Source organism: Caballeronia sp. INDeC2 (genome assembly GCF_023631325.1).
Lineage (GTDB): Bacteria > Pseudomonadota > Gammaproteobacteria > Burkholderiales > Burkholderiaceae > Caballeronia.
This window is the reverse complement of the sequence record NZ_JALQDG010000042.1, coordinates 114,011-171,242: the sequence shown is the minus strand read 5'-3', so window position 1 is coordinate 171,242 and position 57,232 is coordinate 114,011. Positions and strand designations below refer to the sequence as shown.

Genomic DNA, 57,232 nt, shown 5'->3' with positions numbered 1-57,232 from the left:
GCATGTAGACGATCGACGTGTACAGCGACACCGACGTGCCGCCCTGCGCGCCGAACATCGCAACGAGAATCGCTTTCCAGGAAGTCCTGCTCGATAGCGTCTCCTGCAAAGGCCGCTTCGAGAGCCGGCCCGCGTCGCGCATCTCCGCGAAGACCGGCGTTTCGGTCATGCCGAGCCGTATCCACGTGGCGACAGCGACGATCGGCGCCGAGATGAGAAACGGGACGCGCCATCCCCAGGACAAGAAGCTCGCTGCATCGAGCGAGAGCTTCAGCGCCGACACGACGGCGAGCGCAAGCAGCAAGCCGATGCTCGCCGTGCTTTGCAAGACGCTGGTCGCCATTCCCTTGCGGCCTTCGGGCGCATGTTCCATCACATAGACGACGGCCGAGCCGTATTCGCCGCCGAGCGCGACGCCCTGCACGATGCGCAATGCGAGCAGCGCGACCGGCGCGGCGATGCCCGCGACCGCATAGGTCGGCAAACAACCGATGCCCACGGTCGCGACGCCCATGATCGCAAGCGTGATGACGAAGGTCTTCTTGCGCCCGATGCGGTCGGCCATCGGACTGAAGATCACGGTTCCCAGCGGGCGTGCCACATAGGCGATCCCGAAGGTGGCGACGCCAGCGAGTGCGGCCACGGACTTGTCGGTGGATGGAAGGAACAGATGCGTCAAAGTCGCCGTCAGTGCGACGTAGACGAAGAAGTCGTAATACTCGAGCATCGTTCCGAGACTCGATGTGACGATGATTCGCAACATGCCTGGACGACGATGAACGTTGCGCGCTCCGTTGATCATGTTTGTCTCCTCCGATGAATATGTCAGGCGGTGCCGTACTCGGTCCGCTGCGACTTGCGTCGAGCCTGCTGTTCGATGAACGCGGACACCGCCTGTTTGTGCTCGCTCCCGCAAAGCAGAATGGCCTGCATGTTCGCCGCCATTTCGAGCGCGGCGGACAACGTACAGTGCGACGACTCGCGTACCAGCTTCTTCGCCATACGCAGCGCGAGCGGCGGACTGCTGGCGATGCGCCGCGCGAACGCGAGGGCTTCGCGCTCGAGCGCGTCATCGGGATAAACGCTCGTGACGATCCCGAGCCGCATCGCCGTTTCCGCATCGATGAACTCGCTCGTCAGCGTCAGTTCGAGCGCCTTTGCAGGCCCTACGATGCGCGACAGAAACCACGCGCCACCGATGCCCGATACAAGTCCGAGGCGCAGAAAGCTCTCCGCGAAGACAGCGCGCGTTCCAGCGAGCCGGATATCGCACATCAACGCGAGATCACAGCCCGCGCCGATTGCCGCGCCGTTCACCGCGCAGATCGACGGCACGTCCAGTTCACTCAGCGCGCGCGTGATACGGTGCAGACTCGTAAGAAGGCGTTCACGCACGCGTTCTATGCCGCCGTCCATCAGATCCGTGCCGCTTTGCATGTCCTTCACGTTTCCGCCCGTGCAGAAGTGCTTCGACGACGAACGCAACACGAGACAGTGCACATCGGCCCTGCGCTGGACGCTTTCGAGCACGTCGGATAACGCTTCGGTCATCGCTACCGTGAGCGCGTTGCCATTCGCAGCGGCATCGAGCGTGACGGTCATCACGCCTGCTTCCACCGCGTAGCGCACGAGCGGCGCTTCGTCCAGTTCCATGTTCTTTTCCTCCACGTTTGCTTCCTCCAGGTTGTGACGCTTCTATGCCGTCGCGGCATTAGCCGCGCTTGCGCGTATCACGCCGGCATTCGACAGCGCGGCGACTTCGTCTTCCTCGATGCCGTAGAAGCCGAGCATGTCGAGCGTGTGCTGGCCCGTCAAAGGAGCGGGCGTTTCCTCCGGCGAAGGTGTATCGGAAGGTCCGAGCGCGAAGCCGTGCGTTCTCACCCTGCCCGCCACCGGATGCGCCACCGTACGGGCGATGCCGCTTTCGCGATACTCCGCCGTCTCGACGACCTCGCGATAGCTCGTCACAGGCGCGCAGAGAATGTCTCTCGCCGAGAGCATGTCGGTCCATTCGGCGGTGCTGCGTCGGACGAAATGCGCCTCGAGGATGTCGTGCAGCAGCGCACGGTGATGCACGCGGGCGTCGTTGGTGGCGAAGCGCGGGTCGGTTTCGAGATCGGGCGCATCGAGCAGCTCGCACAGCGCGCTCCATCGGCCTGGATGGTAGGCCACGATCATCATCCATCCGTCGCGTGTACGGAACGCTTCGTTCGGGCATGCATAGGGCGCTGCGCTTCCGGTTTTCTCCGGTTCGGCCCCCGACGCCAAGTACGCTGCGAAACCGATCTGCTGCAGCATCAGCGTCGCGTTGTACAGGCTCACGTCGAGGTGCTGCCCCGTTCCTTGCGTGCGCACGATGTGCAGCGCGCCGAGCACGGCGATCGTGGCGAGGTAGCCGCCCATCATGTCGGCGACGGGCACGGGCACCTTCAACGGGTCGCCATGCGCCGTGCCAAGCGTGCTCATCAGCCCGCTGACGGCCTGTATGACGCCATCGACACCGGGCCGCTTCGTGTTCGCGCCGCGTTGCCCGAATGCCGAGACCGAGCAATAGACGAGCTTCGGATTGACTGCGCGAAGCGTCTCGTAGTCGAGTCCCATCGAGGCCATGACGCCCGGCCGGAAGTTCTCGATGAGCACGTCCGCCTTGCGGGCCATCGTCAGGATGGTGCGCCGTCCGGCATCGGTCTTCAGATCGATGGCGAGACTGTACTTGCCGCGATTGACGCTCATGAATGCCGGGCTCTCGCCATTCAGCCACGGCGGTCCGATATGCCTGCCGATTTCGCCGCCCGGCGGCTCGATCTTGACGACATGAGCGCCGAGATCGGCAAGCGTCATCGAACATACGGGTCCCGCCAGCACGTGCGAGAAGTCGAGCACGCGCACGCCTTTCAAGCTGTCTCGAATCATTTGTCGTGGTCCTGTCTCCGGGTCCGACGTTGCATCGAACCATGGGCGCAGATTAGATTCGCGCTACCGGAGGAACAATCGACTTTTTCGAAAGGAGGTTTTGAGTTTTTGTTAAAGGGTGTCGGCGTTCTGCACGAGCGAGATCAGCCAGTCGCGGAATGTCGTCAATGCCGCCGACGGACGACGCGTGGCGGGCCACGCGAAATAATACGTATGGGCGCCACGGTCGAGCTCGAAGCGAAATGGCGCGACCAGTTGCCCGCTATCGAGTTCGGCCTGCACCAGCGCCTTCTGCGCTATTGCCACGCCATGTCCCTCGATGGCGGCCTGATATGCGAGCAGCGACGTCTCATAGCGCATCTCACGACGACGCCCGTCGAGCGCGAGCCCTGCCGCTTTCAGCCACAACGACCAGTCATCGGCGCGCGCGAGCGAGTGCAAGAGCGTCTCGCCTTGCAGCCTGCTTCGCGCCCGGATCTTGCGTGACGGCGCGGCGACGGGCACGAGTTCGTTCGGGATGAGCCGCTGAGCAAAGAGGCCGGGCCAGTTGCCATCGCCGAGCTGGATACCGCCGTCGATATCCTCGCGCTCGAAATTGAGCGGCGCCGATGAAGTGGTGAGCTGCACATCGACATCCGCGTGCCGCCGATGAAAACCGGCGAGCCGCGGTATGAGCCAGCGTACCGCGAACGTCGCGGGTGAGCGGATCTTGAGCACCTGAGAGCGTCGCCCTGCTGTACGGATGCTATCGGTTGCCTGCCGCAGGCCCGCGAAGAACGGCATCAGTTCGGCGAGATAGTGCGCGCCTGCGGAAGTCAGTTCGAGCCGGCCCTTGACCCGTTCGAACAAATCGACGCCGAGAAAGCTTTCCAGCGTCTTCACCTGGCGGCTCACGGCCGCCGGCGTCACGGCGAGTTCGTTCGCCGCTTTCGACACGCTCAACAGGCGTCCGGTCGCTTCGAAAGCACGGATGGAATTCAGCGAAGGCAGCGGCGCGGGACGGTCCATGAAGCATCGGCCTGGGAGACGGTGTCTGGAATTCTGACGCAGAATGGCGTGCTGTGGAAATGGGCGGTGGCCGTTACGGCATTGGCGGCCGATACCCCGGAATCTGCCGCAACGCCGTATCGCACGCCGCCGAAAGCGAAGCCAACCGCTCGACATTCGCGCGCATATCAACCTGCGTGCGCGCGATGGTCTCGCGAATTTCTTCAAGCCGGGGCATGATGCGCTCCGCGATCACACTGCCCTCATCCTGGTGCTCTAGACACGCTTGGGCATCCTCGCGTGCTTCGTGCAGCTCCATCACCGACACCTTGTTCTGCGCGAGCAGACGCGCATAGGTTTCCGCCAGTTCGCCGAGGCCCATCGATTGCATTCGCGCGACGAAATCCCGTGTCGATCGATAAGCGAGCTCCCCCGCGTCATAGGCCATGAATTGGGCGTCGAGAATGGAAAGCGAGAGGCGCCCTTCGGGTGTTGCGAATTCGATCTTGGTCGGCATGATGCAAGCGGCACGGTTTGAGGTGCCCCAATTCTATAAAGCCGACCTTGATGCGCTTTTCGGAAGACGACGAAAGACACGGCGAATATGTGCAATGCAGCGTTGCGGACCGAGGGGCCCGAGGGGCCCGAGTGGTCAAACCGCCCCCTGCCCAAGCGGCGCGACGATCACGACGCAAAACGCGGAGCACGGGGTCGAATCAATCGCCGCCAGGAAAGAGCCGCCAAACACCAACTTTCCCCCGGCAGCTACAATCCCACGCTAGATACCCGACGACGGAACCATCGTCGCGCGCAGTTTGCGAACCAACATCTAGTGACGAGTGCCATGCGTAACGGAAGCAAGACAAACGACACTGGCGTCGCGCCGAATTGGGCGCACATCTGGGTCGGCTCGACGGCCAGGCTTGCTGCCTTCTGCCTTACGCCAGAAGGGTTCATCAGCACCTGGAACCCCGGCGGAACCGCGATCTACGGATACGAGAGCGACGAAATAATCGGACGCCACTACTCGGTTTTCTTCCCCGACGACGCACGCGAGCGCCAAAAGCTCGAAAACGAACTTTCCGAAGCGCGCGAGAACGGCGGATTCGAAACCGAGGGATGGCGCAAACGCAAGGACGGCTCCGTCTTCTGGGCGAGCGTCCTTACGACCGCCCTCGTCCAGCCCGACGGCGCCCTGTTCGGTTTCGCGAAGATCGTCAGGGACGAAAGCGACAAGCGCAGAGCGCACGATGCCGTCATCGAAAGCGAGCGGCGCTTCAGGCTGCTCGTCGACGGCGTGACCGACTACTCCATTTTCATGCTCTCCCCCGAAGGGCTCGTCACGAACTGGAACAGCGGCGCGCGGCGCATCAAAGGCTATAGCGCCGAACAGATCATCGGTTCCCACTTTTCACGGTTCTATACGCCCGAGGATGCCGCCGCCGGGCTGCCGCAGCGCGCATTGGAGACAGCGGCGCGCGTCGGCAGGTTCGAGTCGGAGGGCTGGCGCTTGCGCCGCGACGGAACGAAGTTCTCGGCGCATGTCATCGTCGACGCGGTACGGGACGAAACCGGCAAACTGATCGGGTTCGCAAAAATCACGCGGGACGTGACCGAAAAGCGGGAAGCCGACCAGCTTCTCGAAGAAACCCGCTCGGCGTTGTTCCAGGCGCAAAAGATGGAAGCCATCGGAAAGCTCACGGGCGGCGTGGCGCACGATTTCAACAACGTTCTGCAGGTATTGCGCGGCAATCTCGAACTGCTGCGCAGCCGCTTTCTGAGCGATAAATGGAGTCTGGATCGCCTGGCTAACGCAATCGATGCAGTCGAACGCGGAGCCAAACTCGCCGCCCAGCTCCTCGCGTTCGGACGGCGACAGGCGCTTCGACCGGTTTCCGTCAATCTCGCGGCCATGGTTCGCGGCATGGACGATCTCTTGCGGCGCGCGCTCGGCGAGACGATCGAGGTGGAGACCGTCGTATCGGGTGGCCTGTGGAACGCCTTCGTGGACTTGCACCAGCTCGAGAACGTCATCCTCAACCTGGCGATCAATGCGCGAGACGCCATGCCCGATGGAGGAAAACTCACGCTGGAACTGGCCAACGCGATGCTGGACGATCGTTACGTGCGATCGTTGTCCGACGTCCCGGCCGGACAATACGTGATGCTAGGCGTGACCGACACGGGCGCCGGCATGCCGCCCGAAGTGCTCGAACGCGCCTTCGACCCGTTCTTCACGACCAAGCCCGAAGGCGAAGGAACCGGCCTCGGACTCAGCATGGCCTACGGCTTCGTCAAGCAAAGCGGCGGACACATCCGGATTTACAGCGAAGTCGGGCATGGCACGACGATTCGCGTCTACCTTCCCAGGTCGTCGATGGGGGCGATCGATCCCGTCGTCTGGCGCAATGCACCCATATCGGGGGGAACGGAAACCATTCTCGTCGTCGAGGACGATCAGAAAGTGCAGGCTACGGTCATCGAAACGCTGAAGGACCTCGGCTATACCGTGCTCAAGGCCAACAACGCGGACCAGGCGCTAGTGGTGCTGAGCAGCGGGATTCATGTCGATCTCGTCTTCACCGACGTGGTGATGCCCGGTTCCCTGAAAAGCCCGGAGATGGCTCGGCGCGCTGTGGAATCGCAGCCGCATTTGAAGGTGCTGTTCACGTCCGGTTACACGCAGAACGCGATCGTCCACGGCGGCCGGCTCGACTCCGGCGTGGAACTGCTGAGCAAGCCCTATAGCCGCGAAGACCTGGCCTTCAAGATACGCCAGATGCTCGGCTCTCCCGGAACCGCGATTCCCGAGCCGAAGGAAGCCGACAAATCCACGTCCGCCCTGCGAATACTCGTGGTCGAAGACGACGCTCCCACGCGCGAAGCCGTCGGCGAACTGCTGTCCATGCTCGGTCACTATCCGACCGGAGCCGCCAACGCGGACGAAGCACTCGAGGCCTTGCCACTCGGCCCCTTCGACGTGCTTCTGACCGACGTCAACCTGCCTGGCATGACCGGCACGGCGTTGGCTCGCCTCGCGCTGGAGCGTGATCCGGCGATCCGGATCGTATTCGCGTCGGGCGATACGGTCTTGCCCGAAGAGGTCGGCGACTTCCCGTGGCAGGCGCTGCGCAAACCCTATACGCTCGATGAGCTCGACCAGGCGCTGCGCAAACCGGATAGCAAGCGACGCTGACGCACGTCATGCGATAAAAGCGAGCGCGTTACCGCCGCGCCAGTCCTCGCGCACCGCATCCGGCATGTCGAGCGCATCGAATTCTTCGAGCGCCTTGTCGACGGGCATCATCGGAAATGCGGAGCCGAAGATCATGCGCTTCTTGAGCACCGTGCGGCCGTATTGCAGCAACGGCTCATAGCCGGAATGCGCGGTCGCGAGCAGCTTCGGCCGCACGGCGAGCGTGCCGATCCACACGTTCGGATGCCGCCACGCCACCGCGAGCAACTCCTGCACCCACGGCCAGCCCGGCGGCGATGCGCACACGCGCAAATCGGGCAGCGCCATCATCACGCGGTCGAGCGCGGCGGGATGGCCGTACATCATCGAGGTATGCGTCGAGAAGTTCGTTCCGCAATGGATGTTCACGGGCACATCCAACTCGACGCACTTCTGATACAACGGAAACAGCAAGGGATCGTCTATGCACAGCCTGTGCTCGAAGCCCTGCACGTTCAAGCCGCGCAGACCCAGTTCGCGCACGGCGGCTTCGAACTCGGCGACGGCGGCATCGCCCTTGTGCGGATCGACACCCGCGAAGCCGATATAACGCTCGCCGTGCGCGCGGCAGAACGCGGCGACATCCTCGTTGGCGATCTTCACGCCGAAGGTGCTCGTCAGATCGCGCGCCTTGATCACGACATGGCGGGCGTTCAGCCGCTCGTACGTCGCAAGATAGTCGGCGAGCGGGTCGACGCCGCCCGGCACGGCGGTCTGACGCTCGGTGCCTTCATACACCCGTCGATAATTCGCCAGATGACTCACGGGGCCATCGAACTGAAGCGAAGGCGGACGGCTCGAAAAATCCACGAACATGAGTGACTCCAGAGCGCTTCAGCGCCAGCGCGATTCCTGACGGTCGTAGGTATGCGCGAACGGATCGGCGGTCTCGGCGATCAAGCGCTTCTTCGCGATCTTGCGCGACGGCGTGCGCGGAAAGTCGCCATCGACGTATTGCAGGAAGCGCGGCACCTTGAACGCCGCGAGATGCTTCGCGCAATGCTCGAACACGGCAGCGGGCGGCACATCGGCGTGAGAGAGGCCATCGCGCAACTTCAGATACGCCTTGACCTCTTCCCGCCGCAACGGGTCCGGCACGGGCACGACGGCGGCTTCGTCGATCGCGTCCATGCTGCGCAGCACGGTCTCCACTTCCGTCGCCGAGACGTTCTCGCCCGAGCGCTTGATCATCTCCTTGATGCGGCCGACGATCGAATAGAAGCCCTCTACATCGCGCCGGAACAGGTCGCCCGTGCGGAACCATTCGCCGTCGAAACTTTCGGCGTTCGCCTCGGGCCGCTTGTAATAGCCCCACAGAATGCCGCGTCCGCGTATCCACAACTCGCCGGTTTCATCGGCATCGGCGATGCTGCCGTCCTCGCGCCGGATCTGCAGTTCGCGAAACGGCGCGGGCAGGCCGCAGGTGCGTTCGAGCGCCTTGTCGTGCGCCCACGCGGGCACGAGCGCGCCGGTGCCGACTTCGGTCATGCCGAAGCCTTCCCGCGCGATCACGTTGAAGCGCGCCTGCACCTCCTCGCGCGCGGGCCTCGTCCAGCCGTAGATGCTGATGTATTTGAGGCAGATGTCCGCATCGCGTGCGCTCGGCGGATGCTGGCTCAGCGCGGGCTCGGGAAAGATGCAGTAGTGAATGCGAAAGTCGATGAGCCAGGACATGAAGCGCGTAAGGCTCATGCGTTCCGCGATAAACGCGGTGCCGCCGAGTTTGAGCGTCATGAGAAATTGCCACATCGGGTCCATGTAGAAAAATGGCGCCCAGATCAGCACGTTTTCGATGCCCGCGTCCGGCCCGCGCCGATGCCGCGCCGCGCCGTGGCAATGGATCATCCAGTAATCGTGGCTCAGCATGCAGCCTTTCGGAAAGCCCGTCGTGCCCGAGGTGTATTGCAGATTCAGCAGATCGTTGCGCGAGACCGCGGCGGGCGGGGTGAACGCTTCGTCGCCCGCATCGACGAGCGCCTGCCAATGCAGCGGATGATCGCCGCCGCCCGCGACGATCACGCGCTCCCACGCCAGCAGCCCCGGCAACGCCGACGCATCCGCGAGGCGCGGCAGGAATTCGGCGTCGATCACGAGATATTGCGCATCGGCGTCGGTGAGCACGAAGTTCATTTCGTCGTGCGTGTAGGCCGTGTTGACCGGCACCATCACCGCGCCGATACGTCCGAGCGCGATCCACGTCAGCGGAAACTCGGGCGTGTTCTTGAGCATCAGCGCAACGTGGCAACCCTTGCGGATGCCGCGCCGCACGAGCGAATCCGCGAGCTTCGACGCCATGCGGTCCAACTGCGCATACGTCATTTCGATGCCGCGTTCGAACCATACGGCGGCAGTCTTGTCGCCGTGCAGCGCGGCCTGCTCGCGCACGAACTCGCCGAGCGACTCGGGCAGCGCGAGCTGCTCCTGACGCTTTCGGCGGACGAGTTCCTCCTCCACGGTCGGCGACTGTGTCTTCATGCTGTTCTCCGGAAAACGTGTCTGGCGTTCAGTCCTGCAGGATCATCTGGCAATCCTCCGGCGCCCAGTCGATCACGACCGCGGCGCCGCGCGCGTGGGTCGCGGGGCGTCGGCTGCTCTGCTGCTGCACGACGATCTGCATGTTGCCGGGCAGGCGCACGTGATGACGCACGACGCTGCCGAGCGTGATGGAATCTTCGAGCGTGCCCGCGTGACGCCGGCCGTCGGCGATGGCGTTGTCGAGCGAAAGATCCGGCTGCGCGGGCGTGGGCATCATGCGCACGCTTTCGGGCCGCACGAGCAGCTTGACCGCCGCGCCGCGCGCGACCGTCGAGCGCATCGCGGCGCGCAGCATGCCGAGCGGCGTCGAGACGATCGCGTGCTCGCCCGTGTTGTCGTGCACCGTCCCGGCGATCAGATTGGCCGTGCCGATGAAGCTCGCCGCGAACGCCGTGCGCGGCGCGCGATACAGCTCGTCGGGCGTCGCGATCTGCTCGACGCGGCCCTGGTTCATCAGCACGATGCGATCGGACATCGAGAGCGCCTCGTCCTGATCGTGCGTGACGTTGAGCATCGTGATGCCGAGTTCCGCGTGCAGGCGGCGAATCTCGAACTGCATCTGTTCGCGCAGCTTCTTGTCGAGCGCGCCGAGCGGTTCGTCGAGGAGAATCAGCGCCGGGTTATAGACGATGCAGCGCGCGAGCGACACGCGCTGCTGCTGTCCGCCCGACAATTCCTTCGGCTTGCGTTGCGCGATATCCGGCAGGCGCACGAGATCGAGCACGTCCTTCACCTTGCGGCGAATCTCGTCCTTCGGCAGCTTGCGCACGCGCAGCGGAAACGCGATGTTGTCGAACACGCTCATGTGAGGCATCAGCGCATAGTTCTGGAACACCATGCCGAGGCCGCGGGAACTCGGCGGCGCATCGGTGATATCGGCGCCGCGCACGAAGATCCGTCCCGACGACGGCCGCACCATGCCCGCGATCAGATTGAGCAGCGTCGTCTTGCCCGAGCCGCTCGGGCCCAGCAGCGTGACGAATTCGCCCTGTTTCACGCTGAAATCGAGCGGCGCGAGCGCTTCCACCGCGCCGTAACGCCGCGAGACCTGTTTCAGTTCGATCATGTTCATCGTCGGACTCCGCTCATCTTCGCGCTCAATGTTTTTCCGCGCGCAATACGACCTGCGCCGCGTTGTGTCCCGGCACGCCCGTCACGCCGCCGCCCGGATGCACCGATGCTCCGCACTGGTACAAGCCCTTGACCGGCGTGCGATAGTCCGCCGCGCCCTGCACCGGACGCCGGAAGAAAATCTGGTCCGCGCTCAGTTCGCCGTGATGCACGTGCCCGCCCGGCAGCGCGAAGATGCGCTCAAGATCGAGCGGCGAAAGCACCTGCGCCGCATCGATACACTCGCGGATATCCGGCGCATACTCGGCGAGCGTGTCGATCACGACGTCGTAGAGATGCGCCCGCTGCATGTCCCACGAGCCTTCGCGCAACGCATACGGCGCATGCTGGCCGAAGATGCTGATGAGATGCTTGCCCGCGGGCGCGACGCTCGGATCGACCGCGCTCGGCGTCATCACGACGAGCGCCGGATGCGGCGAGATCGCACCGTATTTCGCGGCGTCCCATGCGCGTTCGAGATACTCGACCGACGGCCCGATTCGCACTTGCGCCGGATACGCGAAACCGGCCGCGGCCGCGTCGAAGTCGGTGAACGTCGGCAGACGGTTGAGCGCGAGGTGCACCTTGAACGCGGTCGAGCGGTCGCGGATTTGCGCCACGCGCGACAGGAAGGGCGGCGCGACATGCCGCGCATCGACGAGTTGCTGGAACAACACCTTCGTCGCGACGTTCGAGATCACGCAGCCCGCTTCGATGTGCTCGCCCGACGCGAGCCGCACGCCCACCGCGCGCCCGCCTTCGATCAGCACTTCGGACACGGGCGCATCGCAGCGCACCTGCATGCCGTGCGCCTTGCCCGACGCCGCGATCGCATCGGAAATCGCGCCCATGCCGCCGCGCACGAATCCCGCCGGTCCCGCGCTCGTCGTATGGTCGCGGATGAAGCCCCGCAGCAGCACGTAGGCCGATCCCGGCGAGCAGATGCTCGTCGCCGCGCCGCCGCACGATGCGTAGAAGCCCAGCGCGGCGATCATCTCGTCGGAGCGGAACCAGCGCGCCAGAAAATCGCGCGCGGACAGCGTGAGCACGTCGTACAGCTCGTAGAATTGCTCGCCCATGTCGCGGAAGCGCCACGCGAAGCCGAGCAGCTTGCTGCGCGCCGACAACGCGGAGTCGGCGGGATCGGGCGGAATCTCCCACAGCATCTCGGAGACCACCTTGCCGAGCTTCGTCATGTGCGCGCGATACGGGCCGTAGGCGCCGGCGTCCTCGCGGCTGAAGCGCGCGATATCGGCATGCAGGCGCTCGCCCTCGGCGCGGAACACGAGACTGCGTCCGTTGCCGTAGAGATGCACCATCGGCGGCGGCGCGACGATCTCGTAGCCGTACTTCGCAAGCTCCAGTTCCTCGATGATGCGCGGCTGCAGCAGCGCCATCGTGTAAGACGCCGTCGACACGCGATAACCCGGCCACACGGCTTCGCTCACGGCCGCGCCGCCCGCCATCTCGCGCCGCTCGAACAGACACACCTTGAGCCCCTTGCGCGCGAGATACGCGCCGCACACGAGGCCGTTGTGTCCCGCACCGATGATCACCGCGTCATACCTGTTCGCCATCTTCGTATCGTCTCGTACTAGTGTTCGGCGGATGCGTCGCGCCGCTGCAAGGCCATGATGCCGAGGCACACGACAAGCGAGATCAGCGTGAGCAACGTCGACACGGCGGCCAGCACCGGCGACACTTCCCAGCGGATCGCGCTGTACATTTTGACGGGCAGCGTCGTCGTCTGCGGGCCGGAGATGAAGTACGCGACCACGACTTCATCGAACGACAACAGAAACGCGAACAGCATGCTCACGGCAACCGAAGCGCGAATCTGCGGCAGCACGACCTGAAAGAAGATCCGCACGCGGCTCGCGCCCATCACGAGCGCGACGGCTTCGAGCGAGGCATCCGCGTGACGCAGACCCGATCCCACCGCGATCACGACGAACGGCACGACGAGCACCGCGTGCGCGAGCGCGAGACCCCACACGGTATTGACGAGCGCGAGCATCGAAAACTGCTTGTATATGCCGAGGCCGAGCACGACGACGGGCACGAGCATCGGCGTGATGGCGACGGTTTCGAGCACGCGCTTGCCCGGAAAGCGGCCGCGCGCGAGCGCATAGGCGCCGGGCACGCCGACACAGATCGAGATCGCCGAGGCGAGCAGCGCGACCATCACGCTCGTCACGCACGCGCCCCACCACGCGGGATCGGCGAGAAACTGCCGGAACAGCGCGAGCGAAAACGTCCTCGGCGGGAACGCGAGTTCGGTGCCGCCGCCGAACGAGATCGGCACGATCACGAGGCTCGGGAGCAGCAAGAAGAGATAGCCGCACCAGCCGCCGATCGCGCCGAGCACGCGCATCGTCGCGCGCCAGTCGCGGTGGCTGGTTTCGGGCCTGGCGTAACCGTCGGTCACGCGGGTGGCGGTATCGATCATGCGAGCGCCTCCCTGCCTCGCTGCACGCGGCCGAGCATGCCGATCAGCACGCCGGAAAGCACGAGCAGCATCATCGCGATGGAAGCGGCGAGCGTCCAGTCGAGCGTCGTGCGCGTATAGAAGTCGATGAGATTCGCGAGCATCATGTCGCGCGGGCCGCCCAGCAGCGCCGGCGTGATGTACATGCCCATCGAGAGCGTGAGGCACATCAGCACGCCCGCGATCACGCCGGGCATCGACAACGGCAGCGTGATGCGCGCGAAGATCATCCACGGTCCCGCGCCCATCATCTCGGCGGCGAACTTGAGATTGCGGTTCTGCGTGGTGAGGCTCGTAAGAATCGGCAGCACCATGAACGGCAGAAGGTAATTGGTCATGCCGATCACCACGCCCGAACGGTTGAACATCAGTTCCGGATGCCACGCGTCGCCCGACAGCCAGCCCGCCAGTTTCGCGACGATGCCCGCGCTGCCGAGCACCACCGTGAACGCGTAGCTCTTGACGAGAATGCTGGTCCAGAACGGCAGCATCACCATGACGAGATAGGGCGCGCGCTTCGATGCCGGCAGGCGCGCGAGATGCAGCGCGACGATATAGCCGAGCACGAGGCTCGTGAGCGTCGCGAGCGCGCTGATGGCGAGCGTGTTGCCGAGCACGCGATGAATCAGCGGGTTGCTCAGTACCTGCTCATAACCGCGCAGCGTGAAGCGATGCTCCCAGATGCTCGACCATCCGACCACGCCGAGCGGCCATAGAAAGAAGACCGCGAGCAGACCGTACAGCGGCAGCAACATCACGACGACGGTCTTCACGTTCAGCGTGTAGTTCATCGCGCGTCTCTATCGGATTACGTGAGCATCCACGTCGTGAAGCGGTTTTGCAGCGCGTCGTAGTGATCGCCCCACCATGCATCGTCGACGATGACGCTGTTCTTGTCGTGCATGTCCGGCATGCGCGCCTTCGCGGCGGCGGACATGAGCGGCATCGCGGCAGCGACGTTGGGCGCGAACTCGACCATCTCGCAGAACGCGGCCTGACGGTCCGGGCGCAGACAGAACGCCACGTACTGCATGGCGGCCTGGGTGTTCTTGCCGTACTTCGGCACCGCGAGATATTCGAGGCTATTGAGCGTCTGTTTCATCGACATCTGAATGGACGTGCCCGCGCGCTGCGCCGGCAACACGCGGCTCAGATACGTGTACGTGAAATCCAGCTCGTTGCTCGCGATGAGCGTGACCGTTTCCGGCGTCGTTTCGATCCACTTGCGCACCGAGGGCTTGATGCGATCCATCGCCTTGAACGCGCGTTCGACATCGAGCGGATAGAGCTTGTCGGGCGCGACGCCGTCCGCGAGCAAGGCCATCTCCAGATTCTCGCTGACGCGCGGACGCAAGCCGCGCCGCCCCGGAAACGCCTTCGCGTCCCAGAACTCGGCGTAGGTCGTGGGCGGCTTCGCGGTGCGCTTAGGATCGAAGCCGATGCCGCCCGCGAACGAATAGGTGCCGACGAAATCCGGCGCGGTCTTCGTGATGAGACCATCCGTCTTGACGATGGCCGGATCGAGCTTCGTCCACATGCCCGCCCGCGAACCGGCGACGATCTGCGGCCCGATGCTGTCGAACACATCCCACGATACGTTCTTCGACTCGACCTGCACTTTCATGCGGGCGAGATCCGCGCTGTTGACGAGCGTCACCGCGATGCCCGTCTCCTTCGTGAACGGCTCGGCGAATGCGCCGCGGATCGCCGTTTCGTACGCGCCGCCCCAGCACGTCACGCTGATGCTTTTCGACTGCGCGCGTACGATCGCGGGCGCACCGAGCAGCGCCGCGCCGGCGAGCGCGCCTGCCTGCGCAAGGAACACGCGCCGCGAGCGCGAAGCGTGCAATGAGGCATCGGGCATCGTTCCGGTCTTGACGTCAGGCGTTTTCATGATGGTCTCCATGCTTCGCGCGAATGGTGAGGGACAGCGTGCCGGGGCATGCTTACCCGGCGATCCAGATTGCTTTCCAGTCCATGTATTTGTCGAAGGCGTGCATCGACTTGTCGCGGCCGAAGCCGGATTGCTTGAAGCCGCCGAACGGCGACGACATCGTGCCGCGATCGAAACAGTTGACCCACACGACACCCGCCCTGAGTTGCCGCGACACCTGCTGCGCGCGCGCGACGTTCGAGGTCCACACGGCGGCGGCGAGGCCGTAGATCGTATCGTTGGCGATACGCACCGCTTCTTCCGGCGATTCCACCGTGATTGCCGACAGCACCGGCCCGAAGATCTCTTCGCGCGCGATGCGCATGTCGTTGCTCACGCGATCGAACACGGTCGGCTCGATGAAGTAACCGCCCGAATCCGGTCGCGCCGCACGCCCGCCCGCGATGATGCGCGCACCGTCCGCGCGTCCCGCGTCGATGTAGGACATCACGGATTCGTGCTGCGCCTGGCTCACGATCGCGCCCATCTTCGTGGCCGGATCGAGCGGATCGCCGGGCACGAGCTCACGCGCGATGGCCGCGACTTTGTCGAGCAGCTCGTCGCGCACGGCGGCCTGCACGATGAGCCGCGATCCCGCGTTGCACACCTGCCCGCTGTTGGCGAAGATGCCGGCCGCGACGGCGCGCGCGGCGGCGGCGAGATCGGGACAGTCGTCGAGCACGATGTGCGGGCTCTTGCCGCCGCATTCGAGTCCCACGCGCTTGATGTTCGATTGGCCCGAGTACTGCATGAAGAGCTTGCCGACGGCCGTGGAACCGGTGAAGCCGACCGCGTCGACATCCATGTGCAGGCCGAGCGCGCGGCCGGCCGTTTCGCCGTAGCCGGGCAGCACGTTGAGCACGCCGGGAGGCAGGCCCGCCTCCGTCGCCAGCGCTGCGATGCGGATCGCCGTGAGCGGCGATTGCTCGGCGGGCTTGAGCACGACGGAATTGCCCGCCGCGAGCGCGGGGCCGAGTTTCCAGCTCGCCATCGACAGCGGATAGTTCCACGGCACGACCGCCGCGACCACGCCGAGCGGCTCGCGGATGATCATCGTCGTCATGTCGGGGGCGGCAGGCGCGGTTTCGCCGTAGAGCTTGTCGACGGCCTCGCCGTACCATTGAATGCAGCTCGCCGAACTGACGATGTCGCCGTTGTACGCATTGGCGACCGGCTTGCCGACATCGAGCGATTCGAGCAGCGCCAGTTCCTCGCGACGCTCCATCATGAGCTGCGCGAACTTCAGCATGACCGCCTTGCGCTCGGCGGGCGCGCGGCGCGACCACACGCCGGATTCGAATGCGCGGCGCGCGCTCGCCACCGCGACATCGACATCTTCCGCGCCACATTCCGCGACCTCGGCGATCACGCGTCCCGTTGCGGGATTCACCGTCGCGAAGGTCTTGCCCGAGAGCGCGGCAACATACTGTCCGTCGATGAACGCGCGGCCTTCGGGCCGGACTTCCTGGGCGCGTGCGCGCCACACCGATGCTTCGGGAATGCTCACAGCAAAGCTCCTTGTCTGATGGGCCGGATTGCGCGTGCTTTCTGATGCGGTGTAATTCAGTGTACGGTTTCAAAACCATGAAAACCAATACATTCTGATAAGCTTGTTCCTGCCAGAAAGTTATGGCTTCGAACAGGTCCGATCATGCTCAAAGTGCGTCATCTGGAGTTCTTCCGCGCGGTCGTCAAAGCGGGCAGCGTGTCGGCGGCCGCGCGTCTGCTATATGTGTCGCAGCCCGCCGTCACCAAGACGCTGCGCATGCTGGAAGAGGAAATCGGCCTGACGCTCTTTCTGCGCGTGAAGGGGCGGCTCGTCTGCACGCCTGAAGCCGAGGCCATCTTGCCGGACATCGAACGCCTGTTCGGCAGCGTGCAGTCGATCGCGGAAACGGCGCGCGAAATCCAGCAAGGACAACGCGGCTCGATCCGCGTATCGACCGTGTCGATGCTCGCGACCACCATCGTCGCGCGCGCGGTCGGCGAGTTTCGCAAGACGCATCCGTATGTCGAATTCGATATTCGCGCGCTGCCCACGCGCCATGTCGTGGAATACGTGAATAACAATCAGGCGGACTTCGGCATTCTCGATGTCGCTGCGCCTTCGGGCACGCTGGAAGTCGAGGAATTCTGCAGCGCGGAGTTGCACTGCGTGATGCGCGCCGAACATCCGCTCGCCGCGCGCAAGAGCGTCACGCCGAAGATGCTCGACAAGGAAACGATCGCCACTTTCGGCGAAGACACGCTGACCGGCTGGCGTCTGCGAGAAGCGTTTCGCGCGCAAGGCAGGATGTTCACGAGCGCGTTCGTGTCGAACAGCACGCCTGTGCTGTGCGCGCTGGTGCGCGAGGCGAATGCGGTGGCGCTCGTCGATCCGTTCGCGCTGATGGGCCGCTCGTTTCCGGACCTGGCCGCGCGGCGCTTTTCGCCCGCCGTGCCGATGGAGCCGCGCTTTCTGTTCGCGCCGGGCCGGCCGCGCTCGGTGATCGTGAATCAGTTCGTCGCGCAACTAAAGACGACGGCGCATCAACTGGCGGTTTGACGGATCGTCCCGACGACGGTCTCGCGCAAGGTCGAACGGGACCGAGCGTTGCTGCTCTCGTTCTGCACGGGAGACCGATCATGTTCAGACTTCTTAGTTTCATCGCGTTGGCGGGTGTAGTCTCGGGATGCGTTTCCGCACCGCCGTATGGATACGGCGATCCGGCTTATGGGCCCGGTTATTACGCGCCGGGACCGAGCATCGGTGTGGGTGTGGGAGGCGGGAGCTTCGGTGGTGGCGTCGGAGGTGGAGTCGGCGTGGGGCTCGGCGTCGGATTTTGACGCTTACGGCACCGCGTTTGCTGGCATCGTGCATCGCCGCTTCGGAGCCGATCATGAGACCGCTCGTTCGCACCATCCTCGCCGTGAGCCTCGCCGCCTTGACGCACTCGGGCATCGCACAGGAAAGCGCCAGCCGGACCGAGAGACACGGCGACGGTGCCAGGCTCCAGCTCATCGCGACGTTCGAGCATCAAGTCACGGGCGTCACCGTGACGCCGGACGGCCGCACGTTCGTCAACTTTCCCCGCTGGACGGAAGATGCGCCCGTATCGGTCGCCGAACTCGGCAGCGCGGGCGATGTGCGGCCTTATCCCGATGTCGAGTGGAATAGCTGGCGCAATGCCCGTCGTGATGAAGTTTCGCCGCAGGATCATTGGGTCTGTGTGCAATCGGTCGTCGCGGACAAGCGCGGCAATCTCTGGGTGATCGATCCGGGTGCGCCGGCGCAATCGCTCGTCGTGCCGGGCGCGCCGAAGCTCGTGCAGATCGATCTGGCGTCGAACCGCGTCGCACACGTCTATTCGTTCGATGAAACCATCGCGCCGCAAGGCAGCTATCTCAATGATGTCCGCATCAGCCCGGACGGCCGGTTCGTCTACATAACCGACTCCGGTGTGCGCGGCGCGATCGTCGTGTTCGATACGACATCCGGCGCGGCGCGTCGCGTGCTCGACGGCGATCCGAGCACGCAGGCCGACAAGAGCGTGACAGTGAAGGTCGACGGCAAGCCGCTGCAGCAGACCGACGGCCGACGCGTGAGCTTCTCGGCGGACGGCATCGCGCTGACGCCAGATGGGCGCTATCTGTACTGGCAGGCGGTGAAGGGCAAGACGCTCTATCGCATCTCGGCCGACGCGCTGCAGAACACGCAACTCAGCGCGCAGCAGGTGTCGGCGCGTGTGGAAGCGGTCGGTATCGACGGTCCCGCGGACGGCCTCTGGTTCGACGAGCGCGGGCGGCTTTACGTGTCGTCGGTGGAGCATCACGCGATCCGCGTGCGCGATGGCGATCGCTTTTACACGCTCCTGCGCGATAAGCAACTCGTGTGGCCCGACACGTTCTCGCAAGGCGCGGACGGCACGCTATACGTCACCGATTCGCGGATCCCCGATATGAGCTGGTTCGATCCGCAAAGCCCGATTGCGCTGCCGACACGACTTTATGCGATCAGGGGGCGTTAGCAGAACGTCGGCGGCACGCCGATTGCGTTACTGAACATGTCTCTCTTTTAGCGATTTGCACCACACCGCAATTCACAATGCCCAATGGAGGCAAACATGGCTGACAACGATAACGCCCTGCAACCCGTCGACGCGCTCAAGACCGAAAAAGCCGGCAATGCCTACGAATTTCCGACGAGCGAAAGCGTCGCTGCATCGAACGGAGATAGTGATTCAGCCGCGAACGGCGGTGGTCACACTTTCCGTGACTCGTCGCGCTCGTGGGACGCGAGCAGCAATGCTTCGTCATCGGCGGATCTGCGTTCGATCGCCAGGAACAAGTTCTCCGACGTGCAGGATGCCATGACCCGGAAGTACAGAGTCGCCGCCGACACGACCGACGATTTCGTGCACGAGAATCCGTGGAAGGCCATCACGATGGCGGCGCTGGCCGGGTTGGTCGTCGGGATGCTTGCCTCGCGTTAGTACAACCGACTCGCTTCCTTGCCGAAGAAAAAATGACGAACATCGCAGGTATGAAAGAACACATTCGAGTGCTTGCTTATCGGCTTTGGAAAGAAGCGGGCAGCCCTGAAAACCGCTCGGGCGAATTCTGGGTCATGGCGCAGAAGCAGCTGGCAGGTGAAGCGGGCACGGGAAGCAACGTGGTGCCGCCCGGCGGGCAGGATTTGATTTAAAGTCCGGCACGCCCTTCGCCTAGCTGACGAACACAATGTCGTGAGCAATCGGGCTTCTGCAAGTGAAATACGCGATGCGCCCCATCCGCAATTGCAGCAGCACTTGCTCCAGCCCGTGGACTTCCCCGCCCTCTTTCCGCATGCCGACGACCGTCGCTCGGCATGCCTCGACCACATCGCGCTTGATGGCGACGACGCGCCGGATGGCACCTTGCCTGTCAGTGAAGTATCGATTCATTGGGCACACTCGCTTTATCCGGTCTCATCCTATCGCGGCGTACCTTAAGTGAATGTTATGAAGGATACGTTTAACGCGTGATGCTGCACAGTCCGCTTCGCTTGACCTTTTCTGAAAGGCGCGTCGGAACCGATCAGGTGCGCTTCCACACCATCAGTGGCGACATGCATTTCATCAAGACCGACCGAAGAAGAGTCCCGTGGACGGACGCGAGGGCGTAGGTATCTCGACGTTCGAGCGGGCGAAGGCTACCCGGTCTTGACAGGACCGTTATGCCTCTGCACGCAAGACTTCATGCGCCGCGCGAACGACCGCATCGGCGGTGATATCGAATTTGGCGTAGACGTCGTCGATCTTGCCGGACTCACCGAAGTCGTGCATCCCGACGAACTTGCCGTTGACACCGAGATATCGTTCCCATCCGAGCTCGACCGCAGCTTCCACCGCGACACGCGCCGGCGGACCCAGCACCGCATTCTTGTACGCTGCGTCCTGCTCTTCGAATAGCAACCGACAGGGCATCGACACGACCGCAGTCGGCACGCCAGCCTGTTGGAGCGCGTCGCGTGCCTCGACTGCCAGATGCAATTCGGAGCCCGTCGCCAGCAAGGTCATCTGACGAGGCCCGTTTTCCGCTTCGAGAAGCACATAAGCACCGCGTGCGGATTTATTCTCGGTGTCCGCTTCCCGACGCAGCAAAGGAACAGGCTGACGTGACAACGCGATCAGAGCGGCACGGCGTGGTTGTTCGAGAATCAACTCCCAACACTCGGCGGTTTCGACTGCATCCCCAGGCCGATACACCGCCAAATGAGGAATGGCCCTTAGCGCTGCGAGGTGCTCGACGGGCTGGTGCGTCGGCCCGTCTTCGCCAAGCCCGATGGAATCGTGCGTCATGACGAAGATCGTGCGAATCCGCATCATCGATGCGAGCCGGATCGCGGGCCGACAGTAATCTGAGAAACACAGGAACGTGCCGCCATAAGGAATGAGGCCGCCGTGAAGCGCAATGCCGTTCATCGCGGCTGCCATGCCGTGTTCGCGCACGCCGTAATGCACATATGACCCCGCGAAGCGGCCGGGCTCTATTGCAACCTGATTGGTCGCTTTCGTATTGTTGGACGGCGTGAGATCGGCGGACCCGCCGAGCATTTCCGGAATCGCATCGAACAAGTGATTCAGCACCGCGCCGCTGGCCTGACGCGTAGCCTGAGGTTTCGCGCCGTCGAGAAACTCCTGGCGGGCCGATGCGATGGCGCTCTTCCAATCCGCAGGCAGTTGACCATCGTTACGACGTTCGAATTCGAGACGCGATTCATCCGGCGCGCTCGCGACCCTTTGTTTCCACGCTTCGCGCGATTGCGCGCCCTTCGCTCCGATTTCACGCCACTCGTTCAGCAGCGGCTCCGGGATCACGAACGGCGGCGCGCTCCATCCGAGGATCTCTCGCGCACCGGCAATCTCCGCTTCGCCCGGCGCGTCGCTATGGGCCTTCTGCGTTCCCGCCTTGGTCGGAAAACCGAATCCGATGATCGTCTTGCACGCGATCATCGAGGGCTGGTCGGTCACGGAGCGTGCTGTGGTGATGGCTTCGCGAATCGCGTCGGTGTCGTGTCCATCGATTTCGAGCACATGCCAACCCGACGCGCGAAAGCGCTCGACTTCGTTATCCGACACTGAAAGACTGGTCGCGCCGTCGATGGAGATCGAATTGTTATCCCAGAAGGCAATCAGGCGGCCAAGCTTCAAGTGACCCGCGAGAGAAATCGCTTCCTGGCTGATGCCCTCCATGAGACAGCCATCACCCATGAAGACATACGTGAAGTGATCGATCAACTCATCGCCGAAAGTCGCGTTCATGATGCGCTCGCCGAGCGCCATGCCGACCGATTCCGCGATCCCCTGCCCCAACGGGCCGGTCGTCAGTTCGATGCCGTCGGCATGCCGATATTCCGGGTGACCCGGCGTCTTGCTCCCCACTTGCCGAAAGCGCTTCAGCTCGTCGACCGGCATGTCTTGATAGCCCGTGAGGTATAGCAGGCTATAAAGCAGCATCGAGCCATGCCCGTTGGACAGAATGAACCGGTCACGATCGATCCAATGCGGATCGGCCGCGTCGAATCGCAGGAAGTCCTTGAAGAGCACCGTCGCGATGTCGGCCATGCCCATCGGCGCGCCGGGATGGCCGCTCTTTGCTTGCTGAACCGCGTCCATAGAGAGGAAGCGGATGCAGTTGGCCAACTCGCGCAGATGCGGATCGCGCGGATCGGGAACACCTTTGCGGGCAACGTTAGGGGCGGCGGCGTCGGTCATTTCGCAATTCCTCGAGTTGTCATTCGACTGTATGTATCGAACTAATCGCTTTCCTCGTCCAGATTTTTGCTCGATGAGTTCGAGCCTTCGGTATCCGGCTTTTCGGATGTGTCTTTCCCGTCATTCGTCTTCGTCACGCCGAGATCTTCCAACGTTTCGTCGATCTTGTCACTGTCGCCGTTATCGAGGTTTTCGTGAACTTCGTCGTCGGTGATCGATGTCTTGCTGGCGTTCATATGTCCTCCATTGCGATCAAGGCGAGTATTCGCCTGCACCGATGAATAGCGCAGGGGGTATGCCCGCCGTCCATTTCGTAGCGCGGGATGCGTTGAAAGGCGGCTCTAGCTCGCACTATCGGTGTGCGCAGTGGAATCGTCGGCGAGCGTCGAGAGTCGTTTGCGCCCGTAAGGAGCGTCTGGAAGGTGAATGCTGCCTGTATATCGACACATGTGCTGGCGTTGTTGTTTTCAGCGCTAGATGAACGTCTCGGGACTCTACATTGCTTTTTAAATCTCAGCGCACGCTCGACGACTCCGCTTTTATAACGTCGGGCGAATAGACGCGCTTCATCCTTTGGATCCTCCTCCATGAAGCTTCGTGTCGGTTTCCAGTTGACCTATTCCTGCACTCAGGCCACGCCTGCGGTGCTGATGCTCAACACGCATCCATCCATGTCGGACAAGGTCGTCGTCGCCGATCGCATTTCGTTCGACCCGCCAGTGGCCTTCACGCATTACTACGACGGCTTCGGCAATCTGTGCACGCGCATCGTGACGCCTTCCGAAGGCGCTTTGAGGGTCTCCACCGAAGGCGTGCTGGAGGTGCCGGATACGCCGGAAAGTTATCCTGCCGAAGATGGCCGTCTTCCGGTCGAAGAGCTTCCCGACGACTGTCTGCAGTTCTTGCTCGGAAGCCGATACTGCGAAACCGATCTGCTCTCGGACGTTGCATGGCAAATGTTCGGCGGGCTTCCGCAAGGACGTGCGCAAGTGCTCGCCATCTGCGATTACGTGCACGCTCATATCAAGTTCGACTACAAGACCGCACGGTCCACCCGCACGGCCGCCGAAGCGCATGAAGAAGGCATCGGCGTATGCCGCGATTACGCGCAACTGGCGGTCGCGCTGTGCCGTGCCCTGAACATTCCAGCGCGATATTGCACCGGCTATATCAGCGACGTGAATCTTCCTCCGCCCTATGCGGACCAGGACTTCTGCGCGTGGTTCGAAGCCTATCTCGGCGGGACATGGCAGACCTTCGATCCCCGCAACAACGCCCCGCGCACCGGCCGCGTGCTCATGGCCCGCGGCCGCGACGCGACGGACGTGCCTATCAGCATGACGTTCGGAAATGCCGCGCTGGTCGGATTCAAGGTGATTTGCGAGCCATGCGAATGATCCCCGCATCGACTCTCGAAACGCCCAGAATTCGTCGCGTATGAAAGCGTTTCACTGTACCGACTGCGGACATCTCATCTTCTTCGAAAACGTTCAATGCGAACGCTGCGGCTCGATGCTCGGTTTCATTCCGGAAACAGGCGAAATGAGCGCATTCGTGAAGCGGAAGGGCCCCGTGTGGGAGGCAAAGCCCGCGGTCGGGAACGAACGCTACAAGCCCTGTCACAACTATTCGGTCGAGAAGGTCTGCAACTGGATGGTACCGGCCGATTCCCACGATGCCTTTTGCCATTCCTGCCGCCTGACCGCCGTGATTCCGAATCTGAAAGCGCCGCGCAGGCGCTATTACTGGTCGCGGATGGAAGCGGCCAAACGGCGGCTGCTATATACGCTCGCGGTGCTGGGATTGCGCGTCGACACGCGCAAGGAACATCCGGATACGGGCCTCGAATTTGAGTTTCTCGAGAGCAGGCGCGACAAGAAAATCCTGTCCGGCCATCACAGCGGCCTGATAACGATGAATATCGCCGAAGCGGACGATGTACGCCGGGAACGCGTGCGCATCGCGATGCGCGAACCTTATCGGACCTTGCTCGGCCACTTCAGACATGAAATCGGTCATTACTATTTCGACCGTCTTATCGTCGGCGCGCGGCGGACCGGCGCTTTTCGGGCTTTGTTCGGCGATGACCGCGCAAGCTATAGCGAGGCGCTTGCGCGGCATTATCGCAACGGCCCGATAGCCGATTGGGCAACCAATCACGTCAGCGCCTATGCGACGATGCATCCTTGGGAAGACTGGGCCGAGACGTGGGCGCACTATCTTCATATCGTCGATACGACCGGCACCGCGCGCGCGTGCGGCATCAACATCGCGCAAGTGAATCGCAAAGGGCCGACATTCGCCGCGCAAGCGCTGCCTCATTCGCCGAGCTTCGATCTATTGATGAAGCAATGGACGATGCTGACCTATGCAATGAACAGCCTGAACCGAAGCATGGGTATGCCCGATCCGTATCCGTTCACGCTCGCGCCCGGCGCCGTGAAGAAGCTAAGGTTCATCCATCGGCTCATCGAGGCGCAGGGCATCGATCACGAGCATGATCGCATCGAAGCCATATCGCCCTGAGAAAGCACTTTTATGAAGCCGTTTCGACTACCGGCGCCGATCTTTCGGTTGGCCGCGGTGCGTGCTCCGCAACCTGCCCTCGCAGCTTGATGAGCGCCAGCACAGTGTCGATAGTCGGTGTCGGCTGCCCGACGAGACGCCCCATTTCCTGCACCACCGTGAGCAGCGGATCGATCTCCATCGGCCGGTTCGCCTCCAGATCCTGAAGCATCGATGTCTTGTGCGCGCCGACTGCGCCCGCACCGTCGATACGCCTTTCGACATCGACCCGAAAATGCACGCCGAAGCGGTCGGCGATTGCTTTGGCCTCGAGCATCATCGCCTTGGATACGGCCCGCGTGGCCGGGTTGCTCGTGATGACGTCGAGCGTTGCATGAGTCAGTGCGCTGATCGGATTGAAGCAGAGATTGCCCCACAGCTTCAGCCAGATTTCATCGCGGATCTGCTCGCGGATGGGCGCATCCAGCCCCGCCGCGCTCATGAGTTCGTGCAACTTCTGAACGCGATCGCTGCGCTCCCCATTCGGTTCGCCGATGGGGAATTTCTTCCCATACACATGACGGATGACGCCGGGCGCCACGACTTCCGCCGCCGGATACACGACACACCCGATCGCGCGCTCCGGCCCGAGCGCGCTCCATTGCTTGGCACCTGGATCGACGCTATCGAGCGTGGTGCCTTCCAGTTCTCCCCCATGCTTGTAAAAGTACCAATACGGAATCCCGTTGACCGCCGTAACGATCGCCGTGTCCGGCCCGAGCAAAGTTCGAATCTCGTCGACGACACCCGGCACGGAATGCGCCTTTAACGCCACGATCACGTAATCCTGTTGCCCTAGCTCGCGCGGATTCGATGTGCATCGAACCTTGACGACACGTTCCTCGCCGTCGATTTGCAAGCGCACGCCGTGCTCGCGCATCGCGGCGAGATGCGGGCCACGCGCAACGAAGCTCACGTCACCGCCGGCAGACGCTAACTGCGCACCGAGATATGCGCCGATTGCTCCGGCGCCATAGACACAAATCTTCATGGTCACTCCTGTCCCGTTCACGCGCCAAGATGATTGAGCAACGCATCGACACTGCCTTTCGCATCGCCGAACAGCATCCGCGTGTTTTCCTTATAGAAAAGAGGGTTGTCGACACCCGCATAGCCCGCCGCCATGCTCCGTTTGGACACGACCACGGTGCGCGCCTTCCACACTTCGAGCACCGGCATGCCCGCAATCGGACTGCCAGGATCCTCGAGTGCGCCCGGATTCACGATGTCGTTCGCGCCGATCACGAGCACCACATCCGTGTTGGAAAAGTCTTCGTTGATCTCGTCCATTTCGAGCACGATGTCATACGGCACCTTCGCCTCCGCCAACAGGACGTTCATGTGCCCCGGCAAACGGCCCGCCACCGGATGAATGCCGAAGCGCACGTTCACGCCCTTGCTGCGCAGGTTTTTCGTGATCTCGCTGATCGCTGCCTGAGCTTGCGCGACCGCCATGCCGTAGCCCGGCACGATGACGACTTCCGATGCATCGCGCAGCAGCGAGACGACTTCATCCACGGTGACGGGCGCGACTTCACCTTCTATCGCCTGCGCGGCGGTCGACGTCGCCGTACCGAACCCGCCGAGAATCACCGAGAGAAATTTGCGGTTCATCGCGCGGCACATGATGTAGCTCAGAATCGCCCCGCTCGATCCGACCAGCGCGCCGGTCACGATCAACAGATCGTTGCTGAGCATGAACCCGGTCGCGGCGGCCGCCCAGCCCGAATAGCTGTTCAACATCGACACGACCACCGGCATGTCCGCGCCGCCGATCGCCATCACGAGGTGCACGCCGATCAGCGCGGCGATCGCGGTCATCGTGAGCAGCGAGCTGATGCCGACATCCGCATCGGGCGCGGTGACGAACACATAGCCGAGCGCGAGACACGCGAACACGCCGACGAGATTCAGCGTGTGCCGCATCGGCAGCAACAGCGGCTTGCCTCCGACGATGCCCTGCAACTTCAGGAACGCGGCGATGGATCCGGTGAACGTCACCGCGCCGATGAACACGCCGAGATAGATCTCGACATCGTGGACCGATTGCGCCACGCCGCCGGACTCCGCACTAGACCCCGGCGACAGATAGCTCGCAATGGCGACCAGCACCGCCGCGAGACCCACGAAGCTATGCAACGCCGCGACGAGCTGCGGCATCTGTGTCATCTCGACGCGCCGCGCGAGCACCGCGCCGCCCGCGATGCCGACTGCCATCAGCACGGCGACTACCGGCAACGCAGCGCCGCCATTGAGCCACAGCGTCGTCACGATTGCGATGGCCATGCCGGCGACGCCGTAGAGGTTGCCGCGCCGCGCCGTCGATGGATGACTGAGCCCGCGCAGGCTCAAAATAAACAGCACGCTCGCCACCAGATAGGCGATGCTTCCGATTCCGTTTTGCATGTCGATCTCCTTAGCGCTGGAACATGTTCAACATGCGTTGAGTGACCAGAAAGCCACCGGCGATATTGATCGTCGCGATCAGTATCGCGAGGCCCGCGAGTATCGCGACGAGGCTATTCGGCGTGCCGACCTGCAACAGCGCGCCCGTCACGATGATGCCGCTGACCGCATTCGTCACGCTCATCAGCGGCGTGTGCAATGCGGGCGTCACGTTCCACACGACCTGATAGCCGACGAAGATCGCGAGCACGAACACGGTGAAGTGCGCGACGAACGCAGGCGGCGCAACGGCGCCCAGCGCAGCAAGCAACGCAGCGGCAATTACGAGCCCGGCCACGCCGCTCCATCCCGCGCGGCGCTTCTGTTCGACCGTCACGGCAACGGTCGTTGCAGGCTTCGCGGCAGCGGCCGGGGAAACCGCAGGCTGAGGCCGCTTCGGCATCGGCCATCTCACCTGTCCGCGCAGCACCACGGTCACGCCGCCGATTACTTCGTCGTCCGTATCGATGACGATCTCGCCGTTCTTTTGCGGCGTCAGATCGGTCAGAAGATGCCGCAGATTCGTGCCGTACAACTGACTCGATTGCGTCGGCATCCGCGACGGCAGATCCGTATAACCGACGATCGTCACGCCCTCCACGCGCGCCGCCTCGCCCGGCTGCGTCAGTTCGCAGTTGCCGCCCTGCTCCGCGGCCATATCGACGATGACGCTGCCCTGGCGCATGCTGCGCACCATCTCTGCGGTGATCAGTTTGGGCGCGGGCTTGCCCGGAATCAGCGCGGTCGTCACGATGATGTCGACCTCCTTCGCCTGTGCGGCGAACAGCGCCATTTCCGCGGCGATGAATTCCGCGCTCATCTCTTTCGCGTATCCGCCGCTGCCGCTTCCATCTTCCACATAGTCGAGTTCGAGAAACTCCGCGCCCATGCTCTCGACCTGCTGCCGCACTTCGGGACGCGTATCGAAGGCCCGGACGATCGCGCCGAGACTGCGCGCCGCGCCGATGGCCGCCAGTCCCGCCACGCCCGCGCCGATCACCATTACTTTCGCCGGGGCGATCTTGCCTGCCGCGGTGATCTGTCCCATGAAGCCACGGCCAAACTGATGCGCCGCTTCGATGACCGCGCGATAGCCCGCCATGTTGGCCATCGAGCTCAATGCATCGAGCTTTTGCGCGCGCGAGATGCGCGGCACGCAATCCATCGCGAGCACAGTGACGTTGCGTGCGGCGAGGCGCGTCAACAGCGCTTCGTTCTGCGCCGGCCAGATGAAACTGATCAGCGTCGATCCTTCGCGCAACCACACGACTTCATCGGCTGCGGGTTCGATGCAAGGCGCACGCACCTTCACGACGATATCCGCGCCCGCATAGAGCGCCCGTGCATCCTGCGCGAGATGCGCGCCCGCGGCGCGATAGGCATCGTCGGCGAATGCGGCACGCTCTCCCGCGCCCGTCTCGACGGTGACTTCGAAACCGAGCTTCAGCAGATGTCCAACTACCTCCGGCGTCAGCGAGACGCGACGTTCCCCGGGATAGCGCTCCCGTGGCACTGCAATCATCATAGGCATGACTGTATTCCCAATCGACGGTTTGAATTCTTGAGTCAACGCGCTTCGGCCGTCGCGAGCACTTCGGATACGCGGTTCGTCAATGTGCCGATGCCTTCGATCGAGACCTCGACCGTCGCGCCATCGCGCATCGAACCCACGCCCAGCGAAGTGCCGCACGCGATCACGTCGCCTGGCAGCAAGGTCATGTCGCGGGAAATGCGGCTTACCTGTTCGAGCGGTGAGAACGCCATGTCGGCGAGCGGATAGTTTTGCCGTTCGACGCCGTCGAGCGTGGTCACGACATGTGCGCTTTCCCAATCGAACATGGTCGCGATAGCGGGGCCGACGCAGCCGAACGTGTCATAGCCTTTCGCGCGACACCATTGCGGGAAGTTCGCGTCCTCGAACAGCAGATCGGCCGCGGTCACATCGTTCACGCAGGTGTAGCCGAACACGTAGTCGGCGGCCTCTTCTACGCGTACATTGCTGCACCGTTTTCCGATCACGATCCCGAGTTCGCCTTCGTAGACGATCTTGCCGTCGTATCCTTCAGGACGCCGGATCGTATCGCCGGGTCCGGCAAGCGACGTCGAAGGTTTGATCAGAAAGAGCGGATGCTTCGGCAACGGCTTGCCGAGCTTCGCGGAGAGTGCATGAAAGTTATTCCATAACGCGACGATCCGGCCCGGCACGCACGGACTCGTCAGCGTGATGTCTTCGAGGTCGAATGTCCGCCCTGTCCGGTGCGGCGCGGCGAACATGTCGCCTTCGTATTCGACCACGCGCCCGTCGTCGAGCAAGCCGAAAGGAGCGCGGCCATCATCGTCGGCCTTCGCGTGCGTATAGCGGATCCACAAGCTCATAATATTTTTCCCGATGTCGCAAAACCTTTCGCGCTGATGCGTCGATGTCATCTGCACGCACGCAGCCGCCTGCGCCTCGCGCGCGGCGCGAAGCCGGCGCGAGGTCCGAATATGGGTCGATGTCTGGTCGGTCAGCCGCGAATGCGGGCATCGGGGCGGCCGGTGGGATGGGTGGCCGCCGCCTCCTTCGGCTCGCGTCAGCGCGTTTTGGTGCGCGGACGCGAGCTATTGTCTCTTTGGGTACTTTTTGTTCTGTGAATCGATAATCTTCAAACGGAAGCTTGTGCCTCCAGTTCGGCGATGCGCTTGCGCAACGCGCGATCTTCCTGGAACCGCGCCGTTTCATCGCGGATTATCGCGACGATGCCCGTCACTTCGCCTTGCGGCGAGCGCAGCAGCGCGACCGTGAACGCAATCGACATCGCGCGCCCGGCTTTATCGACGGCGGGCACCTTGAGCAGATCGTGCCCGTAACGCGTCTCGCCGGTCGCCATCGTCTTTTGATAACCGTCCCAGTGACGGCCGCGCAGACGTTCCGGAATGATCAAGTCCAACGACTGACCCAGCGCTTCGCTTTGGGTGAAGCCGAACATGTGTTCCGCCGCCGGATTCCATAACGTGATCGCTCCGTTCGCATCCGAAATGATCACGGCATCGCCAATCGCATTGACGAGCTGTTCGTAGTCGATCGTTTGAGTCATCGTGTCATCCGGATCGTGGGGTATTTCTCGAGGGGCGCTGCCGTTCTTCCGCCTTGACTTTTCTCGCACCGACGCCACGAAAAAGAAAGACCGAAGAAGGCAGCGATCACCCTTCAGCTATGAAGACACCGCGTCAAACGGCACGCGCTTCCTGCATGTGCGCGACTTGTTCCTTGCTATAGCCGAGCTCGAGCAGCACTTCTTCGGTGTGCTCGCCCAGAAGCGGCGAGGCCGTGATTTCCGGCTTCAGGTCCGAGAACTTGATCGGGCTGCCGACCGTAAGATACTTGCCGCGCACCTTGTGATCCACTTCGACGATCGAGCCGCTTGCACGCAGCGATTCATCGTTCGCGAGTTCCTTCATCGTCAGCACCGGCGCGCACGGGATATCGAACTTACGCAGGATATCGACGGCTTCGAACTTGGTCTTGTCGGCGAGCCATGCTTCGATCGTATTGAAGATATCGAAGATGTGCGGCTGGCGCGCTTCGGCCGTCATGTAGTGCGGATCTTCGATCCACTCCGGCTTGCCGATCGCGCGGCAGATCGGCGCCCACGCGTGACCCTGAATCGTGAAGTAGATATACGCGTTCGGATCCGTTTCCCAGCCCTTGCACTTGAGCACCCAGCCCGGCTGTCCGCCGCCGCCCGCATTGCCGCCGCGCGGTACGACATCGCTGAACGTGCCGTGCGGATATTGCGGATATTCCTCGAGATAGCCGACGCGATCGAGACGCTGCTGATCGCGCAGCTTCACGCGGCACAGGTTGAGCACGCTGTCCTGCATCGACACCGCGACGCGCTGCCCGCGGCCCGTTTGCTGACGGCCGATGATCGCCGTGAGAATACCGATCGCGAGGTGCATGCCGGTGTTGCTGTCGCCGAGCGCCGCCGCGCTGATGGTCGGCGGGCCGTCCCAGAAGCCCGTCGTCGATGCCGCGCCGCCCGCGCACTGCGCGACGTTTTCGTAGACCTTCAGGTCGTCGTAGTGGTGACCGTCGCTGAAGCCCTTGACGGATGCGACGATCATCTTCGGATTCAGCTCTCTGATGTTCTCCCACGAAAAGCCCATCCGGTCCAGCGCGCCCGGCCCGAAGTTCTCGACCAGCACGTCCGATTCCTTGATCAGCTTGGTCAGCACTTCCTTGCCTTCGGGCTTCTTCGTATCGAGCGTCAGCGATCGCTTGTTGCTGTTGAGCATGGTGAAGTACAGCGCATCGGCATCCGGAATGTCGCGCAACTGATTGCGCGTGACATCGCCCGAACCGGGACGCTCGACCTTGATCACGTCGGCGCCGAACCAGGCCAGCATCTGGGTACATGCGGGACCGGCCTGCACGTGCGTGAAATCGATGATCTTGATGCCTTTCAGTGGTTTGTCGCTCACTTGAATTCTCCTTGTTGGCTAGTCTTGATTACTTTTTCATCGCCGCGCTTTGCGGGTTCAGATTCGTCAGGCGACCGCTTTCCGTGCCGGCCGCTTCGTCGATCACTGCGTTGATCAGCGTCGGCTTGCCGGACTTGATGGCCTCTTCCAGTGCATGCGTGAGTTCTTCGGGCGTCGTCGCGTTGAAGCCGATTCCGCCGAACGCCTCGATCATCTTGTCGTAGCGCGCGTTCTTCACGAACACGGTCGGCGCGACATCCTTGCCGCCGGTCGGATTCACATCGGTGCCGCGATACACGCCGTTGTTGTTGAAGACGATGGTGCACACCGGCAAGTCGTATCGGCAGATGGTTTCGAGTTCCATGCCGCTGAAGCCGAACGCGCTGTCGCCTTCGATCGCGACGACCTGCTTGCCGCTCGTCACCGCCGCGCCGATCGCGAAGCCCATGCCGATGCCCATGATTCCCCACGTACCCGAATCGAAGCGCTTGCGCGGCTCGTACATGTCGATGATGCTGCGCGCATAGTCGAGCGTGTTCGCACCTTCATTCACGACGTTGATATCGGGACGCGTCTTCAACACGTCGCGGATGGCGCGCAACGCGCTATGGAAATTCATCGGCGACGGATTCTTCGCGAGCGTGGCCGCCATCTTCTCGAGATTCTTGTTCTTGCGCTCGTTGATCGCGCCCGTCCATTCGCCCGACGGCTTCGGGAAGTTCGCATCGATGCCCGCGACGAGCGCCGACACGCACGAACCGATATCGCCGATCACCGGCGCCGCGATCGCGACGTTGCTATCGATTTCGGTCGGCGAGATGTCGATCTGCACGAACTGCTTGGGCGCCGCGCCCCAGGTCTTGCCCTTGCCGTGCGCGAGCAGCCAGTTCAGGCGCGCGCCGATCAGCACGACGCAATCCGCCTCTTGCAGCACGAAGGAACGCGCCGCCGACGCCGATTGCGCATGCGTGTCCGGCAACAGGCCCTTCGCCATCGACATCGGCAGATACGGAATGCCGCTCTTCTCGACCAGCTCGCGAATCTGCGCGTCGGCTTGCGCGTAGGCTGCACCCTTGCCCAGCAGGATCAGCGGACGCTTCGCGCTTTTGATCACGTCGAGCGCGCGCTGCACCGAATCCGGCGACGGCAACTGACGCGGCGCGGCATCGACGACCTTCACGAGCGACTGCTGGCCTTTGAGCGCGTCCATCGTCTGGGCGAGCAGCTTGGCAGGCAGGTCGAGATACACGCCGCCCGGACGGCCCGACACGGCCGCGCGGATGGCACGCGCGACACCGATGCCGATGTCCTCCGCGTGCAGCACGCGATACGCAGCCTTCGCATACGGCTTCGCCGCGTTGAGCTGGTCCATCTCTTCGTAGTCGCCCTGCTGCAGATCGACGATCTCGCGCTCGCTCGAACCGCTGATGAGAATCATCGGGAAGCAGTTGGTGGTCGCGTTGGCGAGCGCCGTCAGTCCATTCAGGAAGCCCGGTGCCGACACGGTCAGGCAAATGCCCGGCTTCTGCGTCATGTAGCCTGCGATCGCGGCTGCATTGCCCGCATGCTGCTCATGGCGAAAGCCGATGAAGCGCATGCCTTCCGCCTGCGCGAGCCGCGCGAGGTCGGTGATCGGAATGCCGACGAGACCGAAAATAGTATCGATGTCGTTCAACTTCAGCGCATCGATGACCAGGTGGAAACCGTCCGTCTGCACCGCCTTTTCTTCAGCGGCCACCTGTGTTCTTTCCTCGAGTACGTCTGCCATTGTGTCTCCCCCTGAGGGCGGTTATGTTGGTGATATACTAGATACGAGATATCGTATTTGTCAAAGACTTATTTTCGATTTTTTGCTCAGCGTGGGGGAAGCGCCGTCAGAGGAGCGCGGACCCACGCGAAATGCGACCTTTAACGTCTCGTAGCCGATCAATTTTCAGTCGAGAAAATCGCAATTGGCTTCGACGAACGCAGCAAGATCGAGCGAATGCTGCTTCACGAGGCGCTCGGCCAACTCCGTATCCCGCGCTTCCAGCGCCTCGATGATCCGCATGTGATCGGCGATCGAACGCGCCGCGCGGTCACTTTGCGGAAGCGTCATCTTTCGAATGGCTCGCACGTGCACGAAGATGTTCTTGATCGTGTCGAAGATGACATCCGACTTCGACAGCCGCACGATGGCCGAATGAAATGCGATATTCGCTTCCGAGTATTCGTCGATGTGCTCGGCGGGCATCGATTCGTGGAAGTCGTCGAACATGTGACGAAGCTCGGCGATTTCCTCGTCCGCCGCGCGCTGAATCGCGAGTTGCGCCGCCGCGCTCTCCAGTGCGGCCCACATGTGAATCATCTCGACGATCTCGCGCTTGGACTTGCGCAGGATGTAAATGCCGCGACGCGAACCGGTGCGCAGAAAGCCTTCGAGTTGAAGCAGCGCCATCGCTTCGCGGATCGGCGTTCGAGATACGCCGAGCGCTTCCGTGAGCTCCTTTTCGTCGAGACGAATCTCTTCTCGCGAACCGTAGATATCCGCTTCGGCAATCACTTGCCGCAGTTTCACGTAAGCCTGATCGCGAAGAGAAGCCGCCGCGCTGATCGGTTCGAGCGACAGCGTCGATCCGCCGGCGCGGGTGTCGGCATTCTCCGGGGCTTGGGTTTCAGATGGCATTGATGCGCGCGTGCCGGATGACTTCATCGAGCGGACGATTTGCTCGGCGCGTCCGTCCAGTCGGACTGGAAAGCCACACCGACAGACGAGTGCGACGAAGTCTCCGTGATGGAGTTTTCGATCCAGCGGCGGCGCATCGGCGCAAGCACGAACTTGGCGCAGACGGCCGCCGCGATCGACGTGATCGCGGTAACGATGAACACCGTGTTCCACGAGCCGAGCGACGCCAGCACCGATGCGAGCGGCACCATCATCGACGCCGTGCCCTTGGCCGTGTACAGCGTGCCCGCGTTGGCGGCGGCGTACTTGCTGCCGAAGGTATCGGCGCACGTCGCCGGGAAGATCGAAAAGATCTCGCCCCAGCACAGAAACGTCAGCGCCGCGAACAGCATGAACATGTAAGGGCTCTGCCCGAATTGCATCAGCCCGAGGAGCGCCACGCCTTCGCCCAGAAAGATGATGAACATCGTGTTCTCGCGGCCGATCTTGTCGGAGATGAAACCGCATAGCGGGCGCGTGAAGCCGTTGCACAGGTTATCGATGGACAGCGTCATGGCGAGCAGCGGCAAGGTCGCGCCGAACAGGCTCACCGGCATGCTGGCAAAGCCGTATTCCTTGGCGATCGGCCCGAACTGCGCAGTGGCGATCACGCCGCCCGCCGCCACCGCGACGAACATCGCATAGAGCACCCAGAAGATGGGCGCTCGCACCATCTGTCCGGTCGTGTAGTCGATCTTGGTCGACACGATGCGTTTGGCCGGGACGATGTTCTTCGGCGGATTCGGCCGCACGAGCAACAGCGCGAGCACCAAGATGACCGCGCCTTGCAGGATGCCGAAGAACATGAAGGCGCTTTCGTAGCCGGAGTGCTGGATCATGTTGGAGATCGGGATCACGGTCACGGCCGCGCCCGCGCCGAAGCCCGCCGCCGTCAGACCGGCCGCGAGACCGCGCTTGTCCGGAAACCACTTGAGCGCCGTGCCCACGCACGTGCCGTACACGCAGCCCGCGCCGATGCCCGCGACGACCGCGGCGATATACAAATGCATGAGCGTGGTGGCATGGGCGTCGATGATCCAGCCGATTGCTGCGCAGATCGCCCCGCCCATCACCACCGGACGCGGTCCGAACTTGTCGACGAGCCAGCCTTCCACGGGCACGAGCCACGTCTCGGTGACGATGAAGATCGTGAACGCGGTTTGAATCGCCGCTTGTCCCCAATGGTGCTTCGCGTCCATCGGTATCACGAATAACGTCCACGCGTACTGGAAGTTGGCGACGAGCCCCATGCAGACGATGCCGATCACCAGTTGCATCCATCTGTTCTGACGACGTCCGGGCGGCTGCCCGCTCATAGCCGTATCTGCGCTTGCCATGTCTGTCTCCGATATGTGTCATTGCGCTCGTGCGGCGCTTGATGTGCTGAGAAACCGATGCGTTCGTCGCATACGCGTGCGGAGTCGTGCGACGCGCCGATAAGCGTGCCGTTATTGGGTGCCGCGGAATTCTTCAGGAAAGCACGAAAGCATCGTGCTGGAGAACAACGATAAGGAACAGTTAGAAAAAATTGCGATATCGATTCATTATCGTGAATGGACAACTTCGCTTTGTTACAGCTCTTACCGAGATCCATAGGCGGTGTTACGAAAGCCTTTCGAAGCTGCGGTTATACTCGGCGCCGTCTAAACAAAAGTACGAACAATGTCCAAACGAATCATTCAGCTTATTGCTGTCGCAGCGCTCACGGCTGCGGCCTCGTTGCCGGCCTTCGCTGGCGACATGAACAACGCGCTAGGCGGCGCGCTCGGCGGCGTAGCCGGGGCAGCGTTGGGCAGCGCCGTGGGCGGCAGTACGGGCGCGGTGCTCGGAGGCGCAGTGGGCGGCGGGGCTGGCGGTGCGGTCACGTCGAACCGTCGCGAACGCACGGGCGCGATCGTGGGCGGGGCGCTGGGCGGCGGTGCGGGCACGGCTGCGGGCAATGCGATGGGCGGTCCCGGCGGCGGACTGATCGGCGCGGCGCTCGGCGGCGGTGCTGGTGCGGCGCTGGGCGGGAATGTCTCGCGCTCGAATTCCTATTCGGATGACTATGGCCGCGGGCATCACGGCAAGCATCACAAACGGCATCGTCACGACTGAGCGATGAGTCCAGGCGGCAAGATGCGGGGGCGCTGTTTTTCTAGTCAGGCATTCTCAATGTCCGAAGCGTCCCCTTTGCCATCGATGATGTCTTGGGCCATTTGCGTGAGGCGACCGATAGCTTCCGCTTCGGAGTAGGCGGCGCTTCGCCACACGGGCGTGAATAGTTTGTCGTCGTCGGCGTCACCCACCTCGTGCGTGATAACAAACGAGCCCGTATAAGCGCCGCTAGCATCGGGACCGGTCACGTCGACGCTGATATTGCATTCCTTGTAAGTCGAGTTTTGCACTGTCATTACTCCTCCTTCGTTTCGCTCGACGGCGCTGAGGGCGCGGCAGCAAACTCGTCCGAATCCTCGACGAGATCGGATTGGGTCGCCTTATCCGTCGCCGCGAGTTGCAGTCGTGCCTGCTCCCAGAATTCTTCGGCCCGACCTTCCGGCCGCCCGGCGTCAACCCAAAGTCGATATGCGCATGAGCGGATTTGGTCTTCGGGAATATGAAAGTCCATATCTCTTGCCTCGCTGAAAGTATGTCGCTCGAATCTCGATGAGGCGATTTACCTGAGCGATAAGATTTCAATCAACTCGCGCTGAATTCTTCTCCGTCTGCGCAAGCGCCTTTAGAAACGTCTCCGACCACCATCGGACATCCTGCTTGCGAACCCGGTCCGCGAGCGCCGCATGTCGATTGATGCGTTCATCGAGCGGCATGACCAATGCCCGTTGAATAGCGTCTGCCGTGCCCTGCGCATCGTAGGGATTGACGAGCAGCGCTTCCGTTAGCTGCTCGGCCGCACCGGCGAAACGCGAAAGCACCAGCATGCCCGGGTCGGCCGGATCTTGAGCAGCGATGAACTCCTTCGCCACCAGGTTCATGCCATCGCGCAACGGCGTCACCAGCGCGACACGACTCGCGCGATAAAGTCCCGGCAGACGTTTGCGGGCCACATTGCGATGAATGTATCTGACCGGCATCCAGTCCAGTTCGCCGAAGTCACCGTTGATTGCGCCGCACAGGCTATCCATTTCGCGGCGAAGGTCGTCGTATGCACCGACATCTTCGCGGCTCGGCGATGCGATCTGGATCAGCGTGGCGCTGTCGCGATTCTCCGGATAGCGCTCAAGCAATTGCCGGAACGCGTGAATTCTTTGCGGCAGTCCTTTCGAGTAATCGAGCCGATCGACGCCGAGAAGCAAACGCCGCCGCGAGTATTCGTCACGCATGCGCGCAAACATTTCGCGCCCTTCCTTCGCTCGGGCGAGGCGCGCGAACTCCTCGACATCGATGCCGATCGGATACGCCCCGACCTGCAAGATCCGGTCGAACGCACGCAGACGATTCGGACCCACGCGCACGGCCCGGGCCTCCGATTCGACATAGTGCGTGAAGTGCGTGACATCGGACTGCGCCTGAAAGCCGACGAGATCGTAGGCGAAGAGCGAACGCATCAGCCATTCGTGCTCGGGAATAGCCGCCATGATCAATGGAGGCGGCATTGGAATGTGCAGGAAAAAGCCGATGCGATGATTGCAGCCGGCCGCACGCAATTCCGCGGCCAACGGGATCAGATGATAGTCATGCACCCATAAGATGTCGTCCGGCTTCAACAATGTCAGCAGCTTGCGCGCGAACAACTGATTCACGCGCCGATAACCTTGCGCGAAGCGCGTGTCGAACTTCGCGAGATCCAGACGGTAATGGCACACTGGCCAGAGCACACCGTTGGAGTATCCCAGGTAATAGCTGTCGTGATCCGCGCGGGTCAGATCGAGCGTCGCCAGGGTGACATTGCCGCTCGTGTGAACATCGAGTTCACGCTGGTCGACAGCTTTGCCTTCTATCGAGTCGCTTAGTTTGCCGCTCCAGCCGAACCACAGTCCTCCGGTTTGTTCGAGGCTTTCCCGCAGCGCAACCGCGAGGCCGCCTGCCGCGGCTTTACGAGGATCGGCGGTACGGTTCGATACGACCACCAGACGGCTCATATCAGGCTCGGGTTGGCATTTGAATCTGATCTCGCAGGTAGAACTTTATCGGTCTTGATAGCGGCACCGCTGCCTCTAATGAGACTTCATATCCGGCGCGCCGTTTATCCACGGGCGCAAAGCCTCGGGTGTGCGCATGTCGGCCGGCACTTCGAAGTCGTCGCGCGCCGCTCCGTGCATCTCATCGGTCGACTGCGGAAAGCCGGTGCGCATACTGTATAGCGTGATATAGCGCTCGGTCTCGGCATTTGCGGCTTCAGTTGATTTGTCGGCGGCGAGTGTCACGCCCGTATAGACGTCGAGCGCTGTCACGGCGAGGAGATTCGTGACCGCGCCGATTGCGCGCCCCCGGCCGTTGGACGTAACGTCGCCGGACTGCGAAGCGACGGTGGCGATATCGATAACGTCGCCGCCGACGCGCGCCCACACATACTGCGCAGGATTGCGCGCCATCAAAATGCCGATGCCGCACGCAATCTCGCGCAGGCCATAGAGACGCACGAGCGCGCGGCTACCGTCGATTCCCGCCGCGCGCGCAACCGTCCTCGGCGCAAGCAGTTCGGCGACGCCTAACGCCACGCTGAACCAGCCGAGCCCGCGTGCGAGCTTGCGCGGCTCGACTGCGGAAAGAACGGCACGCTGTGCGGCATCGTTACGAGGGTTCATGTGTTCACCTGACCTTGTTCGTCGACATCGGAAGGAGTTACGGCTTGAGGACGACCTTGATACATCCGTCCTTCTTGTCGCGGAACGTCGTGTACATGTCGGCACCTTCCGAAAGCGGCAACGTATGCGTTATCACGAACGACGGATCGATCTGGCCGTCCTGGATGCGGCGCAGCAGATCGTCGGTCCATCGTTTGACGTGAGTTTGCCCCATGCGCCACGTAAGGCCCTTGTTCATCGACGCACCGAACGGAATCTTGTCGATGAGTCCGCCATACACGCCCGGCACCGACAACGTACCGGCGGGACGACAGACGTAGATCATCTCGCGCAGCACATGCGGGCGGTCCGTTTCGAGCATGACGGCCTGCTTGGCGCGATCGTAGATGGCATCGATTGAACGCGTGGCGTGCGACTCCATGCCGACCGCGTCGATACATTTCTCGGGTCCCTTGCCCTGCGTGAGTTCGCTCAAACGTTCCAGCACGCTTTCGTTATCGAAGTCTATGGCGATGGCCCCGCCTGCACGCGCCATAGCAAGACGCTCGGGCACGCGGTCGATCACGATAACCTGTTTCGCGCCGAGCAGGACGGCGCTGCGAATCGCCATCTGTCCGACAGGCCCCGCGCCCCAGATCGCGACCGTATCGGTAGGCTGGATGTCGCACTGGACCGCCGCCTGCCAGCCGGTCGGAAAAATATCACCGAGAAAGAGCACTTGTTCGTCGGTGAGGCCGTCCGGAATTTTGACGTGTGTCTTGTCGGCGAAAGGCACGCGTACATATTCGGCCTGCCCGCCGGGATAGCCGCCAGTCAGATGTGTATAGCCGAAGAGGCCCGCCGTGGTGTGGCCGAAGAGCTTGTCGGCTACGTCTTTGTTACGGTTGCTTCGCTCGCATACGGAAAAATTGCCGCGTTTGCACTGATCGCATTCGCCGCATGTGATCGTAAAGGGCACGACGATCCGGTCGCCGACTTTAAGCGCGGAGGTTTCCTTGCCGACTTCGACGACTTCGCCCATGAATTCGTGGCCCATCACATCGCCCGATTTCATTCCGGGCATGAAGCCATCGAACAGATGCAGGTCGGAACCGCAGATCGCGCAACTCGACACTTTGATGATCGCGTCGCGCGGATCTTCTATCTGCGGATCGGGAACCGTTTCATAGCGGATGTCTTTTTTGCCTTGCCAGATCAGTGCTTTCACCTTTCTGCTCCCGGTGACGATAGTTAAGCGAGAGGGCCTCCGCCGCGAAGGGCGTCATCAACGGAAGCCCCGAATCAGATCACTTGCCGACTTCCGCCTCTGAAAGCTCCTGCTTTGCGAGCAGCGTGAGCTTTTCATCGGTCGCCTTTTCTTCTTCCAGCGTCTCGAGAAGGAGCTTCATGCCTTCGTCATAACCGAGCTTCTTCGCGAGCGTGGCGAGCGTTCCGTAAGTCGCAATCTCATAGTGCTCGACCTTCTGAGCCGCCGCGATCAGCGCCGCGTCGAGAATGGGCCCCTTTTCGATTTCCTCGATCTGTTCCTGGCCTTCTTCGACCAGGCCTTCCATCGCTACGCACTTGATGCGCTTGAGCTTGAGTTCGGACACTTCGACCACTCGATCGATGCGCTCGACCTGTCCACGCGTTTCTTCCAGATGCGTCGTGAATGCGGCTGCGAGATCGGGACTCGTTGCGGCACGGGCCAGCTTCGGAAGCGCTTTGGTCAGTTGCTTTTCGGCGCTGTAGACGTCCGAGAGGGCGTGGATGAACAAGTCATTTAGGGTCGTGGCGGGCATGGGCTTCTCCTGAGTAGTTGGGAACGCTAAGCGTCCTGTACTGAGGCGCAATCGCTATGCCAGCGGGTGGGCGGAAGACGCGAAGAGCGTCAGGCACTTCATATGCTGAGCCGGTAAAAACCCGGCATCCGACGTCAGACGGCTTAGGCATTAAAGATGAAGATTCTTCCTGCTTCAAACCTGACTGTTCTGCGCCACCTCCTGGTCTTTCTCAGGGAAGCTTTACTGCACCCATGGTCCGCAGGCGCTTTCTTTCCGAGCTCACGGCACCTCGCGGATGCCATGGCGCGGCCGGTGCCGCTTGCGGGTACCGGACCTGTCGTGGAATTAGGGGCGGGCACCGGTGCGGTAACGCAGGCCCTGCTCGATCGCGGCGTGCGGCCGGAACGTCTACTCGTCGTCGAGCGCGCCCCGACGTTAGCAGCCCATTTACGGGCGCGATTCCCGCAGCTTCGAATCATCGAAGGAGATGCACGGAACCTCGGCAGCTTTCTGACGAACCATGATCGGGTCGATGCCGTCGTGTCGAGCGTGCCGTTGCGTTCGTTGCCTTACGCCGAATCGCGCTCGATGGTCGCGCATTGGTGCAGCGTGCTTCCGGCCGGAACGCTGCTGATCCAGTTCACGTATGCACTCTACGGTCCACCAAGACATCTCAGCGATGAGTTCGTCGAGTTGTCGTCCGAGGTCACGTGGCTGAACCTTCCTCCGGCGCGCATTCTCACACTTGCCCTTCGAACGCCTAGGTTGCATCGCCGCCCGTAATTTCCGGCGCGATTGCCGCGTGATTGATGAGCGCAACGAGCGACATGCCCCCGATTACATTTCCGATGAAAGTCGGAACGAGGAACACGAGAAAGTAGTCGCTCAGCCCGACCGTGCCGCCGAAAACCGCATAAAGACCCTCGACCGACCCCGCGATCACATGGGACAGCTTGCAAGCGGCAACGACATAAGTAATCAATAAGACAGTCAGAAGCCGCGCCGAGCGCGCGCTGGGTAATAGCCATACCATAAGCGCGATCAGCCAGCCCGCCAGCACCGCACGCACGACGGTCACGCCGAAGCTGCCGGAAAACGGCGCCTCGGCGATGCGATCGAGCGATTCCTGAACATCCGCGGAGAACACGCCGGGCGTGTGAAGCATCGCCGCGAAGACGGCCGTGCCGATCAGGTTCCACGTCAGTACGATCGCCCATAGGCGAAGCGCCGCCAGAACCGTTTTCGAATCGCGGCGCGTAAGCACTGGAAGGACGACGCTGAGCGTGCTCTCCGTGAACAGCTGTTGCCGACCGAGAATGACGATCACGAAGCCGATCGTATAGCCCAGGCCGGATACGAGCGGCCGCCATGAGGTGTCGGGAAGTTCACCGTCGAGAACCGCCTGCATGAGGAACGAAAAACCCATCGACAATCCCGCCGCGAGCGCCGACCACGTAAGCGCGGAAGTCGTGCGCTCCATGGCCGCCTCGCCCTCTTCCCGCACGATTTCGTGGATGACGAGCGCGGCGGGCGTCGAGTGGTCGGCGGCCTGCTCTTGCTCGCCCTTGTTGAGGTGAGGCGAATTGGAACCAGCTTCGGTGTCGGACATGGGAACTCCAGCTCGAGGCGATCGATTTCAAGGTAGCAAGGTTACTTTTTTGGAAATCCTCAGCCGCCGCATCGACGAAATACGTTGGCCTCACGCGTCGTGCACGGCATCGCGTAGCAAGCCGTACGCGGCGTCATCGGCCGCAACGAGTCTCCTGATTCGCGCGCTGATCTTGTCCTGTTCCGACACATCGTCCACGTCGACGAGTTGCTGCTTTGCCACCGTCAAGCGCTCCTGCAGTGCCCGAACGATGGACCACAGCGCATTCTCGGTCTGTTGCCGCTGTACTTCTTCGAGCGATAGCCCTGAAAACGCATGACCGGTGCGACACCTGTTGCGAAGCGGCGCGTCGACGCTCGAGCTGCCCGTCGACGCAGTTTCAGTCTCGATCGCGGCAATGCGTTGGGTGTTCGACGGCTCGGCCTTCGCTGCGACAGGTTGTTCCAGCAACGTCATCACGAGCGACGAAATCTCCGCGACGGAAGCGACCACATCCGCCTTGACCGCGTGCAATGCGTTTTCAGGCATGCCGGGCGCGACGCACTCTTCCGGATCCTGTACTGCGACGAACCCGCCGCACGCATCGACGGCTTTGAGACCGGCGGCGCCATCGTCCAGATGACCGGTAAGGACGATCCCGATCACGCGCGGTCCATAATTGATCGCCGCCGAGCGAAACAAAGGATCAGCCGATGGACGAGTGAAATTTTCTTTTGGACCCGCGCTCAGAAGCGTTTTGCCGTCGTGAAGAACCAGATGGCGGTCCGGTGGCGCAACATAAACCACGGAAGCGTGAAACGCTACGTCGTTCTCTGCGTGTTGTACGCGCAGAGCACACGATCGTTGGAGTAGCTTCGGAAGGACGCTGGGCTGAACGCCGACGTGCATCACGACGAACACCGATGCGGGAAGATTGGCCGGCCACGCCGACATAAGCGTGCTGAGCGCGGCCAGTCCACCGGTCGAAGTCGCCACGACTATGATGTCACGAGTTTTCACGGGCCCTCCGCCAGTCTTGTCGACACAGCAAAAAGAGCGCCTGAGACCCCCGTCGACGCTACTCGATCGCTTCGATTAGACTAACCTTGCAGATGAGGATATGAGCGCGTAGGGCGGTCCATTTGCCGCTAGCGCTGAACGTCGATCAGCCTCTCGCATCATCCAATGACTCATCAGGACGCCTTCTTGCAGGTGCGATCCGAAAGCCCGCAGTTGCGGCCTCGTGCTGCGTCGAGATGCAGGCAACCGACCCGCGGTTTTTGCCATACTGGAGACGCACGTGACCGATTCCGCAACGATGGCGACCGAGCCGGCGTCGTCCGTCTTTCCAGTAGTCGGAATCGGCGCTTCCGCTGGCGGACTCGAAGCGATTTCCGAGCTGATGTCCGAGATCCCGGCCAGGAGCGGCATGGCGTTTCTCGTCGTGCAACACCTCGATCCTTCGCGCCAAAGCCTGCTTGCGGAGATTCTTGCCAAGCGCATGGCCACGCCGGCCCAGGAGGCCGTCGACGGCATGACGATCGAGGCGGACCATCTGTATACGATCCCGGCGAACAAACGGATGTTCGTGAGCGAGCGCCGCATCCGGCTCGAGCCTCGCAACAACTCGTGCATACCCGCGATGCCGGTGGACGATCTGCTCGAATCGCTTGCCAGGGATCAGGGCGTCAACGGCATCGGCGTGATTCTCTCCGGTAGCGGCTCGGACGGCGCGCTCGGTCTTCAGACGGTGCAAGGTCAGGGCGGCATTACGTTCGCGCAGGATGCGTCGGCGCTTTTCAGCAGCATGCCCCATGCGGCGATCGGACTGGGATGCGTCGATCGGGTGCTCGCGCCGCGTGAAATCGCCAAGGAGATGATGCGCATCGCGCGACACCCTCACCTGAGGTCCGTGGCAGGCGCGAAGAGCGATTCGATCGAACCGGCCGATGCCAGTTTGCGGCCCATCTTCCGCCTGCTTCAGAACGCCTGCAATATCGACTTCACTCGCTATAAACACGGCACGATCCAGCGCAGGCTGTCGCGTCGCATGGCATTGCGCCAACTGACCACGATCGCGCAATACGTTTCGGTGCTCGAGTCGGAGCCTGCCGAAACGCTCGCATTGGGGCGCGATCTGCTGATTCAGGTCACCGAGTTCTTTCGCGATCCAGAAACGTTCGAGGTGTTGACGCAGACCGTTTTTCCCCGTCTCATGAGTGACGAAGCAAGCACCGCGCTGCGGATCTGGGTGCCGGGATGCGCGACCGGCGAGGAAGTGTATTCGATCGCCATTTGTCTGCTCGAATACCTGAGTGATCGTGCTCAGGCGCCATCGGTCCAGTTCTTCGGCACCGACATCAGTCCCGAAGCACTCGACACGGCGCGCACCGGCCGATACATCGAGAACATCGCGCGCAATGTGTCGCCTGAACGACTCAAACGTTTTTTTGTCCGCGATGGCGAGCACTATTGCGTCGACAAAGCCGTGCGGGACTTGTGCACGTTCGCGCGCCACGACGTGATAAGCGACCCGCCCTTCTCGCGGATGAACCTGGTGAGCTGCCGCAACCTGCTCATCTATCTGAGCGCGCCGGCGCAACGCAGCGTGATGCCGCTCTTTCACTACGCGCTGAAACCGGATGGCGTGCTGATGCTCGGCCCTTCCGAAACCGTGGGCGCATTCTCGGAACTCTTCGGCGTCATCGAAAGCAAGCGCAGCAAGCTGTACAGCAAGAAGCCGCGCATGGGTTCGCCCGCCGAGATGCGCCTCGCCCCCACGTTGATTCCGTCCGCTGCGGTCCGTCCCGTGAGCGTGTCGAACGGCCAGCCGGAACCCGACGACGCATCGTTGCTTCGCGCCGAAGTCGATCGCGTGTCGCTTGCCCGTTATGCCCCGCCATCCGTGCTATGCGACGACGAACTGAACGTCATCGAATTTCGGGGAGACACGTCCGCCTATCTGGTCAATCCGAGCGGCCCGCCCAGCACGAATCTTCAGCGACTGGCGAAGCCCGAGATCTTTCCCGCTCTCAACGACGCGATCAGGCAGGCGCGTCAGGAAGGTGTCGTCGTTCGCAAGGCCGACCTGAAGACCGGGAATATCAGCGGCATGATGAGTGCCAGCCTCGAGGTTCATCCGATCCAGACTGCCGGAATGGAAGGCCGCTGGTTCCTGATTTATTTCGAAGGCGGCGTGCAACGCCCGGACGCGCTATCGACGCGAAAGAACGAGACGTTGAAGTCCCTGATGCTGCAGACATTGCGCCAGCGTCTGGGACGCAAGGTCGCGGCACACGGCGCGGACCCGAAAGACGAAGAGATCGCGCGGCTGAGCGCCGAAGTGGGCGCGATGAGAACGCAGCTTCGCGCCATGCTCGAAGAACACGAGAGCGCGCGCGAAGAACTCAAGTCGAGCGAAGAAGAGCTGTTGTCGAGTAACGAAGAGTTCCAGAGCACCAATGAAGAACTCGAGGCCGCGAAAGAAGAGTTGCAGTCGCTGAACGAAGAACTCTCGACCACCAACGACGAACTGCGCTATCGCAATCAGGAACTCAAGACGATTCACGACGAAGTGGTTCGCGCACGCGATTACGCGGACGCGATCATCGAAACGATGTCCGACCCGCTGCTCGTGCTCGAACCCAACCTGCGCGTCACGCGGGCCAATCGTGCGTTCTACGAGACCTTTCAGACGACGTCCGACACCACCTTAGGTTCGATGCTTTTCTCGCTCGGAAACGGGCAGTGGGATATCCCGGACCTGCGCGAATTGCTCGAAACGATACTCCCGCAAGAAGCGATCGTGCGCGACTTCGTCATCACGCATGAATTCGAGCGGATCGGCTCGCGCACGATGCGGCTCAATGCTGCCCGCGTAGCCGGACGGGCGCATGAACTGATCGTGCTCACCATCGAAGACGTCACGCAACATCAGCTATTGGTCGACCGGCTGGAAGCGGCCGATCATCAGAAAGACGAGTTCCTCGCGATGCTCGCGCACGAACTGCGCAACCCGCTTGCGGCGATCAGCAACGGGCTCGCGATATGGGAGCGGAGGAATGTCGATGCCGCCACCGAACAACGCGCGCGCGATTCCGCGAAGCGGCAGTTGAAGCACGAGATCGGTCTCGTCGACGATCTTCTGGACGTGTCGCGCATTACACGCGGCATCATCAAGCTGAAGGTCGAGCCTGTCGATCTGGTGCAGATCGTGCGCCACGGCGTGGCCACCATGCGAACAGATAGCGACGCCCGCCAGCACCACGTGTCGCTTGCTTTGCCGGCCGAGGCGCTGATGGTCGAAGGGGACTCGATGCGCCTTGAACAGATCGTCGTCAACCTGCTCGGCAATGCGATCAAGTACACGTCGCCCCGCGGAGAAATTGCCGTGGCTCTCACGCGCGACGACGATCAGGCCACGCTCACGCTCAAGGACAACGGTATCGGCATGACGGCGGATTTCCTGCCGACGATCTTCACCATCTTCGTCCAGGCGGAACGTTCGCTCGATCGCAAGTCAGCGGGACTGGGTCTCGGCCTTGCACTCGTGCAGCGGCTGGTTCGCCTGCATCACGGAACCGTACGCGCATCGAGCGAGGGGCTCGGACACGGCAGCCTGTTCGTCGTTCGACTTCCGGCGCTTCCCGTTACAGACTCGAAGGACGACCGTCTCCCCGCAGCCGCCGCGCCGGCTTCCGCAACGCGAGTGCCGCCGCGACGGATCCTCATCGTGGATGACAACGCGGATGCGGTCGAAAGCACGGCGATGCTGCTCGGACTCGAAGGACACGAAGTCGAAGTCGCGGGAGACGGTCCTTCCGCCTTGCGATCCGCGATGGCCTTTCGTCCCGATATCGTCCTGCTCGATATCGGGTTGCCGGACATGGACGGTTACGAAGTGGCTCGACGGCTGCGCGCGACGCCCGAGTTTGCGGACACGATTCTGATAGCTCACAGCGGATATGCAGGAGAAGAGCATTTCGAGCGCGCGAGACAGGCGGGCTTCGATCATCATCTGGTCAAGCCTGCCAGCCTCGCTCAGTTGAATGAAATGATGATCGGATCGGGCGATGCGCGAATCCGGTTACATGACGTGTCGTAACGCGCCCTGTCCGCACGTCACTCACGAACGATCTCGCGCGGCGTGACGCCGAGCGTGCGTTTCATCCAGTACGCCATGTGGCTCGCATGCGCGAAGCCGCATTCCAGTGCAATGCGGGTGACAGGCAAACGGCCTTGCAAGAGCAACCGCTTCGCCCGCCCGATGCGCTGCTCCACGACATAGCGATGAACCGGCGCGCCGAACGTGGCACGAAACAGCACCTTGAAATGCGGCACGCTGAATTCGGCGACTTCGGCGAGTTCGGCAAGCGTCAGGCGCGTATCGAGATGTGCGTCGATGTAGTCGGTCACGCGCATCGCGATCCGGCGCGTCAACCTCGGGCTGGATGATTTGGCGTCGAATGCATCGTCGGCATTGGCGAGACGCACGATCATCGCAACGCAGAGACTTTCCGCATAGAGCGGATCGGACACGTGCGCCGCTTCCAGGTCCGCGCGCAACGCCCACGCGAGATGCTGAAAACGCGCATCGCGCCACTGGAAGCGCGGCGTGATTCGCGCGTTCGCGCCACGCCTGCCGAGCTGCGACAGCGTACGCCGCGCGAATTCGTCGGTGAAGCCGATGCGCAGGATGGTGCAATCGGCATCGTCGGCCCATTCTCCGTCGAGGCCTGCCGGTATCACGTCCGCGTCGCCGTGCGTCTGGATGCGCGACATGCGCCGTCCGTCGCATCGGCAATGCGCGGTCACGGGCGTGCCGACATGCACGCCCACGCGATGCTCGGCCATCGCCGGAACGCGATGTGCGCCCGCCGCGATATGAACCAGCTCCGCCCCGAAGCCGGACCAGTTCAAATGTTCGCTCGAACGTAGCCGCGTACGCGCGGCAGCATGGAGACTCATCGCTTTCACGGTTTGCACCTTCACAGAAGGGGTTTTCCGCGCATTATGCATGCGTCTGAATCGCTGCGCTGCGAGCACGCGATCATCCGTTCATGCTGATCCCCATCCATTCATGCGCGACGCCCTTTGCATGTCGCTCTATCTTCGACACATGCGAATCGAACGGGAGTGAAACGATGCATGTTATTTTCGGTGCCGCAGGCAAGGCAGGACACGCGACTGCAATGGCATTGCGGCGCGCGGCGTATCCGGTGCGCGCGGTCGTGCGTCATGCGGCGCAAGGCGATGCGCTCGCGAAGATCGGTTGCGAGATAGCCATCGCCGATCTGCACGACGCCGATGCGCTCAACCGCGCGCTCGACGGCGCGCATGCCGTTCAAGTGCTGATTCCATTGCCGCGAAACGATGCCCGTCCCGCCGACACGATGCGCTCGACCATAGACATCACGGCGCGCGTGCTCGCGTCTCACCGCGACGTGCATGTCGTGGCCCTATCCGATTACGGCGCCGAAGTCGATGCGGGCACGGGCATCACCATGCTGTTTCACCACTTCGAAGCGGCGTTGCGTGATGTGTCGACGAAGCTCACGCTGCTGCGTTCCGCCGAACATATGCAGAACTGGATGCGCGTGTTGCCGGTTGCATTATCGAGCGGCGTGCTGCCGAGCTTTCACGATCCCGTCGACAAGCGCTTTCCGACGATATCGGCGGCGGATGTCGGCATCGTATCGGCGCGGCTTCTCGGCGAAACGCCCCGCGTCGCCGGCACGCGCATCGTGAGCGTCGAAGGCCCGGCGCGCGTGAGTGCGAACGATGTCGCGCAGTCGATCGCGAATGCCAGCGGACGCCGCGTCGAGGCGAGCGCCCTGCCCCGCGATCAATGGGCATCCACGCTCGCGCGCGGCGGCCTGAGCGATCGGCACGCGCAGCTCGTCATCGAACTGTTCGATGCGCACAACGCGGGCCGCATCGACGTCGAGGATGGCGCCGGCGAGCGCGCGTTCGGTACCACGACGCTGAATCGTGCGATCGAAGAGATGGTCGCGTCGATCTAACGCTTTCTCGAACGCCCGCGCTTGCCTTCGAACAAATCGCGCTGTTGCGCCAGGCCTTCCCCCACCACGTCGAAGAACGCGCGCACTCGCGCGGTCTTGCGCAGATCGGCATGCGTGACGATCCACAGTTCGCCTTCCAGTTCCGCGACGGGAGTCGCGACGATGCGCGTCACGCCGCTATCGCCGTCGCCGAGATAGCACGGCAGAAGCGCGAGGCCGACGCCCGCGCGCGCCGCGCTCAGCTGATTCACCAGGCTGTTCGTCCGGTATACGAACGACGACGACGACGCGTTGAGCGCGAGCCATTGCGCCGCGCGAATGCCCGATGCCGCTTCGTCCCAGCCGATCAACGCGTGATCATCGAGCTTCCAGCCTCGACGAAAGCCCCCTGCATCCGCGGCATACGACGGCGCGGCGTACCAGCCCCACGCAACGCCCGCGAGCTTCTTGCCCCATAGCTCGCCCTCTTTCGGCCGAACCGGACGCAATGCGATATCCGCTTCGCGCCGCGACAGACTGAGCACGCGGTTTTCTATCGACAGTTCGACGACGATGCCCGGATGCGCCCGGCGGAATGCAGCAAGCTGCGTGGTGAGCTGGCCATACGCGAGCGTTTCGGACGATGTGACGCGCAAGCGCCCGCTGAGCCGATGATCGCCGCCGACGACATCGCGGCCCAGCGCAAGAAATTCATCTTCCATGCGCTCGGCGCCTGCCGCAATGCGCGCGCCGGCCTCGGTCGGCTCATACACACCGCCCGGCAAGCGCTCGAACAGACGAGCGCCCAGCTGCGTTTCGAGCGCCTTCAGTCGGCGATATGCCGTCGAATGATCGATGCCGAGCGTCTCGGACGCGGCATTGAGACTGCCGCCACGCTGAACGGCGAGCACGAGTCGAAGTTCGTTCCAGTCTTCCATGCGTCGAGGCTAACCGAGTGTTTGCATCGATGCAAGCACGGCTTTCACGGTGACAATAGACTTGCATTGCCGCAACCATTACGCTGACGTCATTCGAAGGTCGCAATGGCGCACGCATGCGTCAGACGCGCTATCAACGGGAGATCCGTCATGAAGCTCGACTACGACACCGGCAGCGGTTCGCGAACCGATGCGCGCCCAAGGCACGAAGACGGCGTCATGACGCCTTCGACCATCGAAGCGCCGACGCTCACGCTCGTCAGTCATCCGCTCTGTCCATACGTGCAGCGCGCGGCGATCGTGCTGGCGGAAAAAGGCGCCGGTTTCGAGAAACGTTATGTCGATCTGGCGAAGCGGCCAAGCTGGTTCGAAGCGCTTTCGCCGCTCGGGAAAGTGCCGTTGCTGATGGTCGCGCGAGACGGTGCCGATGACGCCGTGCTATTCGAAAGCGCCGTCATTTGCGAGTATCTCGACGAAACGCAGCCGGGCCGCACGCTGCTTCCGCGCGATGCGCTCGAACGCGCGCAGCATCGGGGATGGATCGAGTTCGGTTCGTCGATTCTTGCGGAGATATGGAAGCTGGAAATCGCCACCGATGCGCCCGCGTATCACGCCCAACGAAAAACGCTCGCGGAGCGGTTCGCGACGGTCGAGCGTGTGTTGAGCGCCGGACCGTGGTTTGCGGGCCGCGAGTTCGGCATGGTCGATGCCGTGTTCGCACCGGTCTTGCGCTATTTCGATGTATTCGACGAGCTCGCGGATCACCAGGTGTTCGCCGATACGCCCAGAGTCAGCGCATGGCGGCACGCACTCGCGGCACGCCCGAGCGTGATCGGCGCGGTGCCCGCGGACTACGCGCAGCGACTGCGCGCTTTTCTGCACGAGCGCGGCGCGTACTTGCTTCGCGAAGACGCGGGGACACGGACATGAACCAGAGCGTGGCGTGGCTGCTGCTCATCCTGTCAGGATTGCTCGATGTCGCCTGGGCGGTCTCGATGAAGTTGACACAGGGCTACACGCGCCCGGGATGGACGGCGCTGTCGATCGTGCTGCTCGCGGCCTTCGTCTATCTGCTCGGCAAGGTGCTGACCTTGCTGCCCGTGGGCAGCGCGTACGCGGTATGGACCGGCATCGGCGCGCTGGGCACCGTGCTGCTCGGCGTCTTGCTGTTCGGCGAAACGTTGAGCGCGCAACGGGTGGTCGGCGCGGTGCTGGTCATCGCGGGCATTGCGGCGCTGAAGCAGGCGCCGGTCTGACGCAAGCGATCTCCACGGACGACGCTCGACGCCAGAGCTTCTGTCGCGATCAGACCTGAGCTTGTTCCCCGATCGATCGCCTCGCATAACGCGACGCCGGCCGCTCGAGCCCAAGATGCTCACGCAACGTGCGGCCTTCGTATTCACTGCGAAAACGTCCGCGCCGCCGCAACTCCGGCAACACCAGTTCGATGAAATCGTTCAGCGAATCGGGCAGCAGCGCGGGCATCACGTTGAATCCGTCCGCGCCGTAGTTCACGAAGCGCTCTTCCAGCGCATCCGCGATCTGCGCGGGCGTGCCGACCAGTTGCCAGTGTCCGCGCGCACCGGCAATCCGCCGATACAACTCGCGGATCGTGAGATTCTCGCGGCGCGCAAGTTCGATCATCAGCGTCTGGCGGCTTTTGCTTGCGTTGGTCTCGGGCAATTCGGGAATCGGTCCGTCGAGCGGATACGCCGACAGGTCGAAGCCGCCCGTCAGCGTCGATACCATCGCGAGGCCGACGACCGGATCGATGAGCGTCTGCAGTTCGTCGAACTTCGCGCGCGCCTCGGCTTGCGTGCGGCCGACGATCGGCATGACGCCCGGCATGATCTTCAGCGAGTCCGGATGACGGCCGTGACGCGCCATGCGGCCTTTGACGTCGGCGTAGAACGCAACGGCATCGTCCAGCGTCTGTTGCGCCGTGAAGATCACTTCCGCGGTGCGGGCGGCGAGTTCCTTGCCCGCCTCGGACGAGCCCGCCTGCACCGTCACCGGATGTCCCTGCGGCGAACGCGCGACGTTCAACGGTCCGCGCACGTTGAAGAACGTGCCGCGATGATCGAGCGCGTGGCGCTTGTCCGGATCGAAATATCGCCCCGATGCCTTGTCGCGCAGGAACGCGTCTTCGTCGAAGCTATCCCAGAGGCCGGACACGACGTCCGCGAATTCGTCCGCGCGCTCGTAGCGCGTCGCATGCGCGAGATGCTCGTCGAAGCCGAAGTTGCGCGCCTCATGCTCGCTCGACGACGTAACCAGATTCCAGCCCGCGCGCCCGCCGCTGATGTGATCGAGCGACGCGAACTTGCGCGCGATGTGATACGGCTCGTTGAACGAGGTCGATGCCGTGCCGACCAGACCGATGCGCCGCGTGATCGCCGCCAGCGCCGACAGAAGCGTGAGCGGCTCGAACTGCGCAACGTAGCTGTGGGCGGTGCGGCTAAGAAATTGCGCATTGTCGCCGCGCGTGCCGGAGCCGTCGGCGAGAAAGATCAGATCGAACTTCGCCGCTTCCGCCGCCTGCGCGAGTTGAACGTAATGGGCGAAATTGCTGCCCGCATCGGCGCTCGCATGCGGATGCCGCCATGCGGCGATGTGATGGCCCGTGGGATAGAGAAACGCGCCGAGATGCAGATGTCCGTTCCGTTGTGTCATGTCCGATGATTTCTCGTTGTGCGTGCGCAAGCGGGTCATGCCCGCTCAGTGGCAATACAGGTCGTTCTGGGCGTTGAACATGTCGAATGCGAGACGCGTCGCCTGATCTTCGCGCACCGTCGCGAGCCAGCGTTGCCGCCGCCATCCCTCGACGATGCGTTCCGTGAACGCCGTGCTCGCGATATCGCCGATACGCGTCGCGATGAAAGCAGGCGCAGCCGCGAGAGTGCCGGGCAAATTTCGGTAATAAGCCCAGTCCGGCTGCCTGAGCAATTGGCGGATCACATACTCGTCGTCGACGAGCGCGGCGCATTCGCCCGCCTGAAAGGCCAGCAACGCATCGAGCGGACGGTCGAACGCCCGTATGTCCGCATGCGCGCGGCGCGCGGCCTCGTGCGCGAACGGACTGCCGCGCGGTGCGCAGATCAGCCCGCCCGCGAGATCGCGCCAGTCGCGCACCGCGCCGTGCCGAAGCACGAGCGCCATGCCGCGCCCGGACGTATAGGCGCTCGGCGCATAGGCGAGCGACGATTCGGCGCCGAAGGCCAGCCCCGCGACGGCGACATCCGCGCGGCCCGATCGCAGCGCGTCGGCGGCTTCGTGCGGCTCGGCGAGCAGCAGCGTGACGGGCAATCCCGCGCGCCGTCCGATGTCATCGGCGAGCGCGGCCGCAAAGCCGTCCGGTACGCGCGCGAAATGATCGACCCGGCCGACGTTGAGCGTCGGCGCAGGCCGCGACGGCACCGCGACGATCAGCGTTCCGCGTGCGAGTGCGGCCGCGAAAGGACGATCATCGTCCTGACGATTGCGCCATGCATCGCGCAGCGGCAACGACGAGAGCGCCACCATCGCCATGACCGCGAGGGCAAGCCAGCGCAGCCGCCTGCCGTGACCCGGAAGCGCTGCGAGCGCGCTCCTAGCCATTTTGCGCGAGCCCCACGCGCCAGCGCAGCAGACGCCGCTCGAGCAGGGAAAGACTCTTGTTGATCAGCAAACCGAACAGCGCGAGCAGCACAATGCCCGCATACATGTCGGGAATCTGGAACGTCTCCTGCGAATTGAGCGTGTAGAAGCCGAGCCCAGAGCGCGCGCCGATCATCTCCGCCGCGACCAGCGCCGTGATGCTGTACGCGCCCGCGAGCCGGATGCCGGTGAGGATCTCGGGCAACGCGGCGGGCAACACGACTTTCGCAAAGATGAAGCCTTGCGACGCGCCCATGGAGCGCGCGCAATCGATGAACACGCGCTCGACCTGCTTCACGCCCGAGATGGTATTGAGCAGCACCGGCCAGAACGCGGCCCACACGATGATGGCGATCTTCGACGACTCGCCGATGCCGAGAAACAGCATGAACACCGGAAATAGCGCGAACGCGGACACCTGCCGCAGCAGTTGATACAGCGGATCGATGATCCTTTCCGCGCGACGAAACCATCCCAACGCGAAGCCCGACACGACGCCGCCGACGATCGCCAGCAGCAAGCCGCTGATGGAGCGCAGCGCGCTTGCGCCGAGATGCGTCCATACGTCGCCGCTATCGAACAGACGCGTGATCGCAAGCGCCACTTGCGACGGCGGGCTCAGATACGCCGGGCTCACGATGCCCGAGCGCGGCAGCACTTCCCACAGCAGCGCAAAAACGATCAGCGCGATCGAACGCTCGAACGCGTACGAGAGGTTCGCGCCGCGCCCCCGCTTGGCCTTGCGCGCAACGCGACGCTTTGCGCCGATCAGCACCGGCAACTTGTTCAGGCTCTCTTGTTCCGCCACTTCTCACGCCCCCGTCAATGTTTCGGCGACGAGCTCACGCGGCGCGCCTCGTGCGTCGTCGAGTTCGTGACTCAGGCTCGCCCACGCGCGCTGCCGCAGCGCGACGAACGCTGCGCTATGCCGTATCGATGCGGAACGCGGACGCGGCAGATCGACATCGATGATCTCCTTCACGCGCCCCGGCCCGCGCCCGACGATGGCCACGCGATCCGCCAGAAAGATCGCTTCGTCGATGCTGTGCGTGACGAACACGACCGTCTTCGCGCTCTGCTCCCAGATGCCGAGCAACTCTTGCTGCAAGGACTCGCGCGTCTGCGCATCGAGCGCGCCGAAGGGCTCGTCCATCAGCAGGATCTCGGGACCGTAGGCGAGTACCCGCGCGATCGCCACGCGCTGCCGCATGCCGCCCGAAAGCTGATGCGGATAGTGATCGGCGAAATCGATGAGGCCGACGAGACGCAGAAAATGTTCGGCCTCACTGCGCCGTTGCGCCCGCTTCACGCCGCGAATCTCCAGTCCGGTCTCGACGTTCTTGCGCACCGTGCGCCACGGAAACAGCGCATAGCCCTGAAAGACGAAGCCCAGCTTGTTGCGCGCGGCGCTCACAGGCTCGCCGTCCACGCTGATGTGACCCGAGGTCGGCGCGCTCAGGCCCGCGAGAAGATTGAGCAGGGTCGACTTCCCGCAACCGCTCGGACCGAGCACGGCGAGGAATTCGCCTTCGCGCACGCGCAGATCGAAGGCATCGAGCACGGTATGGCTCGATGCCGTCGCCTCGTTGACGTATGTGAGCGACAGATCGCGCACGACGATTTTGTCGCGTGCCGCGCCGGTCGTGCGTATGGCGCTCATGAGCGCGTTCCGTTCGCGACAGGCGTCGCATTCGCCTGCGACTGCTTCGCGGCGAACGGGTTGTACTGGTTCGTGTAGACGTCCTTCACCTGCACCTTGCCCTTCGGAATCTTGCCGGCCTGTTCGAGGATGTCGATGTAGTACTGAATCGGCGGCTCGGTCACCACGAGATCCTTCACGTACGCATAGCGCTCGACCAGCTTCACGTCGATGCCGAGCCGCTCCGCCGTGAGCTTGCGTGCTTCGTCGGGATGCGCGTTGACCCAGTTGCCCGCCTTCGCGATGGCCGTCACGAAATCCTTCACCGCTTGCGGATGCGCCCGCGCGAACGCGCCGTTCACGCTATAGGGCGCCATGCCGCCCAGGCCGCCGTCCTCGTCCCAGTCGCTCCAGAGCTTGTGCAATTGCGGATCGGCTTCGGCCGCCCCGGAGAACGGCGGATGAATGATCGCGATATCCACGTTCTTCGTGACGAGCGCCTGTTGCGACTGGTTGTCGGGCACGACGAGCCAGTTGACCTTCGACACGTCCACGCCGTGCTGCGACAGATACTTCTTCGTCACGAATTCCGCGCACGCGCCGAAGCTGTTGAACGCCACCGTCTTGCCCTCGAAGTCCTTCGGTCCGCGAATGCCCGAATCCTTGCGGGTGAAGTACTTCATATGCGGCGCATCGGGCAGCGTCTCGCCGCCCGCGGACACGACCTTGATATCCGCGCCGCTCGCGATCGCGGAGATGACGAGCGGCACCATGCGCGTGCCGAAATCGATCTCGCCCGTGCCGACGAGCGGAATGATCTGCGGCGCCGATATCTTGCCGACATATTTCGGGCGCGTGCTCGTGCCGTCGAAATAGCCGAGCTTGTCGGCGAGATAGACGAGATCGAACGCCGGGTTGTCGGGATACTTGAAGTACGTCACTTCCTGCCGGCTGCTCTGCGCGACCGGCGTCTCCGACGAGCGCGCCTGCTCTTCATGAGGCTTGCAGCCGGCCAGCAGAACGAGCGCGGCGGCCGCGCAGGCCGCCAGAATGAGCTTTCCGGCAGCGTGTGGCCGGCGATGCGAATTGGACGCCTTCATGGAATCGGAATGAGAAGAGCAGCAAAGGGAAATGGTCAGGCACAGCGCGACCGGCCATGCGGTGCTCTTGCATTCTCACGCCGCATGCGAGGCGCGCGAACGAAGGAAATATGCTTAGCTGTTGCGATGAAAACTGAAATGCAATTCAGGCGAGGCGCAAATGGCACCGGCGGCATCTGCTGATATGGACGTGAAAAGCAAAGAA

At 62.8% G+C, this 57,232-nt stretch carries 55 protein-coding genes (2 of these 55 cut by a window edge); 14 read left to right on the top strand and 41 right to left on the bottom strand.

Translation table 11 applies throughout. The annotated features are described in order from the left end of the window. The 5 genes from NCS28_RS27990 to NCS28_RS27970 all read right to left on the bottom strand — a co-directional run. Positions 1–802, bottom strand: the 5' portion of a protein-coding gene (locus NCS28_RS27990; RefSeq protein WP_250517030.1) for an MFS transporter. It extends 569 nt beyond the left edge of the window; only the first 802 of its 1,371 coding nucleotides appear in the window; its start codon is at positions 800–802; the stop codon falls past the left edge of the window. Between the two features lie 23 nt (positions 803–825). Beyond that, positions 826–1,653, bottom strand: a complete 828-nt coding sequence (locus NCS28_RS27985; RefSeq protein WP_250517029.1) for an enoyl-CoA hydratase-related protein — start codon at positions 1,651–1,653, stop codon at positions 826–828. Positions 1,654–1,695: 42 nt separating this feature from the next. Then, complete coding sequence (locus NCS28_RS27980; protein ID WP_250517028.1) at positions 1,696–2,913, bottom strand: CaiB/BaiF CoA transferase family protein; 1,218 nt, start codon at positions 2,911–2,913, stop codon at positions 1,696–1,698. A gap of 111 nt (positions 2,914–3,024) precedes the next feature. Further along, positions 3,025–3,921: a LysR substrate-binding domain-containing protein gene (locus tag NCS28_RS27975; protein WP_250517027.1), complete on the bottom strand. Its 897-nt coding sequence runs from the start codon at positions 3,919–3,921 to the stop codon at positions 3,025–3,027. A gap of 73 nt (positions 3,922–3,994) precedes the next feature. Continuing rightward, entirely contained in the window at positions 3,995–4,282 is a 288-nt protein-coding gene (locus NCS28_RS27970) for a hypothetical protein (protein WP_250517026.1), read from the bottom strand. Positions 4,283–4,744: 462 nt separating this feature from the next. On the opposite strand from NCS28_RS27970, the gene NCS28_RS27965 reads away from it, so the two are divergent. Next, complete coding sequence (locus tag NCS28_RS27965) at positions 4,745–7,096, top strand: hybrid sensor histidine kinase/response regulator (RefSeq protein WP_250517238.1); 2,352 nt, start codon at positions 4,745–4,747, stop codon at positions 7,094–7,096. A 6-nt stretch (positions 7,097–7,102) separates the two neighbouring features. Here the strand turns inward: NCS28_RS27965 and NCS28_RS27960 are convergent, their stop codons facing one another. From NCS28_RS27960 to NCS28_RS27925, 8 genes are read right to left on the bottom strand one after another with little or no spacing between them, the layout of a single operon-like run. Continuing rightward, positions 7,103–7,951 carry an amidohydrolase family protein gene (locus NCS28_RS27960; RefSeq protein ID WP_250517025.1) on the bottom strand — a complete coding sequence of 283 codons (849 nt, stop codon included), beginning with the start codon at positions 7,949–7,951 and terminating at the stop codon, positions 7,103–7,105. An 18-nt stretch (positions 7,952–7,969) separates the two neighbouring features. Then, positions 7,970–9,610: a class I adenylate-forming enzyme family protein gene (locus tag NCS28_RS27955; RefSeq protein WP_250517024.1), complete on the bottom strand. Its 1,641-nt coding sequence runs from the start codon at positions 9,608–9,610 to the stop codon at positions 7,970–7,972. Between the two features lie 28 nt (positions 9,611–9,638). After that, positions 9,639–10,742, bottom strand: coding sequence for an ABC transporter ATP-binding protein (locus NCS28_RS27950; protein ID WP_250517023.1), 1,104 nt, complete (start codon positions 10,740–10,742; stop codon positions 9,639–9,641). A 25-nt stretch (positions 10,743–10,767) separates the two neighbouring features. Continuing rightward, positions 10,768–12,357 carry a phytoene desaturase family protein gene (locus NCS28_RS27945; RefSeq protein WP_250517022.1) on the bottom strand — a complete coding sequence of 530 codons (1,590 nt, stop codon included), beginning with the start codon at positions 12,355–12,357 and terminating at the stop codon, positions 10,768–10,770. Between the two features lie 17 nt (positions 12,358–12,374). Then, the gene (locus tag NCS28_RS27940; RefSeq protein WP_250517021.1) at positions 12,375–13,229 is read right to left on the bottom strand and encodes an ABC transporter permease; all 855 of its coding nucleotides are present in this window, start codon (positions 13,227–13,229) and stop codon (positions 12,375–12,377) included. Continuing rightward, positions 13,226–14,059 carry an ABC transporter permease gene (locus NCS28_RS27935; protein ID WP_250517020.1) on the bottom strand — a complete coding sequence of 278 codons (834 nt, stop codon included), beginning with the start codon at positions 14,057–14,059 and terminating at the stop codon, positions 13,226–13,228. The genes NCS28_RS27940 and NCS28_RS27935 overlap by 4 nt, the downstream gene beginning before the upstream one ends. Positions 14,060–14,076: 17 nt before the next feature. Next, a complete protein-coding gene (locus tag NCS28_RS27930) occupies positions 14,077–15,162 on the bottom strand; it encodes an ABC transporter substrate-binding protein (RefSeq protein WP_250517019.1) in 1,086 nt (361 codons plus the stop codon). 52 nt (positions 15,163–15,214) lie between these two features. After that, positions 15,215–16,708 (bottom strand): aldehyde dehydrogenase, encoded by a 1,494-nt coding sequence (locus tag NCS28_RS27925; protein WP_250517018.1) that lies wholly within the window; start codon positions 16,706–16,708, stop codon positions 15,215–15,217. 144 nt (positions 16,709–16,852) lie between these two features. Here NCS28_RS27925 and NCS28_RS27920 point away from each other — a divergent pair, with 144 nt between their 5' ends. The 5 genes from NCS28_RS27920 to NCS28_RS27900 all read left to right on the top strand — a co-directional run bounded on the left by NCS28_RS27920 (position 16,853) and on the right by NCS28_RS27900 (position 19,885). Beyond that, entirely contained in the window at positions 16,853–17,746 is an 894-nt protein-coding gene (locus NCS28_RS27920) for a LysR family transcriptional regulator (RefSeq protein WP_250517017.1), read from the top strand. An 80-nt stretch (positions 17,747–17,826) separates the two neighbouring features. After that, on the top strand, positions 17,827–18,027 hold the full coding sequence (locus tag NCS28_RS27915; protein ID WP_250517016.1) for a hypothetical protein: 201 nt from the start codon (positions 17,827–17,829) through the stop codon (positions 18,025–18,027). A gap of 53 nt (positions 18,028–18,080) precedes the next feature. Next, positions 18,081–19,208, top strand: a complete 1,128-nt coding sequence (locus NCS28_RS27910; RefSeq protein ID WP_250517015.1) for an L-dopachrome tautomerase-related protein — start codon at positions 18,081–18,083, stop codon at positions 19,206–19,208. Between the two features lie 96 nt (positions 19,209–19,304). Then, entirely contained in the window at positions 19,305–19,673 is a 369-nt protein-coding gene (locus tag NCS28_RS27905) for an ElaB/YgaM/YqjD family protein (RefSeq protein ID WP_250517014.1), read from the top strand. Between the two features lie 32 nt (positions 19,674–19,705). Then, positions 19,706–19,885 carry a DUF2934 domain-containing protein gene (locus NCS28_RS27900; protein ID WP_250517013.1) on the top strand — a complete coding sequence of 60 codons (180 nt, stop codon included), beginning with the start codon at positions 19,706–19,708 and terminating at the stop codon, positions 19,883–19,885. 19 nt (positions 19,886–19,904) lie between these two features. Here the strand turns inward: NCS28_RS27900 and NCS28_RS27895 are convergent, their stop codons facing one another. From NCS28_RS27895 to NCS28_RS27885, 3 genes are all read right to left on the bottom strand, one after another. After that, positions 19,905–20,123 (bottom strand): hypothetical protein, encoded by a 219-nt coding sequence (locus tag NCS28_RS27895; RefSeq protein WP_250517012.1) that lies wholly within the window; start codon positions 20,121–20,123, stop codon positions 19,905–19,907. A 270-nt stretch (positions 20,124–20,393) separates the two neighbouring features. Further along, positions 20,394–22,436: a transketolase gene (tkt, locus tag NCS28_RS27890; protein ID WP_250517011.1), complete on the bottom strand. Its 2,043-nt coding sequence runs from the start codon at positions 22,434–22,436 to the stop codon at positions 20,394–20,396. Positions 22,437–22,477: 41 nt separating this feature from the next. After that, complete coding sequence (locus NCS28_RS27885; RefSeq protein WP_250517010.1) at positions 22,478–22,672, bottom strand: hypothetical protein; 195 nt, start codon at positions 22,670–22,672, stop codon at positions 22,478–22,480. 351 nt (positions 22,673–23,023) lie between these two features. On the opposite strand from NCS28_RS27885, the gene NCS28_RS27880 reads away from it, so the two are divergent. Next, positions 23,024–23,833 carry a transglutaminase-like domain-containing protein gene (locus tag NCS28_RS27880; protein ID WP_250517009.1) on the top strand — a complete coding sequence of 270 codons (810 nt, stop codon included), beginning with the start codon at positions 23,024–23,026 and terminating at the stop codon, positions 23,831–23,833. A 40-nt stretch (positions 23,834–23,873) separates the two neighbouring features. Continuing rightward, complete coding sequence (locus NCS28_RS27875) at positions 23,874–24,962, top strand: zinc-binding metallopeptidase family protein (RefSeq protein WP_250517008.1); 1,089 nt, start codon at positions 23,874–23,876, stop codon at positions 24,960–24,962. A gap of 10 nt (positions 24,963–24,972) precedes the next feature. On the opposite strand, the gene NCS28_RS27870 is transcribed toward NCS28_RS27875, so the two are convergent. From NCS28_RS27870 to oxlT, 9 genes are all read right to left on the bottom strand, one after another. Then, positions 24,973–25,992, bottom strand: a complete 1,020-nt coding sequence (locus NCS28_RS27870) for a 2-dehydropantoate 2-reductase (protein ID WP_250517007.1) — start codon at positions 25,990–25,992, stop codon at positions 24,973–24,975. A 17-nt stretch (positions 25,993–26,009) separates the two neighbouring features. Continuing rightward, positions 26,010–27,407: a Re/Si-specific NAD(P)(+) transhydrogenase subunit beta gene (gene pntB / locus NCS28_RS27865; RefSeq protein WP_250517006.1), complete on the bottom strand. Its 1,398-nt coding sequence runs from the start codon at positions 27,405–27,407 to the stop codon at positions 26,010–26,012. A 10-nt stretch (positions 27,408–27,417) separates the two neighbouring features. Beyond that, a complete protein-coding gene (locus NCS28_RS27860; RefSeq protein WP_250517005.1) occupies positions 27,418–28,977 on the bottom strand; it encodes a Re/Si-specific NAD(P)(+) transhydrogenase subunit alpha in 1,560 nt (519 codons plus the stop codon). A gap of 35 nt (positions 28,978–29,012) precedes the next feature. Further along, positions 29,013–29,822: a fumarylacetoacetate hydrolase family protein gene (locus NCS28_RS27855; RefSeq protein WP_250517004.1), complete on the bottom strand. Its 810-nt coding sequence runs from the start codon at positions 29,820–29,822 to the stop codon at positions 29,013–29,015. A 269-nt stretch (positions 29,823–30,091) separates the two neighbouring features. Further along, entirely contained in the window at positions 30,092–30,523 is a 432-nt protein-coding gene (locus NCS28_RS27850; RefSeq protein WP_250517003.1) for a PAS domain S-box protein, read from the bottom strand. 133 nt (positions 30,524–30,656) lie between these two features. Beyond that, positions 30,657–31,910, bottom strand: coding sequence for a formyl-CoA transferase (gene frc / locus NCS28_RS27845; protein ID WP_250517002.1), 1,254 nt, complete (start codon positions 31,908–31,910; stop codon positions 30,657–30,659). Between the two features lie 28 nt (positions 31,911–31,938). Beyond that, complete coding sequence (gene oxc / locus NCS28_RS27840; protein ID WP_250517001.1) at positions 31,939–33,678, bottom strand: oxalyl-CoA decarboxylase; 1,740 nt, start codon at positions 33,676–33,678, stop codon at positions 31,939–31,941. A 165-nt stretch (positions 33,679–33,843) separates the two neighbouring features. Beyond that, entirely contained in the window at positions 33,844–34,575 is a 732-nt protein-coding gene (locus NCS28_RS27835; RefSeq protein WP_250517000.1) for a GntR family transcriptional regulator, read from the bottom strand. A gap of 23 nt (positions 34,576–34,598) precedes the next feature. Next, positions 34,599–35,951, bottom strand: coding sequence for an oxalate/formate MFS antiporter (gene oxlT / locus NCS28_RS27830; protein WP_250516999.1), 1,353 nt, complete (start codon positions 35,949–35,951; stop codon positions 34,599–34,601). 325 nt (positions 35,952–36,276) lie between these two features. Here oxlT and NCS28_RS27825 point away from each other — a divergent pair, with 325 nt between their 5' ends. After that, positions 36,277–36,711 (top strand): hypothetical protein, encoded by a 435-nt coding sequence (locus NCS28_RS27825; protein ID WP_250516998.1) that lies wholly within the window; start codon positions 36,277–36,279, stop codon positions 36,709–36,711. 44 nt (positions 36,712–36,755) lie between these two features. Here the strand turns inward: NCS28_RS27825 and NCS28_RS27820 are convergent, their stop codons facing one another. From NCS28_RS27820 to NCS28_RS27795, 6 genes are all read right to left on the bottom strand, one after another. Next, positions 36,756–37,007 carry a hypothetical protein gene (locus NCS28_RS27820; RefSeq protein WP_250516997.1) on the bottom strand — a complete coding sequence of 84 codons (252 nt, stop codon included), beginning with the start codon at positions 37,005–37,007 and terminating at the stop codon, positions 36,756–36,758. Next, positions 37,007–37,222, bottom strand: coding sequence for a DUF2934 domain-containing protein (locus tag NCS28_RS27815; RefSeq protein WP_250516996.1), 216 nt, complete (start codon positions 37,220–37,222; stop codon positions 37,007–37,009). The genes NCS28_RS27820 and NCS28_RS27815 overlap by 1 nt, the downstream gene beginning before the upstream one ends. A 67-nt stretch (positions 37,223–37,289) precedes the next feature. Further along, on the bottom strand, positions 37,290–38,696 hold the full coding sequence (gene otsA / locus NCS28_RS27810; protein WP_250516995.1) for an alpha,alpha-trehalose-phosphate synthase (UDP-forming): 1,407 nt from the start codon (positions 38,694–38,696) through the stop codon (positions 37,290–37,292). A 75-nt stretch (positions 38,697–38,771) separates the two neighbouring features. After that, positions 38,772–39,362, bottom strand: coding sequence for a hypothetical protein (locus tag NCS28_RS27805; protein WP_250516994.1), 591 nt, complete (start codon positions 39,360–39,362; stop codon positions 38,772–38,774). Between the two features lie 37 nt (positions 39,363–39,399). Further along, positions 39,400–40,569 carry a zinc-dependent alcohol dehydrogenase gene (locus NCS28_RS27800; RefSeq protein WP_250516993.1) on the bottom strand — a complete coding sequence of 390 codons (1,170 nt, stop codon included), beginning with the start codon at positions 40,567–40,569 and terminating at the stop codon, positions 39,400–39,402. Positions 40,570–40,648: 79 nt separating this feature from the next. Next, complete coding sequence (locus NCS28_RS27795; protein ID WP_250516992.1) at positions 40,649–41,143, bottom strand: YciE/YciF ferroxidase family protein; 495 nt, start codon at positions 41,141–41,143, stop codon at positions 40,649–40,651. 156 nt (positions 41,144–41,299) lie between these two features. Here NCS28_RS27795 and NCS28_RS27790 point away from each other — a divergent pair, with 156 nt between their 5' ends. Beyond that, a complete protein-coding gene (locus NCS28_RS27790; RefSeq protein ID WP_250516991.1) occupies positions 41,300–41,908 on the top strand; it encodes a class I SAM-dependent methyltransferase in 609 nt (202 codons plus the stop codon). Here NCS28_RS27790 and NCS28_RS27785 read toward each other — a convergent pair. Next, positions 41,886–42,734 carry a formate/nitrite transporter family protein gene (locus NCS28_RS27785; RefSeq protein ID WP_250516990.1) on the bottom strand — a complete coding sequence of 283 codons (849 nt, stop codon included), beginning with the start codon at positions 42,732–42,734 and terminating at the stop codon, positions 41,886–41,888. The genes NCS28_RS27790 and NCS28_RS27785 overlap by 23 nt on opposite strands. Positions 42,735–42,824: 90 nt before the next feature. Then, a complete protein-coding gene (locus NCS28_RS27780; protein WP_350029829.1) occupies positions 42,825–43,709 on the bottom strand; it encodes a chemotaxis protein CheB in 885 nt (294 codons plus the stop codon). Positions 43,710–44,013: 304 nt separating this feature from the next. On the opposite strand from NCS28_RS27780, the gene NCS28_RS27775 reads away from it, so the two are divergent. Continuing rightward, complete coding sequence (locus tag NCS28_RS27775) at positions 44,014–47,817, top strand: chemotaxis protein CheB (protein WP_250516989.1); 3,804 nt, start codon at positions 44,014–44,016, stop codon at positions 47,815–47,817. 17 nt (positions 47,818–47,834) lie between these two features. On the opposite strand, the gene NCS28_RS27770 is transcribed toward NCS28_RS27775, so the two are convergent. Next, entirely contained in the window at positions 47,835–48,680 is an 846-nt protein-coding gene (locus tag NCS28_RS27770) for an AraC family transcriptional regulator (protein WP_250516988.1), read from the bottom strand. A 176-nt stretch (positions 48,681–48,856) separates the two neighbouring features. Here NCS28_RS27770 and NCS28_RS27765 point away from each other — a divergent pair, with 176 nt between their 5' ends. Next, the gene (locus tag NCS28_RS27765; RefSeq protein WP_250516987.1) at positions 48,857–49,735 is read left to right on the top strand and encodes an NmrA family NAD(P)-binding protein; all 879 of its coding nucleotides are present in this window, start codon (positions 48,857–48,859) and stop codon (positions 49,733–49,735) included. On the opposite strand, the gene NCS28_RS27760 is transcribed toward NCS28_RS27765, so the two are convergent. Beyond that, positions 49,732–50,652, bottom strand: a complete 921-nt coding sequence (locus NCS28_RS27760) for a LysR family transcriptional regulator (RefSeq protein ID WP_250516986.1) — start codon at positions 50,650–50,652, stop codon at positions 49,732–49,734. The genes NCS28_RS27765 and NCS28_RS27760 overlap by 4 nt on opposite strands. A 219-nt stretch (positions 50,653–50,871) precedes the next feature. Here NCS28_RS27760 and NCS28_RS27755 point away from each other — a divergent pair, with 219 nt between their 5' ends. Together NCS28_RS27755 and NCS28_RS27750 are read left to right on the top strand one after the other, a co-directional pair. Beyond that, entirely contained in the window at positions 50,872–51,582 is a 711-nt protein-coding gene (locus tag NCS28_RS27755; RefSeq protein ID WP_250517236.1) for a glutathione S-transferase family protein, read from the top strand. After that, positions 51,579–51,908, top strand: a complete 330-nt coding sequence (locus NCS28_RS27750; RefSeq protein ID WP_250516985.1) for a DMT family transporter — start codon at positions 51,579–51,581, stop codon at positions 51,906–51,908. The genes NCS28_RS27755 and NCS28_RS27750 overlap by 4 nt, the downstream gene beginning before the upstream one ends. Before the next feature lie 49 nt (positions 51,909–51,957). Here NCS28_RS27750 and NCS28_RS27745 read toward each other — a convergent pair whose 3' ends face one another. The 6 genes from NCS28_RS27745 to NCS28_RS27720 form a co-directional block, all read right to left on the bottom strand. Further along, positions 51,958–53,325 carry an LLM class flavin-dependent oxidoreductase gene (locus NCS28_RS27745; RefSeq protein WP_250516984.1) on the bottom strand — a complete coding sequence of 456 codons (1,368 nt, stop codon included), beginning with the start codon at positions 53,323–53,325 and terminating at the stop codon, positions 51,958–51,960. 45 nt (positions 53,326–53,370) lie between these two features. After that, on the bottom strand, positions 53,371–54,249 hold the full coding sequence (locus NCS28_RS27740; RefSeq protein WP_250516983.1) for a substrate-binding periplasmic protein: 879 nt from the start codon (positions 54,247–54,249) through the stop codon (positions 53,371–53,373). Next, positions 54,242–54,979: an ABC transporter permease gene (locus tag NCS28_RS27735; protein WP_250517235.1), complete on the bottom strand. Its 738-nt coding sequence runs from the start codon at positions 54,977–54,979 to the stop codon at positions 54,242–54,244. The genes NCS28_RS27740 and NCS28_RS27735 overlap by 8 nt, the downstream gene beginning before the upstream one ends. Positions 54,980–55,099: 120 nt before the next feature. Next, the gene (locus NCS28_RS27730) at positions 55,100–55,948 is read right to left on the bottom strand and encodes an ABC transporter ATP-binding protein (RefSeq protein ID WP_250516982.1); all 849 of its coding nucleotides are present in this window, start codon (positions 55,946–55,948) and stop codon (positions 55,100–55,102) included. Then, complete coding sequence (locus NCS28_RS27725) at positions 55,945–57,027, bottom strand: ABC transporter substrate-binding protein (protein WP_250516981.1); 1,083 nt, start codon at positions 57,025–57,027, stop codon at positions 55,945–55,947. The genes NCS28_RS27730 and NCS28_RS27725 overlap by 4 nt, the downstream gene beginning before the upstream one ends. Positions 57,028–57,062: 35 nt before the next feature. After that, a protein-coding gene (locus NCS28_RS27720) for a hypothetical protein (RefSeq protein WP_250516980.1) crosses the window boundary here: on the bottom strand, positions 57,063–57,232 show its 3' portion. Its footprint extends 97 nt past the window's final position; 170 of the gene's 267 nt are visible here — the last part of the coding sequence; its start codon lies off the right edge, out of view; the stop codon is at positions 57,063–57,065.

Bases quoted from the DNA above. Each gene is read 5' to 3' on its own strand.
- NCS28_RS27765 (WP_250516987.1), top strand. From the start codon at position 48,857: ATGCATGTTATTTTCGGTGCCGCAGGCAAGGCAGGACACGCGACTGCA.
- NCS28_RS27825 (WP_250516998.1), top strand. From the start codon at position 36,277: ATGTCCAAACGAATCATTCAGCTTATTGCTGTCGCAGCGCTCACGGCT.
- NCS28_RS27855 (WP_250517004.1), bottom strand. From the start codon at position 29,822: ATGAGCTTGTGGATCCGCTATACGCACGCGAAGGCCGACGATGATGGC.
- NCS28_RS27745 (WP_250516984.1), bottom strand. From the start codon at position 53,325: ATGACACAACGGAACGGACATCTGCATCTCGGCGCGTTTCTCTATCCC.
- NCS28_RS27795 (WP_250516992.1), bottom strand. From the start codon at position 41,143: ATGCCCGCCACGACCCTAAATGACTTGTTCATCCACGCCCTCTCGGAC.
- NCS28_RS27930 (WP_250517019.1), bottom strand. From the start codon at position 15,162: ATGAAAACGCCTGACGTCAAGACCGGAACGATGCCCGATGCCTCATTG.
- NCS28_RS27730 (WP_250516982.1), bottom strand. From the start codon at position 55,948: ATGAGCGCCATACGCACGACCGGCGCGGCACGCGACAAAATCGTCGTG.
- NCS28_RS27785 (WP_250516990.1), bottom strand. From the start codon at position 42,734: ATGTCCGACACCGAAGCTGGTTCCAATTCGCCTCACCTCAACAAGGGC.
- NCS28_RS27770 (WP_250516988.1), bottom strand. From the start codon at position 48,680: ATGAGTCTCCATGCTGCCGCGCGTACGCGGCTACGTTCGAGCGAACAT.
- NCS28_RS27870 (WP_250517007.1), bottom strand. From the start codon at position 25,992: ATGAAGATTTGTGTCTATGGCGCCGGAGCAATCGGCGCATATCTCGGT.
- NCS28_RS27835 (WP_250517000.1), bottom strand. From the start codon at position 34,575: ATGCCATCTGAAACCCAAGCCCCGGAGAATGCCGACACCCGCGCCGGC.
- NCS28_RS27970 (WP_250517026.1), bottom strand. From the start codon at position 4,282: ATGGGCCTCGGCGAACTGGCGGAAACCTATGCGCGTCTGCTCGCGCAG.
- otsA (WP_250516995.1), bottom strand. From the start codon at position 38,696: ATGAGCCGTCTGGTGGTCGTATCGAACCGTACCGCCGATCCTCGTAAA.
- NCS28_RS27935 (WP_250517020.1), bottom strand. From the start codon at position 14,059: ATGAACTACACGCTGAACGTGAAGACCGTCGTCGTGATGTTGCTGCCG.
- NCS28_RS27790 (WP_250516991.1), top strand. From the start codon at position 41,300: ATGAAGATTCTTCCTGCTTCAAACCTGACTGTTCTGCGCCACCTCCTG.
- NCS28_RS27955 (WP_250517024.1), bottom strand. From the start codon at position 9,610: ATGAAGACACAGTCGCCGACCGTGGAGGAGGAACTCGTCCGCCGAAAG.
- NCS28_RS27755 (WP_250517236.1), top strand. From the start codon at position 50,872: ATGACGCCTTCGACCATCGAAGCGCCGACGCTCACGCTCGTCAGTCAT.
- pntB (WP_250517006.1), bottom strand. From the start codon at position 27,407: ATGCAAAACGGAATCGGAAGCATCGCCTATCTGGTGGCGAGCGTGCTG.
- NCS28_RS27760 (WP_250516986.1), bottom strand. From the start codon at position 50,652: ATGGAAGACTGGAACGAACTTCGACTCGTGCTCGCCGTTCAGCGTGGC.
- NCS28_RS27820 (WP_250516997.1), bottom strand. From the start codon at position 37,007: ATGACAGTGCAAAACTCGACTTACAAGGAATGCAATATCAGCGTCGAC.
- tkt (WP_250517011.1), bottom strand. From the start codon at position 22,436: ATGACCGACGCCGCCGCCCCTAACGTTGCCCGCAAAGGTGTTCCCGAT.
- NCS28_RS27960 (WP_250517025.1), bottom strand. From the start codon at position 7,951: ATGTTCGTGGATTTTTCGAGCCGTCCGCCTTCGCTTCAGTTCGATGGC.
- NCS28_RS27895 (WP_250517012.1), bottom strand. From the start codon at position 20,123: ATGAATCGATACTTCACTGACAGGCAAGGTGCCATCCGGCGCGTCGTC.
- NCS28_RS27900 (WP_250517013.1), top strand. From the start codon at position 19,706: ATGACGAACATCGCAGGTATGAAAGAACACATTCGAGTGCTTGCTTAT.
- oxc (WP_250517001.1), bottom strand. From the start codon at position 33,678: ATGGCAGACGTACTCGAGGAAAGAACACAGGTGGCCGCTGAAGAAAAG.
- NCS28_RS27875 (WP_250517008.1), top strand. From the start codon at position 23,874: ATGAAAGCGTTTCACTGTACCGACTGCGGACATCTCATCTTCTTCGAA.
- NCS28_RS27885 (WP_250517010.1), bottom strand. From the start codon at position 22,672: ATGAACGCCAGCAAGACATCGATCACCGACGACGAAGTTCACGAAAAC.
- NCS28_RS27980 (WP_250517028.1), bottom strand. From the start codon at position 2,913: ATGATTCGAGACAGCTTGAAAGGCGTGCGCGTGCTCGACTTCTCGCAC.
- NCS28_RS27940 (WP_250517021.1), bottom strand. From the start codon at position 13,229: ATGATCGATACCGCCACCCGCGTGACCGACGGTTACGCCAGGCCCGAA.
- NCS28_RS27740 (WP_250516983.1), bottom strand. From the start codon at position 54,249: ATGGCTAGGAGCGCGCTCGCAGCGCTTCCGGGTCACGGCAGGCGGCTG.
- NCS28_RS27965 (WP_250517238.1), top strand. From the start codon at position 4,745: ATGCGTAACGGAAGCAAGACAAACGACACTGGCGTCGCGCCGAATTGG.
- NCS28_RS27805 (WP_250516994.1), bottom strand. From the start codon at position 39,362: ATGAACCCTCGTAACGATGCCGCACAGCGTGCCGTTCTTTCCGCAGTC.
- NCS28_RS27915 (WP_250517016.1), top strand. From the start codon at position 17,827: ATGTTCAGACTTCTTAGTTTCATCGCGTTGGCGGGTGTAGTCTCGGGA.
- NCS28_RS27750 (WP_250516985.1), top strand. From the start codon at position 51,579: ATGAACCAGAGCGTGGCGTGGCTGCTGCTCATCCTGTCAGGATTGCTC.
- oxlT (WP_250516999.1), bottom strand. From the start codon at position 35,951: ATGGCAAGCGCAGATACGGCTATGAGCGGGCAGCCGCCCGGACGTCGT.
- NCS28_RS27860 (WP_250517005.1), bottom strand. From the start codon at position 28,977: ATGCCTATGATGATTGCAGTGCCACGGGAGCGCTATCCCGGGGAACGT.
- NCS28_RS27910 (WP_250517015.1), top strand. From the start codon at position 18,081: ATGAGACCGCTCGTTCGCACCATCCTCGCCGTGAGCCTCGCCGCCTTG.
- NCS28_RS27850 (WP_250517003.1), bottom strand. From the start codon at position 30,523: ATGACTCAAACGATCGACTACGAACAGCTCGTCAATGCGATTGGCGAT.
- NCS28_RS27880 (WP_250517009.1), top strand. From the start codon at position 23,024: ATGAAGCTTCGTGTCGGTTTCCAGTTGACCTATTCCTGCACTCAGGCC.
- NCS28_RS27905 (WP_250517014.1), top strand. From the start codon at position 19,305: ATGGCTGACAACGATAACGCCCTGCAACCCGTCGACGCGCTCAAGACC.
- NCS28_RS27975 (WP_250517027.1), bottom strand. From the start codon at position 3,921: ATGGACCGTCCCGCGCCGCTGCCTTCGCTGAATTCCATCCGTGCTTTC.
- NCS28_RS27945 (WP_250517022.1), bottom strand. From the start codon at position 12,357: ATGGCGAACAGGTATGACGCGGTGATCATCGGTGCGGGACACAACGGC.
- NCS28_RS27985 (WP_250517029.1), bottom strand. From the start codon at position 1,653: ATGGAACTGGACGAAGCGCCGCTCGTGCGCTACGCGGTGGAAGCAGGC.
- NCS28_RS27725 (WP_250516981.1), bottom strand. From the start codon at position 57,027: ATGAAGGCGTCCAATTCGCATCGCCGGCCACACGCTGCCGGAAAGCTC.
- NCS28_RS27950 (WP_250517023.1), bottom strand. From the start codon at position 10,742: ATGAACATGATCGAACTGAAACAGGTCTCGCGGCGTTACGGCGCGGTG.
- NCS28_RS27815 (WP_250516996.1), bottom strand. From the start codon at position 37,222: ATGGACTTTCATATTCCCGAAGACCAAATCCGCTCATGCGCATATCGA.
- NCS28_RS27920 (WP_250517017.1), top strand. From the start codon at position 16,853: ATGCTCAAAGTGCGTCATCTGGAGTTCTTCCGCGCGGTCGTCAAAGCG.